At 47.5% G+C, this 57,671-nt stretch carries 50 protein-coding genes (2 of these 50 cut by a window edge); 23 read left to right on the top strand and 27 right to left on the bottom strand.

What is annotated here, in order from left to right; translation table 11 throughout:
- On the top strand, positions 1-48 hold the 3' end of the coding sequence (locus DXN05_RS11055; protein ID WP_116847313.1) for a (Fe-S)-binding protein. It extends 732 nt beyond the left edge of the window; the window shows 48 of its 780 coding nt (coding positions 733-780); its start codon lies beyond the left edge, outside the window; the stop codon is at positions 46-48.
- Positions 49-62: 14 nt separating this feature from the next.
- Positions 63-587 carry a hypothetical protein gene (locus tag DXN05_RS11050; protein WP_116847575.1) on the top strand — a complete coding sequence of 175 codons (525 nt, stop codon included), beginning with the start codon at positions 63-65 and terminating at the stop codon, positions 585-587.
- Between the two features lie 263 nt (positions 588-850).
- On the opposite strand, the gene DXN05_RS11045 is transcribed toward DXN05_RS11050, so the two are convergent.
- Positions 851-1,840 carry a DUF3078 domain-containing protein gene (locus DXN05_RS11045; RefSeq protein ID WP_245975185.1) on the bottom strand — a complete coding sequence of 330 codons (990 nt, stop codon included), beginning with the start codon at positions 1,838-1,840 and terminating at the stop codon, positions 851-853.
- 217 nt (positions 1,841-2,057) lie between these two features.
- Between DXN05_RS11045 and miaB the strand changes: the two genes are divergently transcribed.
- The 7 genes from miaB to DXN05_RS11010 all read left to right on the top strand — a co-directional run bounded on the left by miaB (position 2,058) and on the right by DXN05_RS11010 (position 9,978).
- The gene (gene miaB / locus DXN05_RS11040; RefSeq protein ID WP_116847573.1) at positions 2,058-3,497 is read left to right on the top strand and encodes a tRNA (N6-isopentenyl adenosine(37)-C2)-methylthiotransferase MiaB; all 1,440 of its coding nucleotides are present in this window, start codon (positions 2,058-2,060) and stop codon (positions 3,495-3,497) included.
- Between the two features lie 99 nt (positions 3,498-3,596).
- Positions 3,597-4,910, top strand: a complete 1,314-nt coding sequence (locus DXN05_RS11035; protein ID WP_116847312.1) for a sigma-54 interaction domain-containing protein — start codon at positions 3,597-3,599, stop codon at positions 4,908-4,910.
- Positions 4,894-5,463 (top strand): LPS assembly lipoprotein LptE, encoded by a 570-nt coding sequence (gene lptE / locus DXN05_RS11030; RefSeq protein WP_245975184.1) that lies wholly within the window; start codon positions 4,894-4,896, stop codon positions 5,461-5,463. The genes DXN05_RS11035 and lptE overlap by 17 nt, the downstream gene beginning before the upstream one ends.
- 153 nt (positions 5,464-5,616) lie before the next feature.
- Positions 5,617-7,290, top strand: a complete 1,674-nt coding sequence (locus DXN05_RS11025) for a hypothetical protein (protein ID WP_116847310.1) — start codon at positions 5,617-5,619, stop codon at positions 7,288-7,290.
- Between the two features lies 1 nt (position 7,291).
- Positions 7,292-7,639, top strand: a complete 348-nt coding sequence (secG, locus tag DXN05_RS11020; protein ID WP_116847309.1) for a preprotein translocase subunit SecG — start codon at positions 7,292-7,294, stop codon at positions 7,637-7,639.
- A gap of 324 nt (positions 7,640-7,963) precedes the next feature.
- Complete coding sequence (gene mltG, locus DXN05_RS11015; RefSeq protein WP_116847308.1) at positions 7,964-8,998, top strand: endolytic transglycosylase MltG; 1,035 nt, start codon at positions 7,964-7,966, stop codon at positions 8,996-8,998.
- Between the two features lie 23 nt (positions 8,999-9,021).
- Positions 9,022-9,978: a YihY/virulence factor BrkB family protein gene (locus tag DXN05_RS11010; RefSeq protein ID WP_158559215.1), complete on the top strand. Its 957-nt coding sequence runs from the start codon at positions 9,022-9,024 to the stop codon at positions 9,976-9,978.
- Positions 9,979-10,024: 46 nt separating this feature from the next.
- Here the strand turns inward: DXN05_RS11010 and DXN05_RS11005 are convergent, their stop codons facing one another.
- The 6 genes from DXN05_RS11005 to hutI all read right to left on the bottom strand — a co-directional run bounded on the left by DXN05_RS11005 (position 10,025) and on the right by hutI (position 16,351).
- Positions 10,025-10,504: a TlpA disulfide reductase family protein gene (locus tag DXN05_RS11005; protein WP_158559214.1), complete on the bottom strand. Its 480-nt coding sequence runs from the start codon at positions 10,502-10,504 to the stop codon at positions 10,025-10,027.
- A gap of 5 nt (positions 10,505-10,509) precedes the next feature.
- Positions 10,510-11,094, bottom strand: a complete 585-nt coding sequence (locus DXN05_RS11000) for a TrmH family RNA methyltransferase (protein ID WP_116847305.1) — start codon at positions 11,092-11,094, stop codon at positions 10,510-10,512.
- A 72-nt stretch (positions 11,095-11,166) separates the two neighbouring features.
- Complete coding sequence (locus DXN05_RS10995; RefSeq protein ID WP_116847572.1) at positions 11,167-11,868, bottom strand: NUDIX hydrolase; 702 nt, start codon at positions 11,866-11,868, stop codon at positions 11,167-11,169.
- 146 nt (positions 11,869-12,014) lie between these two features.
- The gene (locus DXN05_RS10990; protein WP_116847304.1) at positions 12,015-13,076 is read right to left on the bottom strand and encodes a formimidoylglutamase; all 1,062 of its coding nucleotides are present in this window, start codon (positions 13,074-13,076) and stop codon (positions 12,015-12,017) included.
- A gap of 18 nt (positions 13,077-13,094) precedes the next feature.
- A complete protein-coding gene (locus DXN05_RS10985; RefSeq protein WP_116847303.1) occupies positions 13,095-15,116 on the bottom strand; it encodes a site-specific recombinase in 2,022 nt (673 codons plus the stop codon).
- A complete protein-coding gene (gene hutI, locus DXN05_RS10980; protein ID WP_116847302.1) occupies positions 15,116-16,351 on the bottom strand; it encodes an imidazolonepropionase in 1,236 nt (411 codons plus the stop codon). The genes DXN05_RS10985 and hutI overlap by 1 nt, the downstream gene beginning before the upstream one ends.
- Positions 16,352-16,424: 73 nt before the next feature.
- Between hutI and DXN05_RS10975 the strand changes: the two genes are divergently transcribed.
- The gene (locus DXN05_RS10975; protein ID WP_116847301.1) at positions 16,425-18,650 is read left to right on the top strand and encodes a patatin-like phospholipase family protein; all 2,226 of its coding nucleotides are present in this window, start codon (positions 16,425-16,427) and stop codon (positions 18,648-18,650) included.
- 54 nt (positions 18,651-18,704) lie between these two features.
- On the opposite strand, the gene DXN05_RS10970 is transcribed toward DXN05_RS10975, so the two are convergent.
- From DXN05_RS10970 to DXN05_RS24665, 8 genes are all read right to left on the bottom strand, one after another.
- On the bottom strand, positions 18,705-18,995 hold the full coding sequence (locus DXN05_RS10970; RefSeq protein WP_116847300.1) for a YciI family protein: 291 nt from the start codon (positions 18,993-18,995) through the stop codon (positions 18,705-18,707).
- A gap of 45 nt (positions 18,996-19,040) precedes the next feature.
- Positions 19,041-20,711 carry a urocanate hydratase gene (hutU, locus tag DXN05_RS10965; RefSeq protein ID WP_116847299.1) on the bottom strand — a complete coding sequence of 557 codons (1,671 nt, stop codon included), beginning with the start codon at positions 20,709-20,711 and terminating at the stop codon, positions 19,041-19,043.
- Between the two features lie 43 nt (positions 20,712-20,754).
- Complete coding sequence (gene hutH / locus DXN05_RS10960; RefSeq protein ID WP_116847298.1) at positions 20,755-22,245, bottom strand: histidine ammonia-lyase; 1,491 nt, start codon at positions 22,243-22,245, stop codon at positions 20,755-20,757.
- Positions 22,246-22,264: 19 nt separating this feature from the next.
- On the bottom strand, positions 22,265-22,759 hold the full coding sequence (locus DXN05_RS10955) for a MarR family winged helix-turn-helix transcriptional regulator (RefSeq protein ID WP_116847297.1): 495 nt from the start codon (positions 22,757-22,759) through the stop codon (positions 22,265-22,267).
- A gap of 148 nt (positions 22,760-22,907) precedes the next feature.
- Entirely contained in the window at positions 22,908-23,126 is a 219-nt protein-coding gene (locus DXN05_RS10950) for a hypothetical protein (protein WP_116847296.1), read from the bottom strand.
- 28 nt (positions 23,127-23,154) lie between these two features.
- Complete coding sequence (locus DXN05_RS10945) at positions 23,155-23,631, bottom strand: PA2169 family four-helix-bundle protein (RefSeq protein ID WP_158559213.1); 477 nt, start codon at positions 23,629-23,631, stop codon at positions 23,155-23,157.
- 121 nt (positions 23,632-23,752) lie between these two features.
- Positions 23,753-24,217 carry a nucleoside deaminase gene (locus tag DXN05_RS10940; RefSeq protein WP_116847294.1) on the bottom strand — a complete coding sequence of 155 codons (465 nt, stop codon included), beginning with the start codon at positions 24,215-24,217 and terminating at the stop codon, positions 23,753-23,755.
- A gap of 145 nt (positions 24,218-24,362) precedes the next feature.
- Positions 24,363-24,530, bottom strand: coding sequence for a hypothetical protein (locus DXN05_RS24665; RefSeq protein ID WP_158559212.1), 168 nt, complete (start codon positions 24,528-24,530; stop codon positions 24,363-24,365).
- A 232-nt stretch (positions 24,531-24,762) separates the two neighbouring features.
- Between DXN05_RS24665 and DXN05_RS10935 the strand changes: the two genes are divergently transcribed.
- Both DXN05_RS10935 and ku read left to right on the top strand, forming a co-directional pair.
- Positions 24,763-25,626 carry an SDR family oxidoreductase gene (locus DXN05_RS10935; RefSeq protein WP_116847571.1) on the top strand — a complete coding sequence of 288 codons (864 nt, stop codon included), beginning with the start codon at positions 24,763-24,765 and terminating at the stop codon, positions 25,624-25,626.
- Between the two features lie 30 nt (positions 25,627-25,656).
- The gene (gene ku, locus DXN05_RS10930; protein ID WP_116847293.1) at positions 25,657-26,430 is read left to right on the top strand and encodes a non-homologous end joining protein Ku; all 774 of its coding nucleotides are present in this window, start codon (positions 25,657-25,659) and stop codon (positions 26,428-26,430) included.
- Between the two features lie 345 nt (positions 26,431-26,775).
- Here ku and DXN05_RS10920 read toward each other — a convergent pair whose 3' ends face one another.
- Positions 26,776-27,252, bottom strand: coding sequence for a hypothetical protein (locus DXN05_RS10920; RefSeq protein ID WP_116847291.1), 477 nt, complete (start codon positions 27,250-27,252; stop codon positions 26,776-26,778).
- Positions 27,253-27,393: 141 nt separating this feature from the next.
- Between DXN05_RS10920 and DXN05_RS10915 the strand changes: the two genes are divergently transcribed.
- Together DXN05_RS10915 and DXN05_RS10910 are read left to right on the top strand one after the other, a co-directional pair.
- Positions 27,394-28,791, top strand: a complete 1,398-nt coding sequence (locus DXN05_RS10915) for an ATP-binding protein (protein WP_116847290.1) — start codon at positions 27,394-27,396, stop codon at positions 28,789-28,791.
- Positions 28,792-29,044: 253 nt separating this feature from the next.
- On the top strand, positions 29,045-30,472 hold the full coding sequence (locus DXN05_RS10910; RefSeq protein ID WP_116847289.1) for a sigma-54-dependent transcriptional regulator: 1,428 nt from the start codon (positions 29,045-29,047) through the stop codon (positions 30,470-30,472).
- 40 nt (positions 30,473-30,512) lie between these two features.
- On the opposite strand, the gene DXN05_RS10905 is transcribed toward DXN05_RS10910, so the two are convergent.
- From DXN05_RS10905 to DXN05_RS10890, 4 genes are all read right to left on the bottom strand, one after another.
- Entirely contained in the window at positions 30,513-30,803 is a 291-nt protein-coding gene (locus DXN05_RS10905) for a hypothetical protein (protein ID WP_116847288.1), read from the bottom strand.
- A gap of 20 nt (positions 30,804-30,823) precedes the next feature.
- Positions 30,824-31,150, bottom strand: a complete 327-nt coding sequence (locus DXN05_RS10900; protein ID WP_116847287.1) for a four-helix bundle copper-binding protein — start codon at positions 31,148-31,150, stop codon at positions 30,824-30,826.
- 156 nt (positions 31,151-31,306) lie between these two features.
- Positions 31,307-32,677, bottom strand: a complete 1,371-nt coding sequence (locus tag DXN05_RS10895) for a sensor histidine kinase (RefSeq protein WP_116847286.1) — start codon at positions 32,675-32,677, stop codon at positions 31,307-31,309.
- 2 nt (positions 32,678-32,679) lie between these two features.
- A complete protein-coding gene (locus DXN05_RS10890; protein WP_116847285.1) occupies positions 32,680-34,050 on the bottom strand; it encodes a sigma-54-dependent transcriptional regulator in 1,371 nt (456 codons plus the stop codon).
- 181 nt (positions 34,051-34,231) lie between these two features.
- On the opposite strand from DXN05_RS10890, the gene DXN05_RS10885 reads away from it, so the two are divergent.
- The 3 genes from DXN05_RS10885 to DXN05_RS10875 all read left to right on the top strand — a co-directional run bounded on the left by DXN05_RS10885 (position 34,232) and on the right by DXN05_RS10875 (position 37,976).
- Positions 34,232-34,675, top strand: a complete 444-nt coding sequence (locus tag DXN05_RS10885; protein WP_116847284.1) for a hypothetical protein — start codon at positions 34,232-34,234, stop codon at positions 34,673-34,675.
- Between the two features lie 150 nt (positions 34,676-34,825).
- Positions 34,826-35,524: an ABC transporter ATP-binding protein gene (locus tag DXN05_RS10880; RefSeq protein WP_116847283.1), complete on the top strand. Its 699-nt coding sequence runs from the start codon at positions 34,826-34,828 to the stop codon at positions 35,522-35,524.
- A 49-nt stretch (positions 35,525-35,573) separates the two neighbouring features.
- Positions 35,574-37,976 (top strand): ABC transporter permease, encoded by a 2,403-nt coding sequence (locus tag DXN05_RS10875; protein WP_116847282.1) that lies wholly within the window; start codon positions 35,574-35,576, stop codon positions 37,974-37,976.
- A gap of 131 nt (positions 37,977-38,107) precedes the next feature.
- Here DXN05_RS10875 and DXN05_RS10870 read toward each other — a convergent pair whose 3' ends face one another.
- A complete protein-coding gene (locus DXN05_RS10870; RefSeq protein WP_116847281.1) occupies positions 38,108-38,659 on the bottom strand; it encodes a hypothetical protein in 552 nt (183 codons plus the stop codon).
- A 358-nt stretch (positions 38,660-39,017) separates the two neighbouring features.
- On the opposite strand from DXN05_RS10870, the gene DXN05_RS10865 reads away from it, so the two are divergent.
- Positions 39,018-40,232: a TCR/Tet family MFS transporter gene (locus DXN05_RS10865; RefSeq protein WP_116847280.1), complete on the top strand. Its 1,215-nt coding sequence runs from the start codon at positions 39,018-39,020 to the stop codon at positions 40,230-40,232.
- Between the two features lie 300 nt (positions 40,233-40,532).
- Here DXN05_RS10865 and DXN05_RS10860 read toward each other — a convergent pair whose 3' ends face one another.
- A complete protein-coding gene (locus tag DXN05_RS10860; RefSeq protein WP_245975183.1) occupies positions 40,533-40,970 on the bottom strand; it encodes a c-type cytochrome in 438 nt (145 codons plus the stop codon).
- A 156-nt stretch (positions 40,971-41,126) separates the two neighbouring features.
- The gene (locus DXN05_RS24660; RefSeq protein ID WP_158559211.1) at positions 41,127-41,444 is read right to left on the bottom strand and encodes a YtxH domain-containing protein; all 318 of its coding nucleotides are present in this window, start codon (positions 41,442-41,444) and stop codon (positions 41,127-41,129) included.
- 129 nt (positions 41,445-41,573) lie between these two features.
- Here DXN05_RS24660 and DXN05_RS10850 point away from each other — a divergent pair, with 129 nt between their 5' ends.
- The gene (locus DXN05_RS10850; protein WP_116847278.1) at positions 41,574-42,380 is read left to right on the top strand and encodes a 5'-nucleotidase, lipoprotein e(P4) family; all 807 of its coding nucleotides are present in this window, start codon (positions 41,574-41,576) and stop codon (positions 42,378-42,380) included.
- A gap of 158 nt (positions 42,381-42,538) precedes the next feature.
- Here DXN05_RS10850 and dnaK read toward each other — a convergent pair whose 3' ends face one another.
- A complete protein-coding gene (gene dnaK, locus DXN05_RS10845; RefSeq protein WP_116847277.1) occupies positions 42,539-44,452 on the bottom strand; it encodes a molecular chaperone DnaK in 1,914 nt (637 codons plus the stop codon).
- Between the two features lie 242 nt (positions 44,453-44,694).
- Between dnaK and DXN05_RS10840 the strand changes: the two genes are divergently transcribed.
- Positions 44,695-47,181 (top strand): DUF5686 and carboxypeptidase-like regulatory domain-containing protein, encoded by a 2,487-nt coding sequence (locus DXN05_RS10840; RefSeq protein ID WP_116847276.1) that lies wholly within the window; start codon positions 44,695-44,697, stop codon positions 47,179-47,181.
- Between the two features lie 66 nt (positions 47,182-47,247).
- Here the strand turns inward: DXN05_RS10840 and DXN05_RS10835 are convergent, their stop codons facing one another.
- Positions 47,248-47,772, bottom strand: a complete 525-nt coding sequence (locus DXN05_RS10835) for a GtrA family protein (RefSeq protein WP_116847275.1) — start codon at positions 47,770-47,772, stop codon at positions 47,248-47,250.
- A 118-nt stretch (positions 47,773-47,890) separates the two neighbouring features.
- Between DXN05_RS10835 and argS the strand changes: the two genes are divergently transcribed.
- On the top strand, positions 47,891-49,828 hold the full coding sequence (gene argS, locus DXN05_RS10830; RefSeq protein ID WP_116847274.1) for an arginine--tRNA ligase: 1,938 nt from the start codon (positions 47,891-47,893) through the stop codon (positions 49,826-49,828).
- A gap of 252 nt (positions 49,829-50,080) precedes the next feature.
- On the opposite strand, the gene glgB is transcribed toward argS, so the two are convergent.
- Positions 50,081-52,063, bottom strand: coding sequence for a 1,4-alpha-glucan branching protein GlgB (gene glgB / locus DXN05_RS10825; protein ID WP_116847273.1), 1,983 nt, complete (start codon positions 52,061-52,063; stop codon positions 50,081-50,083).
- 149 nt (positions 52,064-52,212) lie between these two features.
- Here glgB and DXN05_RS10820 point away from each other — a divergent pair, with 149 nt between their 5' ends.
- Both DXN05_RS10820 and DXN05_RS10815 read left to right on the top strand, forming a co-directional pair.
- Positions 52,213-54,987 carry an outer membrane beta-barrel protein gene (locus DXN05_RS10820; RefSeq protein WP_158559210.1) on the top strand — a complete coding sequence of 925 codons (2,775 nt, stop codon included), beginning with the start codon at positions 52,213-52,215 and terminating at the stop codon, positions 54,985-54,987.
- 11 nt (positions 54,988-54,998) lie between these two features.
- Positions 54,999-55,760, top strand: a complete 762-nt coding sequence (locus DXN05_RS10815; protein ID WP_245975182.1) for a GLPGLI family protein — start codon at positions 54,999-55,001, stop codon at positions 55,758-55,760.
- A 47-nt stretch (positions 55,761-55,807) separates the two neighbouring features.
- Here the strand turns inward: DXN05_RS10815 and smc are convergent, their stop codons facing one another.
- A protein-coding gene (gene smc / locus DXN05_RS10810) for a chromosome segregation protein SMC (RefSeq protein ID WP_116847271.1) crosses the window boundary here: on the bottom strand, positions 55,808-57,671 show its 3' portion. The gene runs 1,661 nt beyond the window's last position; the window shows 1,864 of its 3,525 coding nt (coding positions 1,662-3,525); its start codon lies beyond the right edge, outside the window — the gene reads right to left on this strand; its stop codon occupies positions 55,808-55,810.

Below are 57,671 nucleotides of genomic sequence, written 5' to 3'. Positions count from 1 at the left end.
GTGGCCGTGCTCGACATAGCCGAGCTGGTGGCCGCCAGTATGGAATAATGTATCTTTGGGCCATGAATTTCGAATACAGTCATCATATACCAACCGATTTTGATCATAGCTCAAGGGTATGGATATACCAGAGCAGCCGTTTGTTCACCTTCCAGGAAGTATTACAGCTCGAGCCCATGCTCGAGGCCTTTGCCGCACAATGGAAAAGTCATGGTGCACAGGTAAAAGCCTATGCCAACCTGTTGTTCGGCCAGTTTATCGTGTTAATGGCCGATGAAACCCAGGCAGGCGTAAGCGGTTGCAGTACCGATAGCTCGGTACGTTTTATCAAACAGGTTGAGGACACTTTTAAAGTAGATATGTTTAACAGGCAGATGCTGGCCTTCGTGGTAAAAGACAAGCTGCAGCTGCTGCCCCTCTCCCAGCTCGAATATGCCCTGCAAAACGGCTTTGTTACCGGCGAAACTTTGTACTTCAATAACCTCGCTGCTACCAAGGAAGAACTGCTGAATAACTGGCTGGTACCGGCAGGCAAAAGCTGGCTGGCAACGCGGTACCCGGCGCTGAAGCAGGTGGAAAGCCGGTGAATAGTGAATAGTGAATGATCTAAGCGAAAATTAGTGAGTGGTGAGTAGTCAGTGGTGAGTGAAAGCCGGTGAATAGTCAATAGTGAATGATCGAAGCGGGACGGGATAGCCGGGCTTCGTTCAGGCATTGAGCAATATATAGTAATATCCACACAAATAGTGCATAAAAAAGAGCGTCCCGGCTCAGCAGGGACGCTCTTTTTATGTGGTGGTATATCTCCAACGTTAAACTTTAAACCTTTAAACAATCAAACCCTCCCGCCCTAGTACCACTGGTCGGGCAGGCGTTTTATGGTTGTTAAGGGGCGCGACAGGCCAATGCCGATCATGCTTTTGAGCTGCAGCGCAGCGCTTTGTTTGCCGGGGCCGAACAGGCGCACATCATCATCATAAATAGCGTCGAGCTCGTAGGTGGCCGACAGGAATTTATTGATTTTGAAGGTGAGCATATTGGTCATATACAGGTCGATGTTCAGGGGCTTGTGCACATAGTTCGAGAACAGGTCCATCCTGCCCTTGTATACTACGTTTTTCATGATTTCCTTGCCGTAATTGAGCGATGCAAACGCACCAAACTCGGTAGCTATATGCTTGCCGGTATCTACACCATACAAGCCTTTGCCGGCAATGCTGCTGGATGTAACAATTACAAAACGGCTGGTAATGGGTGATACGAAAATAGAGAACTCTTTCACCGGCTTGTAATCCAGACCAAGTGATAAAAGCACGTAGGCAGGCGATAGCAGGGAAGACGTGCGTACGCCGGTGCCGCCGTCGTAATTATAACCGTCGAAAAACTGTGTACGGAAGTTGAACAACCCGGATATAAACAGCTTGCGCGAGGTATCGATGCTGTAACCGTATTTGGAAAGGAAGTCTAACCGGTCGTCGTTTTTACGGCTGCCGAGGCTGCTGGTTTTAACAAAGCCGAAATTAAAATCAAGGTTATTGTCCCAGGTATGCCTGCCGCGCTGGTACAACATAAAATAGTTCACGTAAGTAGTAAGGGCCAGGGAGAAATTATCACCACCTGCCGCCCAGTTGCTCAGCGAGCCCTGGGCAAGGTTCAGGTTGAATAACCCGCCCCGTTTCCAGCTCCATTTAATCGTGTCTTTCGGGTCTTTTTTTACATCCCTGAATATTTCATTGGGCAAAGTGCGCACCGGGATATCATCCTGTGCAAAAACGGTGGCCCCAAACAGTAACGTTGCACCCAGTAACAATACAGTGCGTAAACGGAATAACATAGCCATGCTTATAACATATTATTTTATTCAATATCAGCAAGTTGCAAATATCAATTAACTTTTTGAAACAGGCTCATCTTCCGCACAAAAAATCCTGCTCAACCGTTTTCGCCCGGGCAAATATAAAAACCCATTAACAGAAAGAGTTGTTAATAAACTGCCAAACTGGCACTTTACATCTTTTTATTTACTTTTGCAGCTCATCAAATGTAAAGGAATGGAAATGCTGGAATTAGCTGCAAAAGTACACGATGAAAGCAGGCAGGGTGAAGCCTACGCTCCCTTTGCCGGTGATCCGACTGTGTACCGGAAAAAGTTCTACATAGAAAGTTATGGTTGCCAGATGAATTTCAGCGACAGTGAAATTGTTGCCTCTATTTTAAATGGCGAAGGTTTTGGCGCCACCCGTAACCTGGAAGAAGCAGACCTGGTGTTTTTAAATACGTGCAGTATCAGGGAAAAGGCTGAACAAACCGTTCGCAAACGCCTTACCGATTTCAGGAAGATGAAGGAAAACAAACCGGGCATGCTCATCGGTGTGCTGGGTTGTATGGCTGAGCGTTTGAAAGCCAAATTCCTGGAAGAAGAAAAACTGGTAGATATGGTGGTGGGCCCGGATGCCTACCGCAGCTTACCCGGGTTGATTGAAGAAGCAGAAACCGGCCAGAAAGCAGTGAACGTACTGCTGAGCCGTGACGAGACTTATGCCGATATCTCTCCTGTTCGCCTCGATAGCAACGGCGTTACTGCCTTTGTATCCATCATGCGTGGCTGTAACAATATGTGCAGCTTTTGCGTGGTGCCTTTTACCCGCGGCCGCGAACGCAGCCGTGATGCCCACTCTATTGTACACGAAGCGGCTGATTTGTTTAACCGCGGTTTTAAAGAGGTAACATTGCTGGGCCAGAATGTGGACAGCTACTACTGGGTAGACGAGGCAACACAGCAACAGGGCGAAACTGCCCGCGCGGTGACCTTTGCAGAACTGCTGGAGAAAGTAGCGCTGATCAGTCCTGATCTGCGTGTGCGTTTCAGTACTTCCCACCCGAAAGATATTACGGAAGAGGTGCTGCTGACTATGGCTAAATACGAGAACATCTGCAAGTACATACACCTGCCTATTCAAAGCGGCAATACGCGTGTGCTGCAGCTGATGAACCGTACCTATACCCGCGAATGGTACCTGGCCAAGGTTGACCAGATTAAACGCATTATGCCCGATTGCGGCATCAGTTCGGATATTATTGCCGGCTTTTGTACCGAAACGGAAGAAGAGCACCGGGAAACCATCTCGGCCATGGAGCACAGCAGATACGACATGAGTTATATGTTCTTCTACAGCGAACGTCCGGGCACACTGGCTGCACGCCGTTATAAAGATGATGTGCCGGAAGACGTGAAGAAACGCCGCCTCCAGGAAATTGTGGAAGTGCAGAACCGCCTGTCGCTCGAAAGCAACCAGCGCGATATCGGCCGGTCATTTAAAGTATTGATTGAAGGTGAAAGCAAACGCAGCAACGACGACTGGATGGGACGCAACAGCCAGAACAAGGTGATTGTATTTCCCAAAGGTGCTGCGGAACACAAAAAGGGTGACTATGTGTGGGTGAAAGTGAACAGCTGCACACAGGCCACTTTGCTGGGCGAAATGGTAACGGCTTAAGCTGTTGCCATACCTGTGAAAGAGAGCGGATATAGCAGCAGAGAAAGGATGCATACAGGAGAATAAAGTTTTTTGGAACAACAAATCCCGATTCACACAATGGAGATTCAAAGCATTAAGAACAGATTTGGCATTATAGGCAACTCCCCTGCGCTGAACCACGCATTAAACGTGGCAGTGCAGGTGGCTGCCACAGATTTGAGCGTATTGATTGTAGGCGAAAGCGGTGTGGGTAAAGAAGTGTTTTCGCAGGTAATACATGCCCTGTCATCACGCAAGCACAATTCATTTATTGCCGTGAACTGCGGCGCCATTCCCGAAGGCACCATTGATTCAGAATTGTTTGGCCATGAAAAAGGTGCTTTTACGGGTGCCGTAGACAGTCGCAAAGGCTATTTTGAAACCGTAAACGGCGGTACCATTTTCCTGGATGAAATTGGTGAAATGCCCCTGGGTACACAGGCCCGTTTGCTGCGTGTGCTGGAAACAGGCGAGTTTATCCGCGTAGGCTCATCCAAAGTACAGAAAACCGATGTGCGTGTTATTGCCGCCACCAACCGCGAGCTGCTGGAATACACACAGAACGGTAAGTTCAGGGAAGATCTGTATTACCGCCTCAGTACCGTACCCATTCGCGTACCGGCGCTGCGCGACCGCAAGGAAGACATTCCCCTGCTGTTCAGGAAATTTGTGGTTGATTTTGCGGAACGTTATAAAACCACGCCTGTGCAGCTTGATGACGATGCACGCAATATGCTGGTGAACTACCCCTTCCAGGGTAATGTGCGCGAGCTGAAAAATATTGCGGAGCAGATTTCCGTTTTAACAACACAGCCACAGGTGAACGCACTGGAGCTGCGCCGCTTCTTGCCCGAAAAAAGCAATGGCGGCAACCGTATGCCGGTACTGGCCTCCGGTGCAGGCAGCAGCGGTAACGAGTTTGCCAATGAGCGTGAAATATTGTACAAGCTGTTTTTTGATATGAAGAAAGATGTGACAGAACTCAAGAAAATGTTTCTTGAGCTGTTACAGAACCCTTCCCTGGCAGGTACCATGGCCAATTACACCAAGGAATCGCTGCTGAGCGATTATGGCAGCAGCAACGGTTACCAGGGCAACGGCAGCGAACTGCCTGCACCCATGATTACCACCGCCCCTGTTGTAGCGCAGCCGGCCATGGGCAGTCACCCGCAAGGTATAAACCAGCCGGTTATCCTGCAGCACGATCACGACGGCGAAATACACCATCACGAAGAAGTGGAAGAATCGCTCAATATAATGGACAAGGAAAAAGAGCTGATTGTAAAAGCCCTGAAAAAACACAAGGGCAAAAGAAAAGATGCAGCGCTCGACCTTGGCATTAGCGAAAGAACCCTGTACCGCAAGCTTAAAGAATATGATATTAACGATTAACAATATGACCCGTTTCGCCAGAACCTTTTTACCGCGTCCGCTTGTGCTTGTATTGCTTGCAGTTGTCTTTACAGGCCTCAGCGGTTGCGGCGTGTATTCGTTTAAAGATGTAAGCTATTCCCCTGCCGTTAAAACCATCAAGATAAACCTGTTTCAGAACAAGGCCGGTTATGTAAACCCGCAGCTGGCGCCCAGGCTAACAGAAGGTTTTTCACAGAAAGTATCCAATCAAACCCGTTTAACCCGCACTACGAACGACGATGCGCATTACCAGGTAAGCGCCACCATTGTTTCTTACCGCGTAACCACCTCTGCCATCAGTAACCAGCAGGCAGCCACCAACAGGCTTACGGTTGCCGTGCATGTTGAATTTAAAAACACACTCGATCCCTCACTGGATAATAATAAAACGAGAGACTTTGATGTGAGCAGGGATTTTGAGTTCTCCGCCAACCTCACGTTAAACCAGGTAGAGGCACAATCTTCCTTTTTTGATGATCTGGTGAAGAACATGAGCGACGAAATTTTTAACCGTATTTTTTCTAACTGGTAGCAGATTAGTATTTTCACTGCTTCAAAGCGTAAATTGGCATAACATTGTACGAATGGCATGGCTTGTGCACTATAGCGTGAAACTATGCAACAGCATTCGCAGATTAGGCTCAATTCGTGTTATTTCGTGTTAGGTTGAAAAACAGAAGCATTCATGAACCTGGTAGAAAACAAAATAGTGCAACTGCTTACCGGCAAACCCAATTTGCAGGAAGTATCTGTATCAGAACTGGAAGCCATTACGCAGGAACAGCCGTTTTTCTCGGTTGCACAGCTATTGCTGGCTAAAAAAATGAAGCAGGAAAATCATCCCGGGTTTCCCCAGCAGGTAGCTAAAACGGCTTTGTATTTTCCCAATACCTACTGGCTCGATCACCAGTTAAATGCCCTGGCCGTAGAAGAACCTGCGCGTAATTTTACCGTCTCTCAACCGGCATTTACCCAGGTGGATGAACCGCAATCTGAAGCACTCACTTCTGAAGAAACTGCCCCGCTGTTCCCGGAAGATGAAGCTACTGCCGACCCTATTTTCACCGGAATTACCCCTTTGGAAGCCGATGTAGATAAATTCATACCGGCCGAAGATGATATCCACATTGGCGATGCTTACCCGGTTACCGAACCGGAAGCAACACCGGTTGAAGCCATTGCAACCGAAGCGCCGGAACCAGTTACTGAAGAAACGACAGCTACACCGGAGCAACCTGTTGCAGCTACCACTGAAACGCAGGAAGACGGCCCTAACTGGAGCCTGCCTACCGGTGATTTATACGAGGAAGAAACTTATCCCTCATTTAACCAGGAAGCCCCTGCAGCGGCCGCTCCCGTTGCAGAAGAAGTACCTGCGCCAGCAGCAGGCGGCTGGCATTTTGACGGCATAAACGAAGCGCCTGCCCCGCAACAGGAAACCAGCACAACCGCTATTGCCACTACCCCTACAGGCAGCAACTGGCATTTTGATATTGAAGAAGAGGCCACAGCAGCAGCTGAATCAGCCGCCGATGAAGCTGAACCCGTTACCGCGGCCAGTGAACCGGTGGAAGAAGCAGCCCTGCTTACCACAGCTGACCTGCCTGCAGCAACCGATGCAGAACCTGTAACCGAGGCCGCCATTGAAGCACCGGTTGTACCAGTTGAGGAACAAGCGGCCGGAACCGAAGCCGAAACATTGATTGAGGCGGAAGAACAACAGGTTGTTACTGAGGAAATTATAACTGGCACTTCAACTGAAACATTGCCGGGTGAAGAAGAGACTGCAGCGCATTTTGAGCAATCTGTTAAAGATACTTTCAGGGCAGCAGCACGGGAAACACCTCCTGCGGCTGATGAAGACCAGCTGCCGGTAGATGAGATAGGCGAAAAAGGCGAAACCGGCGTGCCCAACCAGAAACTGGCTGAACTGCTGCAACAGCAGGCGGAGCTGTACAATAAACCGGTTAACGCACAAACCGAGTTACCCATTGAGACGGAGAAATTCCATACGGTAGACTATTTTGCTTCACTGGGTATAAAAATGGATGCCGAACCTGCTGAATCTGATGCATTTGGCAAAAAAGTACGTAAATTTACCGACTGGCTGAAGCAAATGAAACGGATTAACCCGCAGCCCAAAGATCTCGGCACTGCCAATGAGCAGGAGCAGGTGGTTCAGGGAATTGCAGCTAATTCAAACGAAATAAAGGATGTTGTTACGGAAGCCATGGCCGATGTGCTCGTTAAACAGGGCAAAATTGACAAGGCCATCCAGCTTTATTCTAAATTAAGTTTTTTGAATCCGGACAAATCCGCTTATTTTGCTGCCAAAATTTTAGCATTAAAAGCAACGTGACATGACTATCCTGTTTTTTATTTTGATTGCCCTCGCTTCTGTGATACTGGGTTTTATTGTACTCGTACAAAACCCCAAGGGTGGCGGATTGTCAGGCGCTATCGGCGGTATCAGCAACCAGTTTATGGGTGTTAAACAAACAACCGATGTACTGGAAAAAGGTACCTGGATATTTTCAGCGGTTATCGGTGTACTCTGCCTGTTTTCTGCCTTCTTTTTTAAAGGCGGTGAAGCAAGCGGTCCCGACACTTCTATCCTGCAAAAAGTAAACACTACTGCCCCTGCACCATCGCAACCTGCTACACAACAGGCTGCACCTGCTGCCGCTGCAGATTCTAACAAGAAATAAGCTCGTTTACATAATTCAGTACCCTGTCTGCCCCAAGCAGATGGGGTTTTTTATGGGGCTAATTGAAGACAATTTGAAGATTTGAAAATGTGGTAATTTGTCTGTGGGAGACAGAGAATAGTTTTGATGGCTCGATGGTTGCATAGTTGGGGTGTACCCCTTCGGGGATGCGGGGGCGGGTGAATAGTCAATAGTGAGTAGTGAGTGATGAGTGGTGAGTGGTGAGTGGTGAGTGATTGAAGCGAGGTTACGCATGACTGATGTTTCACGAATTGGTTAGGCTATCGATTTTTTGTAAAACGGTTTTACGATTTAAACGATTATATGAAACGTATTATTACCCTTTTCCTGGCTTTAGTATTACTCGGGGCAGCCGTGCTTGCCTGGTTGTTATTGGCACCGGCTACCGATTTTTCGCAGAAATCAGCTTACCTGTATGTGTATGAAGACAGCACGAGTGCACAAACCCAGGTAATGCACCAGTTAAACGACAAACAACTCATTAAACACCCCGGCCTGCTCAATACCCTGGCTGAGAAATGGGGCGTATGGGATAAGCTGAAAAGCGGCAGGTACGAAATAAGTAAAGGGCAAAGTGTATTGAGCGTTGTACGCATGCTGCGCAACAACAAACAGGCGCCGGTAAAACTGGTGATCAATAAACTGCGCACCCGTGAAGACTTTGCGCGTATGCTGGGCCGCAACTTCAATACCGATTCAGCCAAAGCCATCGGCTTTTTATCCAGCAACGATTCGCTGAGTTCACTGGGCGTGGATACCAATACGGTAATGACGCTTATTATTCCTGATACCTATATTTTTAACTGGAACACTTCAGTAAAGAAGGTGCTGCAGCATTTAAAAGGTGCGCAGGAAGAGTTCTGGAAAAAAGACGACCGCGAACAGAAAGCAGCGGCACTGAACCTTACGCCACAGCAGGTATATTCACTGGCTTCCATTGTAGAGGAAGAAACCAATTACAATCCTGAAAAAGGCAATATCGCCAGTGTTTACCTTAACAGGCTGAACAAGGGTATGTACCTGGGTGCCGACCCAACCATTAAATTCGCGTTGCGCGATTTTGGCCTGCGCCGTATTTATTTCGGACACCTGGCGGTGGTTTCACCTTATAATACGTATAAAAACAAGGGACTTCCCCCCGGCCCTATCTGCACCCCGGCTGTGGTAACCATTGATGCAGTATTGAACCAGCCCAAAACCGATTACCTGTTTTTTGTGGCCAGCGCAGAATTAAACGGCACGCACCATTTCAGTACTAATTTTGCAGAACACGATCAATATGCCAAGGCTTATCAGAAAGTACAGGACGAACGTGGCAATAAACAACCGGCCAAATAACACAAACCAAACCCGCTGTTGTTTTGACTAAACTGGAACGCGTTATATTAAACTCTGCTCCTGCCAGCTTTTTTATCAATAAAAGCCGCCGTATTATATTACCCGGCTTTGAAGGGCTGGCTTTGTACGATGTGGTGCAGTACTTTCTGAACCAGGTAAAACGTGTGGGATTGAATGTACGCGCCGCAGCAATTTCGTTCAATTTTATCATGGCCATACCAGCTGCCGCCATCTTCCTGTTTACCCTGGTGCCTTACCTGCCCATCTCCAAACAGTTTCATAACGAACTGTTCCGTATTGTGCGGGATATTACCCCCAACCAGGAGACACAGAAATTCATGGTGAGCTTTCTCGATGATATTTTCAACAAGCCTAAAGGTGGTATGCTATCGCTCGGTTTTATACTGGCAGTGTTTTATTCATCCAATGCCATGATGGGTATCATCCGCACGTTCGACAGGTCGCTGGTATACCGCAGGCGCAGCAATTTCGTTGCCAAGCGCTGGCGGGCCATACGCCTTACCACCATTGTGATACTGCTGATTATTGGTACCATCTTAATTTCCCTGGGGCAAGGTGTATTGTTCAAGTCTATACTGGGCTATTGGGGCATCCACAACTCCTCCATCCGTTTCTGGATAAAAACCCTGCGATGGCTGGTGATATTGGTGCTGTTCCTGGTTTCAATCGGGTTGATTTACAAGTACGCCCCCTCGGTAACCAAGCGCTGGCGCATACTTTCGCCGGGTGCTATCTTTGCTGCTTCGGTTACCATACTGGTCACCATGTTATTTTCGATATGGGTAACGAACTTCTCGAACTACAATAAATTCTATGGCTCCATTGGAACGGTGCTGATATTGATGTTCCTGATTTTTATCAATTCCCTGATACTGCTGGTGGGCTTTGAATTAAATGTAAGCATCAGCCACCTGAAGAAAGAACGTGACGAACAAAACAGTTTGAAAGAGATGGATTGATTGTTCAATGGTTATAAACCATCAATCCATGCAGCCATTCAGCCATCTATTTAGTCATTTGCTGCAGCAGCAGCTGTACCTGCGGGTCGGTAACCTGGCGGTTCAGGAACTGCCTGAAATGCGTTTGGTTGTTCACGAACAGTGATACGGGTATGGTGCCGTGCCAGGTGCTGTCTATTTTAGGGCAGTACTCGTCGGCCTTCATGTCTTCGAGCCATACCACCTGTGAGGCATAATGATGCTGGTTAATGAATTTGCGCAGGTTGCCGGGGTAATCGCCGGGCAGGTCAAGGCTTACCAGCAGCAGCTTTACATTGTGGTCTTTAAAAGCAGCCACGTTTTTTTCAAACCACGGTATCTCATGTATGCAGGGGGTACACCAGCTGGCCCAGAAATTTACAATCAGCGGCTGGGTGCTGGTATCAATCATGCGCTGAATATCGGCGATCTTCACGCGTTTTATTTCCTGCGCGCAAAGCAGGTTACAGGCCAGTGTTAAGCCAAGAAGGAACAGTAGTTTTTTCATGGATATTATTGCTTGATTGACCATTGCTGCAACAGCGTTTCCCTGCGTGCTGCATGCATACCCGGTGTGTTGTAATGACCGGCCAGCATTTTCTGGCGGTAGGCTTCATAAATACTCACAGCGCAGGCAACTGAAATATTGAGGCTCTGTATCATGCCTACCTGCGGCACATTAAAATTGCCCTGTGCACGGTTGCGGATCTGTTCACTTACACCGTTGCGTTCGTTGCCAAACACCAGGGCTACCTTGCGGGTAAAATCCACTTCATGCAGGGGCACTGAATCGGCACCGAGATGCGTGGTTAACAGTATAAATTGCTGTTGCAGCAGTTCGGCAATACAGGTTTCCGCTTCGTTGTAATGGTGCAGGGTAACCCATTTTTCAGCACTTCGTGCGCTGAGAAAACCCCAGTTGCGCGGGCGTGCCTGCGGCGGGTGAATAAGGTGAATATCCTGTATGCCTACAGCATCGCAGCTGCGCATAATGGCAGCGATATTGCGCGGGTCTTCCACATGCTCGAGTACCACGGTAATGTTCTCCTGGCGCTTCGCCATTACACGTGCTAATTTTTCACTCCTTTCCGGGGTCATTGCCTGTTAATTGAAAGTTACCTGGTACCGCAACGCCATTGCTGGCTGTGGTATCAGCAGGCAAAGATGCAGCTAAAATTTATTCGGATTGGGAATAAAATTGAGAAACGAATGGAATTTGGCGTTGTACTTGCGTTTGTCGAGTTTGTAATAGAAAGCCCCTTTTTTCGAGTTCAGCTTGTCTTTCGACTTCTGCTTTACCAGCAGCCCGGTAGAGAGCACCTTGCGGCTGAAATTGCGCTTATCGAACAGGCTGTCGTATACACCTTCGTACAGGTTCTGCAGTTGTGGAACGGTGAATTTATCGGGTAACAGTTCAAATAGAATCGGGTGCAGGGCGGCTTTGTAGCGCAGGCGTTTTTTTGCTTCCGCCACCATTTCCTTGTGGTCGAAAATCAAATCGGGCAGGCCGCGCAGCGATACCCATTCAGCGTGGTATTCTTCACTCAGCTGCTGGCGGTACTGGTCAAGATCGATCAGTGCAAAATAAGCCACGGAAATGGTGCGTTCCACCGAATCCCTGTCCGGCTTGCTGAAGGCATACAGCTGTTCCATATAAACACCCTGCAAGCCGGTGAGCTGCTGTAATACATGTGCAGCGCCGTCTTCCAGGCTTTCATTTTCTTTGAGAAAGCCTCCCACCAGGCTCCACCTGCCTTTCAGCGGTTCAAGTCCGCGCTGAATCAGCAGTAATTTCAATTCCTGTCCGTCAAACCCGAAGATGATACAATCTACTGCTACCAGTATCCTGGTTTGTTTCAAATATCTGCTCATAAACAATCTTTCTTTAAACCTGGGGGCTAATATAAGGAGTTCGCTGCGAGCTGCAAGCATCCGGCACAATGCTTTATCAGTTTTTAAGGCCGTATAACTCCGTTAAGCATGCAGTGCCACTTGTTTTGCTGCAAAATGCACCAGGGTTAAGGTTGTTCGTCTGCCAGTGCGGCTTTTACAAAATCAGCTACCAGGTAACTGACCAGCTTGCCGGTGGTTTCGTCGCGGCGGCCATCATTGAGTTGTGTGGCGCCTTCACAAATGTGCAGGTACGCAGCCTTGCAGGCAGATGCCGTATAATGCAGGTAACGCCTGGCGTGCAGGGCCGTAATACCCGATGGGGTGGCTGCACTGCTCAAAGTGTGTTCAATACAATCCACATCCAGCTCTATACCTACCCAGGTAGCATCGGTAAAACTGATGGCATCGGTAATGGCTTCCCTGAACGATCTTTTTTCGTGCAGGAAAATATCCTCGTACGTGGTAATATCGATGAAGGGATTGTTGACAATGTCAATCCAGGTATTCTGGGTAAGGTAGTTCTCGTGCAGGCCTATTACGCAGTACTTTTCAAGGTATCCATCTTCTTCTGCATAACGAAAGGCGTTACCGCTGTGGCGGCCTTCTGTGGGCCTGTAATCGGCATGTGCGTCGAGGTTAATGGCGTTGATCTGTGCAATAGGCAGCACACCTGCTTTATGCAATCCCTTGGCAGCCCCTTTAATGCAGCCATACGCGTTGTTATGACCTCCGCCAATTACCAGCGGTATTTTACCGAACCGCGTAATTTGTTTCACCACGTCTTCCACGGCAGTATCAATCACCGGCACAGCATGGCGGTAAGCATCTATGCGCTCTTCAGCGCTGAGGGCATTGTTTTCAACGGCAGCACTGAGCTCCGAAAAATCGAGATGACCCAGCAGCAGTACTTCTTCGCCCTGTAAAAAATCGTTGCTCTGTATATTGAGAAAAGCCTGCAGAAACGGCTGCCACAATGTGTCTGCCCCGCCTGTACCTGCATTTGCCTTTACGCCAATATCTTCGGGCACACCGAGCATAACAAACTTCGCGGTACTTTTTTCGAGTGCCGTTTCATCCCATTTACCACCGTGCAGCAGCTGCACACATTCACCCAGTTTGGTTTCAAAACGTCGGAGGCGCGTAAGCGCGAGCACATCGTGTTTGGTATAAATTTTCAGGTATTGCATGGCAAACAAATTTATTCGTTATTCCTTGTTCCCTGCCCGATATTCTACCCGCCTGGGCCTGATAAAATCCAGCGGGTATTTACGCCAGTAGCGGAACAGGATGCGGAGAAACTCCGGGTAATCGCGCAGCAAAATGCCCCTTGATTTCACTGCAACAATAAACGCCAATGAAAAGCTAACTAAAAAATTCAAGAATCCAATGCCTGCCACCCCTGCAAGTACTTCACACAGGTATTGCCAGCGCATGTTGTGGAAGCCAATGCCATATACGCCGATGGCTGTATTACCGGCAGAGATGGTGATATGACGGATATCGAAGGGAATCCCGAAGATTTTCACTACCACGGTGCTCATGCCCAGGAACAACCCCAGGGCTATGTTACCGGCTATGCCGCCGGCATGTGTTTCTACATAATGGGCCAGTTGCTGCAAACGCCGTGGTTGCATTTTTTCTTTAAGCACCGGGTGCTGGCGCAATCGTTCCGCTACGCGGCCGTATTGTATTTTGTTCTGCACAAACCCTGCTATCAACCCGCTCAGGAACAGGAACACGCCTGTATTGCAGGCATACAGCAAGGCAAAGCTTTGCCAGGGATGCTGATCGCGCAGCAGGTGCATGGCAGCTTCCCCTTCGGCCAGTTTGTGTTTAAAGGCAAGTTGATATAACCAGGCCAGGCAATAGGTAAACGGGAACACCACCAGCAGGTTGCCCACAAAGCTGGCGAACTGGCTGCGCGTAACCCTGGCAACGGTAATAGCCAGGTTGTACAGGTTGGGCTGCTCGTTTTTACGTGTATCGAGCGAGCCTGCCACTGCGCTGGCGGTGAATGCAGGCTGTTTGGTTGCCAGTGTGCTGTGGGTTTCTTCTATCAGTAAAAAGCCGGCGCTGTAATTCATGCTGTACACCAGGCCCTGCCAGAAAGGTGCAATGGGCAGCTTGCCCAGCAATGATTTGAAGACGGCGATAAAACTGATGATAAACCCGCCCCACATGGCGCTGGCGATCATTTTGAAATATTCGGCGCTGGTAGTGGTAATGTATTTGTCGCCCTTGCTGCCCTTGTGCTCTGCTACCTGGTAGGCAATGGCAGCAAAGCTTTGGGAAAACAGGCCGCGGATGCTGTTCTTTTGTTTCTCGTACTGCACCAGTGTTCTGAAAAAATCTACCAGGTTATCGGTGTTAAAGCGATGGTTGTTGTCCAGCGCATCGAGCAGTATACGCATACGCATCAGGGCACTTTCCATTACCAGCATGGTATACGAGAGCGACAGGCTGGTGCCCTGCTCCGATTGTGTTTCGCGGATGCCTGCAAGGCAGGCCAGGCAGTCTTCCAGCAGGTTGTATAAGAGGGCCACATCCTGCAGCCCGCCTGCTTCCTGCTGCCCGGCCAGTTGTTGCTGTATGCTGCTGAGATAGCGGTTTTGCTGTACAAACGGGTTGGCTTCCGGTGTTTCATTGCTGAGATAACGGCCAATTTCAGGTTCCAGTCCAAAATGCGCCACCTTGTGTGACAGTATCACCAGCGACTGCAGCAATTGTTTGCGCAGCTCCCTGTTTTGCGAGCTGACCGACAGGTCAAGCGCTTCAAAAAATGCTTTCCAGTGCGCCCGTTGAATGGCCTGTACCCATATATAATCTTTCGCCTGGTAAAAGATGCGGTTAATGGTGTACAAGAAGCCAGATTCGTTTTGCAGGGCCGGCAATATGGCATGGTTGAGGCGGGTAAGGCATTCCTGTACAAACCCGCGCGAAAGCAGCAAGCCGCTTTCTGTAAATGCAGGCACCAGGTTGGTATTAACGAGCTGTGCCGTTACCGCCACACGCAGGTTCTTCAGCAACTGCGGCTGTTCCAGCATCTGCGCGGTAAGTTGCTGCAGGTTACTGTCTGCCTGCGTTGCATGCGCAGTGCGGCGCGGGCGAATGCAGTTAAACACCTGCACCAGGTATTGCAAACAACCATCACGGTCTTTGATATTTAAATCGGCCTGCAGTATAGCGGCAGGTAATTGCAGGGGCAGTGTTTTTCTTTTTTTAACCATCAGATCCAGTTTCCGTTTACCATTACTTTTTTAACCAGGTTGGTACCAAAGGCATACGGCAGGTAAGCAATGGAAGGAACAGGTTGTGTAAGTATGAGATTGGCTTTATTGAACCGCGCGATGCTGCCTGTTTCATAACCCAGTCCCATGGCATGGGCACCGTTGATGGTGGCTGCATTAATGGCTTCTTCGGGCAGCATTTTCATGCCGATGCAGGCCATTGACACCACCAGGTTCATGTTGCCGCTGGGACTAGATCCCGGGTTGAAATCAGACGCCAGCGCAACAGCACAGCCTGCATCGATCAATTGCCGCGCAGGTTGAAAAGGCATGCGTAAAAAGAACGCTGCGGTGGGCAACAATGTACCGATGGTATTGGAAGCGGCGAGTGTTTGAATTGCCTGATGATCCATGCTTTCCAGGTGATCAACTGATACCGCACCCAATGCAACACCTGTTTCCACACCGCCTGATACATGCAGCTGGTTCGCGTGTATCTTGGCTTTAAGTCCATACTTTGCACCGGCATTGCACACTTCGGCTGTTTGCACAGTATTAAAGAAACCCTGTTCGCAAAACACGTCAATATAATCTGCCAGGTTTTCAGCAGCAATCGCCGGCAGCATTTCCTCAGTAATTAAACGGATATAACCCCCGGGATTGTTTTTATACGCTTCGGGAAATGCATGTGCTCCAAGAAAAGTAGCTTTAACGGGTATGGGCATGCTTTGCTTCAGCCGCTGTATTACACGCAGCATTTTCAGTTCCCCTTCAAGGGTAAGTCCATACCCGCTTTTTATTTCGATGGCTGTAGTGCCCAGCTGCATCAGGCTTTCCAGTCTGTGCTTCGCCAGTTCGTACAACGTGTTTTCATCTGTTGCGTTGAGCTTGCGTGCAGAGTTCAGGATGCCGCCGCCCTTGGCGGCTATGGCTTCATAACTTAGTCCTTTCAGTTTATCTATAAACTCCCCTTCCCTGCTCGCTGCAAATACCAGGTGCGTATGGCTGTCGCACCAGCCCGGCAATACAGCACCGCCTGCTGCATCTGCTACCGTATGGTATTCGGGAATGGTATAGTCTTTCATCAAACCCCAGTCAACAATGCGGTCGTCTTTTATCTCAAGATATGCCTGCTCTAATACCGGCAGTTGCGCCATTGCTGCACCACGCCGCACTTCCTGGTCATGACCGGCATTTACTAAAAAACCAATATTGATGAGAGAGATGGTACTCATGCAACAATATTACAAAGCATTTAAGCTTCATCCCATTTTTTCCCGTTAATTTAGCTGATCAGCAGGTATCAACATGAAAATACACACCAGTATTTTATTTCTTCTTTGTTTAAGCACAGCTGTTTTTGCGCAACGCCCTAAACTCGGATTAACCTTAAGTGGAGGCGGTGCAAAGGGCCTGGCGCATATTGGTATTTTAAAAGCCATCGATTCTGCGGGACTGCGTATAGATTATGTTACCGGCACCAGTATGGGCAGCATTATGGGTGCATTGTATGCAGCAGGTTATTCGGCAGACAGTATTGAGAAAATTGCACGCTCTGTAAACTGGGATATCCTCTTAAGCAATGCAGCATCCCTCCGTTCATTGGGCATGGATGAAAAGGCCGAATACGACCGTTATGCCATTGAACTGCCCTGGGTAAATCATGGCTTCCGTTTTCCCAGCGGCCTGCTGGAATCTGAAGAGTTATGGCTTAAATTCAGCGAACTGTTTTTCCCGGTATATAAAATCAAAAACTTCAATGATTTTCCCAGGCCGTTTAAATGCATTGCTACCGATGTAAGCAATGGTGAAGCAGTGGTGCTTGACCAGGGCGATATTTCTGCTGCAGTACGTTCAAGCATGTCGATCCCTTCGGTATTTACTGCTGTTGATTACAATGGCAAGAAGCTGGTAGATGGTGGTATTGTGCGGAATTTCCCGGTGCGTGATGCGCGCAAAATGGGTGCTGATTATGTTATCGGCAGCAGTGTATCGGGCGGTTTACTGGCCAAGGAAAAAATCAACAACGTTTTCCAGATATTATTGCAGATCGCGTTTTTCAGGGAAGATGAAGACGCAAGACAGGAGAAAAAACTCTGCGACCTGTACATACATACCGACCTGGAGAATTACAGCATGGGCAGTTTCGGCAATGCCAATGAAATTATTGAAGAAGGCCTGCACAAAGGCCGTGAGCTGTACCCAGTGTTTAAACATCTCGCAGATTCGCTGAATGCCATTTATGGTGAACCAAAATCAAAGCCAGCACAGCTGCCTGATATTGATTCGGTAAAGGTTACCCAGTATACCATCAATGGTTTAAAAAAGATTGAGCCTTCTTTTTTCCTGCACCGCCTGCAGTTTGAAAACAACCGCTGGTATACGCCCAAACAGCTTTCTACACAGATACGCCTGGCTTTTGGCACGCGCTATTTTAAAAAGATCACCTATACACTCGAACCCTTGCCCGATGGTACGGTGCGCATTGTGTTTGACGTAACGGAAAACCCGTTCACATTTGCCAAGCTCGGTATTTTTTATAACTCATTTGCAGGCTTCAGCCTTATCACCAATTTTACCACGCGTAACTTTTTTACCCCTTATTCACGCAGCCTGGTTACGCTTAACCTGGGCGATAACCTGCGCATAAGAGGCGAGCATATTCAATACTTTGGCAAGTACAAACACTTTTCATCTGCAATGGCTGTACAGGCCGAAGAATTTGGCTACAGCACGTACGATCATTTTAAGAAAGATGGTTTGTATAAGCGGCGTTATTTCTTTGCCGACTGGAATGTACGTATTGCGCCAAGCCTGAGCCTGATGACAGGCATCGGCACCCGCTTTGAATATTTTCACTACAAACCCGATATTCCTTCGCACCTGGAACTCAATGGTGATAATAGTTTCCTCAATTCTTACTATTTTCTTAAGTACAACACACTTTCAAACGGTATTTTCCCGAAACGTGGTTTACAGATCGATGTGGAGGCAGGCGTTATATACAACCAGGCCAATAACCTGAAGTTTTTTACCCAGGGTAGCCCGGTTTATAACACAGATTCGCTGGGCTTCCGTTTCGGGCCCTTTGGGCATGCACAGGTGAACGTGGTGAGTTATACGCCGCTGGCAAACAAGCTTACGCTGATAACGCAGGCACAGGGAGCAGCCAACAGCAAAGGCGGCCAGGGTATTTTAAACGATTACCTGGTAGGTGGTTTAAATGGTAATTTCCGTAACCAGGTTACGTTTGCAGGTTTTTATACAGGTGCCTTCCGCACATCGAGCCTGGTATCGGCATTGGTAGGGTTACGGTACGAGATGTACAGTAATTTTTATCTTACAGCAAGGTCTAATGCATTGTACCACGATTTCATCAATGATAACCAGAAGCTGCGTGCAGCAGGCTTTTTGACGGGGTATGCCCTATCTGCCGGCTATAATTTTATTCTTGGTCCGCTGGAAATAAGCATGATGTATTCTGACCAGAGCAAACGCGTGCTTCCATATGTAAACCTGGGGCTGAACTTTTAACCAAGCGAATAGCTTTTAGCGGTTGTTAGCTTGCTGGGAGCAGGCTCCGCCTTCTCACACCGCTGCCACTCTAAAGGGCGTAATGCTGATATGCTCCCATACCTGGCCGGTTACATAGGGATCATCCTGTATCCAATCCTGGGCAGCTTCTTCATCGGCCAGTTCAATAATGAGCATAGAGCCAAACATATTCCCTTCTTCATTCAGCTGGGCACCTCCAATGATAAATGTGCCTTTTTCTTTCTCCACCCGCATGCGGTCAAGGTGTTTGGGGCGTATATCGAGGCGGCGTTGCAACGCATTGGCGTCTTTAAAATCTTCTGCGAGTATTAAAAATTGCGGCATATAATAGTTTCAACTAAAGATACATAAACAGGGGTAGGATTTGCACTAACCCTTTAACCGTTCATCAATAGCAAGGTTTGCGGCAAGGGCTGTTTGCTTCGCTGTTGCATAACCCGCATCTGCATGGCGTATAACACCTGTGCCGGGATCGTTGCGCAGTACGCGCGACAGGCGTTGCGCAGCTGCATCCGTTCCGTCGGCAACAATCACCATACCTGCATGTATACTGTATCCCATGCCCACACCGCCACCATGGTGCAGACTTACCCAACTTGCACCGCCAGCCGTGTTTACCAGTGCATTCAACAGCGGCCAGTCTGCCACAGCATCACTGCCATCGGCCATGGCTTCGGTTTCCCTGTTGGGTGATGCAACAGAGCCCGTATCCAGGTGATCACGACCTATCACGATGGGTGCTTTTACTTTGCCGGTACGCACCAGCTCATTAAATGCCTGGCCTGCTTTTTCCCGCTCACCCTGTCCCAGCCAGCAAATACGCGCCGGCAATCCCTGGAATGCGATACGTTCTTTAGCAAGCTTCAGCCAGCGTTGCAGGCTTTCGTTTTCAGGAAACAGGGCAGCGATCACTTCATCTGTAACGGCAATATCAGCCGGGTCACCGCTCAATGCCGCCCAGCGGAAAGGGCCTTTGCCTTCGCAGAACAAGGGTCGTATGTAAGCCGGCACAAAACCTGGGAAATCAAATGCGTTCTGTAGCCCATGCTCTTTGGCGCGTGCCCGCAGGTTGTTACCATAATCGAAGGTAACAGCACCTTTTGCCTGCAATTGCAGCATCAGTTGAACATGCATGGTCATGCTGTCGTACGCCAGCTGCAGGTATTGATCAGGGTTTTCACTGCGCAATGCATTGGCGGCCGCATTGTCCAGCGTATGTGGTATATAACCGATCAGCGGGTCGTGTGCAGAGGTCTGGTCGGTCAGCACATCCGGAATAATATCCCGTTCAAGCAAACGCTGCAACAGGTGCACCGCGTTACATTCCACACCAATGCTCAGCGCTTCACCCTGCTGTTTGGCCTGCAGTGCATGGTCAATGGCTGCATCAATATTGTTATAACGAATATCGAGGTACCGTGTTTCAAGCCGTTTGTCAATACGCCATGATTCCACTTCCGCACACAGGGCTACACCCTGGTTCATAGTAATGGCCAGTGGCTGCGCGCCACCCATGCCACCAAGGCCTGCCGTTACACTCAGGGTACCTTTCAGCGAACCGTTAAAATGTTTGTTGGCAACTGCAGCAAAGGTTTCGTATGTGCCCTGCACAATACCCTGCGAGCCGATGTATATCCAGCTGCCTGCGGTCATCTGGCCGTACATCATCAAACCCTTTTTCTCCAGCTCATCAAAATGCTGCCAGTTGGCCCAATGCGGTACCAGCTGCGAGTTAGACAACAATACGCGTGGCGCATCTTCATGCGTGGTTAATATACCTACCGGTTTGCCGCTTTGAATAAGCAGGGTTTCGTTGTTTTCAAGCACTTTCAGCGCAGCAATAATTTTATCAAGTGCATCAAAATTACGTGCAGCCTTACCCCTGCCGCCATATACAATCAGTTCATCAGGCTTTTCAGCAACCGCAGGGTCAAGGTTATTAAGTAGCATGCGTAAGGCTGCTTCCTGTATCCAGCCTTTGCATTGCAGCTGGTTGCCGGTGGGTGTTTTGTATTTTACTGCATCGTAACGGGATGACATATACAGAAGGTTTTGTTGTTGTTAAACAAGGTACGGTGAATGGTTATTGGTATTGCTGTACAAAGCGGATGGCTTGTACCATATCATTGTGCAGTACGCGGTCTTCTTCATTAAAGCTTACTTCTTTCCTGAATTCGCCTACCAGTTTCTCTACTACGGGGGAACTCTTCAGCGGTCTCCTGAAATCCAGTGCCTGTGCGGCGCTCATGAGTTCAATGGCCAGCACTTTTTCTACGTTGTTTACAATGCGCAAACATTTGGTGGCTGCATTGGCGCCCATGCTTACATGGTCTTCCTGGTTGTTGGAAGAAGAAATACTGTCTACCGATGCAGGTGTGCTCAGCTGTTTGTTTTCGCTTACAATACCGGCCGCGGTATATTGGGGAATCATGAAGCCGCTGTGCAAACCGGGGTTCTTTACCAGGAATAACGGTAAATCACGCTGCCCGCTGATGAGCTGGTAAATGCGGCGCTCACTGATATTGGCTATTTCACTCATGGCAATGCCGAGGAAGTCGAGGTTCAGTGCCAGGGGCTGGCCATGAAAGTTGCCGCCACCGATAATCAGGTCTTCATCGGGGAATACATTCGGGTTATCGGTTACAGCGTTGATCTCGGTCATAAATACATCCAGCACATGTGCAAAGCTGTCTTTGGTAGCACCATGCACCTGCGGAATACAGCGGAAGGAATAAGGATCCTGCACCTGCTGTTTGCGGCGTGCCCCTATTTCACTGCCTTTGAGGTGTGCGAGCATGGCGGCGGCCGTATGCACCTGTCCTTTGTGCGCACGGATGGCATGCACCAGCGGATGCAGGGGATCGCTTACGCAATCAAATGCATCATAGGATACCGCAGCAATCAGGTCGGCCATTTTCAGCAGCTGTTCGCTTTTCTTTAAACAGTACATACCATAGGCACTCATAAACTGGGTGCCGTTAATCAGTGCCAGCCCTTCCTTGCTTTGTAAGGCAATGGGTTGCCAGCCCAATTCATCCATGGCTTGCCTGGCCGGCATTTTCACGCCTTTAAAGTATACTTCGCCCATGCCTATCAGAGGCAGGCTCAAATGGCTTAACGGCGATAAATCACCCGAAGCCCCCAGCGATCCCTGTGTGTAAATCACCGGCAACACATCGCTGTTGTACATATTCATCAGGCGTTTCACCGTTTCTATCTGCACACCGCTGTGTCCGTAACTGAGCGATTTTATTTTCAGCATCAGCATCAGCTTTACAATATCCCGCGGCACTTCTTCACCCAAACCACATGCATGCGACTGGATGAGGTTGTATTGCAGCTGTTCAATCTGGTCGTGCCCTATCTGTACATTCTGCAAAAAACCGAAGCCGGTATTGATACCGTAATACAATGCATCCGATACCTGCATCTTCTGATCAAGATAAGCACGGCACTGCAATATGCGTTCGTGCGCATCGAAGGTGATGGATACCTGCTGGTCAAAATCGAGCAGGTGTTTCACCTGTTCAAAATGCAGCCACTTGCGGTCGAGCGGCAAATAGTTATAGCTCATAAATGTGTTGAATGCGTTATTATGCTTGTTGACTGGCCAGTACTGTTTCTATCCTGCTGAACAATGACTGTTCCTGCAAATGTGTTTCCATTTCGGTTAATCCCTGCAATACCTGTTTGCTTTTATTGCCTTCGCAGGCCAGTTGCTCCATGGCTTGCTGCAATGCCTGCCATACAGGTTCAATTTTCTGCTGCAGCTTCTCCCCTTTGGCCGTAAAACTGATGGCTTTTGCACGGGCATCTTTGCGGGATACCGCCATTTTTACCAGTCCCTTTTCCTGCAAACCGGTTACTACCTGGCTGGCAGCAGAATGGGTAATACCCAGCTCATCGGCTATTTCGCGGATGGATACTTCCTTTTTGCGCGACAGGATATAAAAAACCGGGAACCACGAGGCATCAAAGGCAATCTTGTGCGCCTTGTATACCTTGTTTACGTCCTGTAAAAACGTGTCAGACAAGCGCTTTAGCCTGCTGCCGAAAACCAGGAAACCCAATGACTGGTAAAAGTTCATAAAAATATATAAGTGCTTATATAATTTTCAAATGTAAAACTTTTCCGGTGTGATTGCAAAATATATAAGCGCTTATATATTTCCCCCGGCAGTTGTACTGAGCAGCACAAAAAAAGTGGTGAGCTGACTGCCCACCACTTACCCGTTTTTATTGCGGTATTTTCTTCTTATTGTCACCGGTATCTGTATCGGGATCAACCTGTGGCACTTCAGGTGCGGTTGGCTCCGTGGTATCGGTTTCCGGTTCATCATCATCATCATCGTCGTCATCATCTCCTCCGTCGTTGTTTTGCCAGTCAGCAGGCTGGCGCGTATTTACAGGCCGCGGGTATTGCTGCGGCTGTTGTTGCTGTGTTGGCGTATTCATACACTTTTATATTAGGTGAGAAAATTATTCAGAGAACATAAGACTGGTCAAGGGTTTTGCGTTCGTTCCACAATGCATGCACCGCATCGTGCGAATAACACAATGCAGCCTTCTGCACATTGATAAATGAACTTACATCCAGCGGAAGGTCATTGTCCAGCGCATCGGCATAGGCGCTTTGCGCAGCCTGTTCCCCATGAGCGCAACACGAGAGCAGGGCCGTGCGGTTGTAGCCGTTTAATGCCATGTTCAACTCCATCCATGCGCGGTAAATTTTGCCGGGAACAGTGGTGCCTGCAGCCGGTTGGCCGCCCATTTGCACAACTGCGTTCTGCAACTGGCTGATATATTCCACACTTTCTGTTTTCATCTTATCAAACAGTACAACCAGGTCGGTTTCTGTATCCGGCGTATCATTCAGCGCCTGCTCATATCCTTTAATGCGGTCATTGTTTATCTGTATGAGCTCGTTCAGTATTTCAATTACGTGCTTCGGTGTATTCATAAGTAAATAGTTGAAATTGGTGTCATGGTTATACAATCTTATTATAATTTCAATTACCCTGCCACTCCTCATCAATAATGCTTCCACGCCGTAACTTTAAACGTCCCAACGTTAAACGATCTCAGTAACTCTTCAAGGCACGTTCAAAAATTTCGAGCGCCTTTGCATTAACGATGCGCTGACTTTTAATGGTGCGCCTGCTTTTGGGCTTGCGCAGCTCTTCCAGGATCTCCTTATCATAAAAGCCATATTTCAATGATTCTTCTTCGCTGTTGGCGTAATAAATGCGGTCTATCTTGCTCCAGTAAATGGCTGCAGTACACATGGGGCAAGGCTCGGCCGAGGAATAAATAACACAACCGGATAAATCAATAGTCTTCAGATTACTGCAGGCATTACGTATGGCCAGCATCTCCGCATGCGCCGTAGGATCGTTGTGCAGAAAAACGCCGTTGGATGAACAGCCTACTATTTTATCCTGCTTTACAATAATAGCCCCGAATGGCCCGCCTGTTTTACTGTCAATGGCAAACTGTGATAAGTCAATCGCCATCTGCATAAAACGCTTATGCATGTTTGCGTTCATAAATATGTTTTGTTTATTGTTTCAAAGTGCCTGCCAGATTACATTGCAGCGAACAATAAAAGAGCCCTGGAAAAGGCTCTTTTTCACTAGACAAATGCATAAACGGATACTTATGAACAAAGATTAAACTGGCCAGAGATGATATTTAGTCCCTGGCAGCCAATGGTGTCTTTTTCGGTTTCGTAACGCCCCGCTTGGATAAGGCCACCGTATCAAAACGACCGTGCGGGTAACGCAGCGCTTCTTCGTTTTGACTGGCAGCCTTTTCAGGATGAACAGTTGCCTGTTTTGCTGTTTTCTTTTTTACTGCCATAATACTTTGGATTTATTTGTTTGCAAAAGGGTGTACCGGTAACCTGTTCCTAATTCATGCCAAACCGGGATATTATGCTGTTAAATTGCAGCCCGTGCCCGATGGCTGTTTTATCGCCTCAATACGGGCATTGAACAGGCATGGCCATGTGCCGATTTTCTACACTGCAGCTGCTGCACGGCAAGGGTTTAAAACGGTATGTTTTTTTCCCTACCCTGCCAAAGCCCATGCTATGAAAAATGAAACCAAAAAGAACCTGAACATACCCCAAACACAGGAACGGCCAGGCACAGAAAAGAAAATGAAACCATTGCCCGTTACAGACAATAACGATCCCGGAAGCGGCAAACTCAGCAATAAAATTGCGTTGATCACAGGCGGGGACAGCGGTATAGGCAAGGCAGTAGCGTTATTGTTTGCCAAAGAAGGTGCAGACATTGCCATTGTGTACCTCAATGAAACGGCCGATGCATCTGATACCAAACACCTGATCGAAAAGAAATACAGCAAAACCTGTCTCGCCATAGCCGGGGATGTAAGCACAGAAAGCTTTTGCCACGATGCCGTGCAGCAGGTAATAGACAGGTATGGCCGCATTGATGTACTTGTGAACAATGCCGGCATTCACTATGAAACGCCTGAAGTAGCAGAACTGGATACAGGAAAAATGGAACTCACCTTCCGTACCAATGTATTTTCGATGTTCTGGATGGTAAAACACGCGGTAAAACATATGCCCGAAGGGGCGTCTATCATTAATACCTCTTCTGTTACCGCTTACCGGGGCAGTGCCAGCCTGCTGGATTATGCGGCCACCAAGGGCGCCATTGTATCGTTTACCCGCAGCCTGGCCAGTCACCTCGTTAAAAACAAAATACGTGTAAACGGCGTTGCGCCCGGCCCTATCTGGACGCCGCTGATCATTGCCAGCTTTAATGAGGAAAGAGTTGCGCAACACGGCAGCGAGGCCCCCATGGAGCGACCCGGCGAACCCATAGAAGTGGCGCCCAGCTACCTTTTTCTGGCCAGCAGGGATTCTTCTTACATGACAGGGCAGTTTTTACACCCGAATGGCGGGGAAATTGTTAATGGATAAGCATAACAGTACACCCAAAAATCAAATGCTATGCGATCAATCTGGACAGGGGCCATCGGTTTCGGACTGGTGACTATTCCCGTAAAACTCTACAGCGCTACCGAAAGCAGCACATTAGACTTTGATATGCTCGACAAAAAAGACCATGCGCGCATTCACTTTAAACGTGTAAACGAACATACCGGCAAGGAAGTAGCCTGGGGCAATATTGTAAAAGGATACGACCTGAATGGCAAATACGTGGTTTTAACAGACGATGATTTTGCAGCCGCCAGCCCGGAAAAGACCAAAAGAATTGAATTGTTCCAGTTTGTAAAAGAAAGTGAAATAGACAGCATTTATTACGATACAGCTTATTACCTGGAACCTGACAAAAGCGGCGGTAAACCCTATATGCTGCTGATGGAGGCCCTGAAAAAGACAGGCATGGCTGGTGTAGGCAGCTTTGTATTGCGCAACAAGGAAAACCTGGCCGTGGTAAAAGTGCATGAAAACATACTTATGGTAAATAAAATCCGTTTCCACAGCGAAATACGCAGTACCAAAGATATTACACTGCCTGCAAAAAACACCATCAAACCGGGGGAACTGAAAATGGCGCTGGCGTTAATTGAGCAGATGTCTGAAAAATTTGATATCAGCGCGTACAAAGATACTTACAGCGATGAGCTGATGAAGCTGATTAAGGCCAAGGCCAAAGGGGCAAAACCCAAAGCCACTGTATTGCGCGTGGTGCACAAGCAAACCACCGATTTAATGGAACAGCTGAAAGCCAGCCTGGGCAAGCGCAAGAAAGCATCCTGATCAGGCAAAATTCACAGTTGCTGTAGATGGGCCGCTACATGTGTAGAATATTTGCATATGATTATTCCATTAAAACCAGCGTTACAGCGCCTATCAAGGCAGCGATAAAATTGGCATGCAATTTAAGGTTATGGGCTATGAAGCTGCTTACAACCACAGCAGTAATTGTTTTTCTTCAGCATTATAAATTCCCCAATTTCTTATAGGTTGATAGCTCAGCAATAACCGGGTCGAATTCTTTCGACCTGTTTTTATTTTGTTTAAGGTGCACTGTTTAGCATGCTGTAACGTTAAACGTGAAACCTGAAACAAGTAAAACCCACGAAAAAGCCGCCTGTCGGCGGCTCAACTAAATACCACATCACCCAGCAGCTGTAAGCGGGCCAGCCCGTAACGGAACCCGTTTAACTGGTGCTCCAGCAATGATTTCACATGTGCACACCTGTTATTGTCCTTTAAAAGGCGCTGGTATGCATCAATTACCAGCTTTTCGAGTACTGCACAGTGTTTTACCACCGCACTGCCGTTTACCGTACGGGCGCTCAAAGCATGTATTCCATTCCATTTAGGCCCGCAAAACGAAGCCTGGTCTTTGGTATACGGTTTGCGCTCAATCATCTGAATTTCAGAAACTAATTCCCTGTACGATTGTTTGGTGAAGGTAGCCAGATCCAATATAGCCAGTGCAAGCTGCTGGCTCGCCATTGTTTGGGCATCTTCCAGGAATAATTTGTGGATGCAGGCCAGGTTAAACGATAAGCCGCGCAGGGCTTTACCCAACTGCGTATTTTGCGGGTGGTGACCCAGGTAGAGGGACTTCATATGCCAGGACACTTTAAAGGGTTAATGAACTCCTGGAAACCGCGCAAAATGTATACCCCATCCTTAAATTACACTTAGCGGGTTGAGTATGAATTGCATGGCAATAATGACGCTTTGATAACTGTATAAAGAATTCTACAGATGAAGTTTAAACTTGAAAGCAGGGTGCGCTCGGGCTTTGTAGCCTGTTTCCTGTTACTGGCCCTTGCCTTTTTGATATCCATTGTTACGACCAATAAACTGTTGCGCCAGATAAAACTGGTGAACTATAACAATACCATCATCCGGCAGTTATCCGGGTTTTCTGCTGCGGTAAAAGACCTGCGCAGTTCTTACAGGGGGTATATCCTGAAAACAGGCGGCACCAGGCAGCAGCCATACAACTATTCCAGGCAGCAGGCAGACAGCAGTTTGCATGCCCTGCTGGGTACGCTTTCGTACAACGCCAGTTACACCGAACACCTGCGCACCATACAACAATTGCTGCAACAGGAATTTACATTGGCAAGGAAAGGGATGAGCGCCTATAACAATACAGGCCAGGTGTCTGAAAAGCTGGAAGACATCAGTGAACAGGAAAACAAAACTGTAGATGAAATCACCGGTCACCTCAACCTGATCCAGGACATTGAAGAAACCGAGCTGGACAAGAAAATGAACCGGCTGATGTATTACAACGACCTGGTAAAGAAAATAAACATTACCTCACTGGTGCTGGTAATTACGCTGGTAAGCTACTCACTGTTCATTTACAACAAGGAAAACAGTGCGAAACACCGGGCAGACATGAAGACTTTCAATTACCAGGAACAGCTAAAAAAACGCATCATTGATCTTAAACATGCGAATGAAGAATTACGCACCCTGCGCGGCAATGAAAAGTTTTCTGCTACAGGGCGCGTAGCGCGTACCATTGCACATGAAATACGTAACCCGTTAACCAATATCAACCTCGCTGCCGCACATCTTGCAAAGGATGTTGAACTAAGGCAGCACAAAGACATGCTGCAGATTATACAAAGCAGCTCTGAACGCATTAACCAGATGATCACCGACCTGCTTGATTCTACCCGTTTCCAGGAACTGGATTTCAGTAAAGTAAACATTGATACACTGATTGATGAAGCACTTGACAATGCACAAAACAGCCTGCAATTGAAGCAGATCAATGTTATCAGGGATTACGGGGAGCATGTATGCGCAATATGGGCCGACAAAGAGAAACTGAAAATCGCCCTCCTGAATATTATCATCAATGCCATAGATGCCATGGAAGCGGGCCGCGGCGAGCTGATACTGAAAACAGGCACGGTAAACCATCGTTGCGCCATCAGTGTTACCGATAATGGTGCAGGTATGGAAGAAGAAGCACTGAACAAGTTGTTTGACCCGTATTTTACCACCAAAACACAAGGCATCGGATTGGGATTAACCAATACCCGCAATATTATTTTAAACCATAAGGGAGATATAAGTGTTGTGAGTAAACCCGGTGTTGGCACAACGTTTCACCTGGTGCTTGATTTTGCAAAGGATTAATTTAAATAGTCATATCCATTCAATATCAGCTTATAAAAGCCAAGCTTCAGTCTGGGGAAAAACTACCACAGCCAAAGCCGCGCCGGCATTGAATTGTTTGTTAAAATGCGGCCTTGCAACTGTTGGAATGCTAGGGAAATAATAATATCTTTATATTCATCCTCCCGATTGCAATACGTCAACCTTTGCCTTTAAGCTATTCAACTCTCCTCCCGCTATCTAACCATATAACCACCAAACAAGAGGAGTTTTAATGAAAAAAATTCTGATCATAGATGATGATATCCAGATTTGCAAACTGCTTGCAGGCTTCCTGGAAAAGAACGGCTTTGCCACAGACGTAGCCTATTCCGCAGCAGCAGGCATTAAGAAATTCAGGGAGCAGAACGATTTTAATATTGTGATCTGTGATTTTAAACTGGGGGATAAAAATGGCTGTGATGTTTTGCAGGAAATCAAAAGCATTAACGAGCAGGTGCACTTTATTATCATCACCGGTTATTCTGATACGAAAATCGCTGTGCAGGCCATTAAAAACGGCGCCCTGGATTATATTACTAAACCACTGATACCCGATGAAATTATCGCGGTTTTAAACCAGCCCAATACACACGCCTATTCCAACGGTACCAGGGAAAAGAAAGAGGCAAACGCCGGTACGGCAGCGGCCCCGCCGCCGGAAGAAATATTCAAAGGCAATTCACCACTTGCACTGGAATTAAAACGCCAGATAGAACTGATAGCTCCTACCAACTACAGCGTTATCCTGTATGGCGAAAGCGGCACAGGTAAAGAAGTGATGGCCCGTAATATTCATGCATTGAGCAAAAGAAAAGATGCGCCCTTTGTAGCGCTCGATTGCGGCACACTGTCGAAAGAACTGGCCGCAAGTGAATTGTTTGGGCATATCAAAGGCTCATTTACCGGTGCTGTAACAGATAAAGTGGGGCATTTTGAAATGGCAAATGGCGGTACCATCTTTCTTGATGAAATAGGCAACCTCTCCTACGATGTACAGGCCAGCCTGCTGCGAGTAATTCAGGAACGCAAATTCAAACGCATCGGCGATACCAAAGAAATATCCGTAGATGTGCGCATTTTAGTAGCTTCAAATGAAAACCTGAAAGATGCCTACCAGCGCGGCACATTCAGGGAAGATTTATACCATCGCTTTAATGAGTTCACACTCGATATACCGCCGCTGCGCAAACGCCAGGACGACCTGATGCATTTCGCCCGTTTCTTCCTGGCACATGCCAATGCAGAACTGGGTAAAAATATCAAAGGATTTGACGATGAACTGGTGCAGATTTTTATGCAGTACAACTGGCCGGGCAACCTGCGTGAAATGAAAAATGTAATACGCCGCATGGCCCTGCTTTGCGATGGCGATATACTCACCGGCAGCATGATGCCTGCTGAAATTACTGCCCATATGCCCGGCATACAACACCTGGTGCAGGGCGCAGGTATTGCCAACGCAAAAATGATCAATATCGAAGAACTGTCTGACCGGTCGCTGGAAGAAAACTTTGAGCTGAAAAGCACGGCAGCACGTATCGAATACAATATCATCAAATCCATCCTGCAAAGGGTAAACAACAACAAGGCAAAAGCAGCAAGGCTGCTGAAGATAGACAGGAAAACCCTGTACAATAAATTAAAAGAATTCGGGATCTGAATAAAACGGCAACGCCACCTTCCGGGTGGCGTTTCTTTTATCAGGCAGCCTTGGGTGTTTCTACCTGGTTGCCCAGCCATTCCAGCAATTCGTCTTCCACTATTTCAGGCGCATTGTCATCAATCAGCCAGCGCTGTGCTTCGTTATGATAATTCAGGTAAAAAGATTCAAGTCCCAACGTAGGATGCAGCAATACCACCAAATAACGGCCTGTGGTTTCATATTCATCCCGGTCAATAATAACCTCCGGATGAAAGCTGGCGTATAATTTCTTGCCCTCATGGGTAAATGTGCGTACAAAAACTTTGTCGGCGTAATTCACGGTTGACATGGTTATATATTTTATAGTGTTTACAATACTGATGCGGCAAAACTATTATTCACTGTGGCGCAATCCATACAGGCATTCATGCATTGGCGGCATCCGGGTTCATCGTGCCTGCTGCATTCCTTTGCACAGGCCATGCATACTTCAGCACAAAGGGCAGATAATTGTTTAACAAAGCTGCTGCCAGTGGCAATAAACTGTATCAGCGACTGGCAAATACTGATGCATTGCATACTCAGCCGCATGCAACCGTCGAGCATTTTCCCCTCATTCACACAAATACCGGCGCAATCTGTACAGGCCGTAATGCAGCCAACCAATGCCTCTACATGTGTTTTGCTGTTTATCATAGGCTGTTTTAACCAATGCAAAACAAAAACCAATCCAAGAGGAAATGGCAGAATGGTTTAAAACACATTTAACGATGGGGTGGGAAGAAGTTTAATTGTTCAACAGTTCAATATGCCCACACTGAACAATTAAACAGGGAAACTTTTAAACAGCTGTTACTCCTGCCCTGCAAACACCAGCCTGAATGTGGTACCCACACCTTCTTTGGATTCCACTTCAATCCAGCCATTGTGCAGTTTCATAATATTGCGGGAAAGCGTTAAACCGATGCCGCTTCCTGTAGGGCGGGTAGTGAAAAAAGGCACGAATATTTTATCCATATTTTCTGCCGGAATACCCTTGCCATTGTCTTTTACCTCAATGGTATACATGCCCTGGCTTTGGGTAAACAACAGTTGTACCAGGCCATTGGGGCGCCCGTCGAGGGCATGGATACTGTTGGTAACCAGGTTTATCAGCACCTGTTCAAGCAGCTTTTCATCGGCCTGCATGGCATAACGCGGATGTATGGTATCGGCAACCAGTTGTATCTGTTTTTTATCTGCCAGCGGCTGCATCAGGTATTTCACCTGCTGCAGCAGTGTGTTAACCGCTACAGTTTCCAATACCGGCACCGGCACTGCTGCTACATGACGGTAATCGCGTACAAACTGCATCAACCCGTCGCTGCGTTTTTGTATGGTGGCAGCACCCAGCTTCAAATCATCTACATCCTCTTCGTCCAGTGCTGCGCCCTTTTCATTCAGCAGCTGCGATATAGCAAACGACAGGGAATGAATGGGGGTAATGGAATTGAGTATTTCGTGTGTAAGCACATGTATCAGCTTGCTCCAGGCCTCCATCTCCTTCTGTTCCATCTCGGCTTTTATATCCTGGAAAGAGATAATGAGCAAAGGCTTCTGCTCTACGTAAATCAGCTGTGTTTCCAGTGATACTACTGCATCTGTTCCGCCGAAATTCTCGATAATCTGTTTACCGCCCGATGCCAGCAGTTTTACCTGTGCTGCAAATTGCGGATGCTGTTTGGCAATACTGTTCCAGCTATTGTACAGGGGCATGCGCAGTATGGATTCTACTGCACTGTTGATAAACAAAACAGGATGGCGGTTGTCTGCATCATACAATGCCTGCTGTTCAATCACGATCATACCAAACGGCGCTTTCTCCAGCGTGCTGTTCATCAGCTGAAATACAGCCTCCTTTTCAATGGTAATGGTTTTGTGGGTTTGAATGATATCATTAAACGCGCTGAACAGCAAAGAGAACGGCGGGCCGTATTTGGCGGTATCAAAGTACACACCGTTATCACGGTTTTTTACAGCGGTGATAAACAAGGCCACTTCGCTGTTGATGTCTTCAATATAACGGATCAGTGCCCACAGCTGCACCACAGCCAGGATAAACACACCTGCCGCAGAAAAATACAACCGGTGCGTTAACCACAGGTATATGGCGCCCAGCACACAAACAACTATGCCGGTAATGCGCAGCACTATCTGTATATGAAACAACTTTAAGAATCGCATGCTTATAAGTTAAACTTTTCCATTCTCCTGTACAGGGCTGCACGTGTTAATCCCAGTTCTGTAGCGGCTTTGCTGATATTGCCTTTGTGCTTGTCGAGGGCCTTGCGTATCATCAGCTGTTCCATTTCTTCCAGGTCAAGATTGTCAACAGGCACTTTAATGGTCTGCTGCACCTGTTTAATGCTGATATCTTTTTCCGTGATCTCTTCTCCTTCTGCCATAATCACGGCACGTTCTATCACGTGTTGCAATTCCCGCACATTACCCGGCCAGTGGTAATGCAGTATGGCAGCCATGGCATCTTTGCTTACGCTTAATTGTTTGCGGTATTTGGTGTTATAGCTGGCAAGGAAATGCTGCACCAGCACCGGTATATCTGCTTTACGGTTACGCAGCGGCGGCAGGCGCAGTTCAACGGTATTAATGCGGTACAGTAAATCTTCACGAAACTCCCCCCTGCCCACCATTTCCTCCAGCGGCATATTGGTGGCGCAAAGCAAACGTACATCTATACTCCGCTCTTTTGATTCACCCAGCCTGGTAACGGTTCTGTTCTGCAATACATGCAGCAGTTTGGCCTGCAGGTGTAATGGCAGGTTGCCGATTTCATCCAAAAAAATGGTGCCGCCGCTGCACAATTCAAAACGGCCTGCACGGTCTTCCCGCGCATCGGTAAACGCACCTTTGGCATAACCGAACAGCTCGCTTTCAAACAGCTGGTTGCTGAGCGATCCGAGATCTACGTGCATAAACACTTCGCCTGCGCGTTCACTTAACTGGTGTATTTCCCTGGCCACTACCTGTTTGCCGGTTCCGTTTTCACCCAGTATCAGTATATTGGCGTCTGTCGGCGCTACTTTGCGGATGGTAGCCAGCAGCTCGCGCATTTCTCCTGCCTCGCTCATTACAAAGTCAAACCCGCGGTGCATATCTTTCTGAATTTTCTCCTGCACCTGCTCTGCTTTTTCCAGTTTGGTATTGCTGGTTTTAAGCTTGTAGGCGGTGGTCATGGTGGCAATCAGCTTTTCCACGTTCCATGGTTTCAGCACAAAATCGGTGGCGCCTGCTTTTAAACATTCCACAGCAAGCTCCACTTCACCATATGCGGTCATCAGTACAACAATGTATTTGGGATTAATGCTGAGTATATGTTTCAGCCAGTATAAACCTTCCTTGCCGGTATTTACGCCCTTCTGGTAGTTCATATCGAGCATAATGATATCGAAGTCGTTCCTGCTGAGCAGCTCATTCAATTCCTTGGGACTATCGCAAACCGTAACGCTGGCGAAATATTGTTTTAACAGCAACCTGGCAGATACCAGTATGTCCACATCATCATCAATCACCAGAATATTGGCAGGTAATTTCTTCATAAGACAGTTATAGTTCAATATAAATAGGGCAATGTTTCAAAAGCGAACAACCCGGTGTACGCTTGTGAAACAACCGTAATGGCTGAAATTAAACCATTTCTGCTGACTACCAAAACATTACAACCGGGAAAATTTATGGCATCCCTTTCGGATCATTCATACAAACACAAAATTAACTTGTATGAAAAAGCTTATCCTTTCTGCACTCTTTATCGCAGCCATGACTACCGCTGTATTTGCCGCAGCAGACGGCAATGCCAAAGCCGGTGTACGTTTTAAAGCCGAATATCCTGCTGCTACCAATGTTAACTGGCGCACCACTGATGATTATATCAGCGCAGAGTTTTACGTAAACAATGAAAAATTCAACGCTTATTACGATAGCAACGGCGACAAAATTGGCAGCTCACACAAAGTTACCCTTGACCAGTTGCCTGCACCCGGACTGGAGCAGTTAAGCAGCCGCTACAAAGGTTATACACCCACCGAAATCATCGAATATACACACAGCAACAACAAAGTATCTTACTTCCTGGCACTGGATAAAAAGGGCGTAAAAATAGTGGTGCAGATGCTACCCGATGGCACTGTCAATTTCTTTAAAAACGTTGCCCGTGAACAATAAGCATTGTTCAGAAATGGACAGAACCATTGTTCAATAGCGGACAATTGCGGCGGGATATTCTTAAAATTAACATTGATAATCAATTAAATAAACATTATAAAACGAACAGGCATTTTATTGGTGGTATAAAGCGCAAAATGCACAGCGCACATGATTGACCTCAGGCAGTTAAGTAAAATTTACCGTACAGACAGGGTGGAAACCGCCGCCCTCACCAACATTAACCTGAAAGTGGCGGCAGGCGAATTTGTAACCATCATGGGATCATCGGGCTGCGGCAAAAGCACTTTGCTCAATATTATCGGTCTGCTCGATGCACCGGCAGCAGGTGAATATCATTTTAACGGCAAGGCATTGCATGGCCTTAGTGAAAAAGAAAAAACAGCTTTCAGAACAGCGAACATCGGGTTTATATTCCAGAGCTTTAACCTGATAGACCGCCTTACCGTTACTGAAAATATTGCCTTGCCGCTGTATTATGCAGGTGTTGATGCAGCAGAACGTAAAGAACGTGTGGCGAAAATACTGGCGCAGTTAAACCTGTCGCACCGTGCGGCGCATCATCCCAAACAATTATCAGGCGGCCAGCAGCAACGTGTAGCCATTGCACGCGCACTCATTGGCAAACCCAGGCTGATACTGGCTGATGAACCAACCGGCAACCTCGATAGTGCAAACGGTAACGGTGTAATGGAAATGCTGTGCGATTTAAATGATGCAGGTACTACGGTGATCATGGTTACCCACTCGCAGCACGATGCAGGCTTTAGCAAGCGGATAATTTACATGAAAGACGGGCAGATAGTAACGGAAAAATTCAACAGGAACGTAAGCGCCGCACTGGTTTAATTGCTTAACACAACTACAGTTATCCCGCACGCACCAAACCACTAACAGCATGTTCAGAACCAACCTTAAAATAGCCTGGCGTAATCTTGTCAACAACAAAATATACAGTACTACCAATATCGGCGGGCTCGCAGTAGGCATCTCGGCATTTATTATGATGCTGCTGTATCAAACCCATCTCGCCAGCTTTGATGCATGGGACAGCAGTTTCAAAAACGTATACGAAATACGTATACAGGAACACAGTAAAAACCGGGTGAATGAAGACTTGTCCCCTTTGTTAATTCCCCTGCTGCAGCAGAAATGCCCGGAGATAGAGGCCGCAACAAGGGTTAATTCCAATAGCAGCGGAGAATTGCTGCGCGTGGGCGACATACGCATTTACCAGGGCGATATTGTGAGCGTTGACAGCACCTTCTTTGAGGTATATCCATTGCAACTGAAAGAAGGCAACAGAAATACAGCACTCAACGATCCGCACAGCATGGTGATTACAGAAGAAGTGGCAAAGAAATTCTTCGGCAACCAAAATCCCATGGGTAAAGCCATCCGCTTTGATGAAACACAGGATTACATTGTCACCGGCATACTGGCTCCCGCAAAAGGCCCCACCAATATTGACATCAGTGTTTTAAAGCGTATTAAAGTACCCGGCTGGGCAGGCTGGGGTAATTTTGCCTACAACTGCTTCGTAAAGCTGAAACCCGGTACCAATACCAAACTGTTTGCTGAAAAAATCACCAATATATACTTTGATGCAGCTTATGATATTCTGAAACGCTGGTACAAATGGCCTGATGACCGCAAGCAGTATATGCGCATCCCCAAGCACGATGCACTGGATGTAATTAATGTACCGGCGCTCTCACTGGAACATGCAAAAATGCAGCTCTTTGTGTTGTCGCTGTTGTCAGCTGTAATTGTTGTGGTAGCCTGCATGAACTTCACCAACCAGTCAATCGCCAATTCAGACAGCCGGGCAAAAGAAATAGGCATACGCAAAGCCCTGGGCGCTATGCGCGGCAGTCTTACCAGCCAGTTTTTAATAGAAACGCTCTTGCAATGCACATTTGCCGTGCTGGTAAGTTTTATACTGGTTGAATTGCTACTGCCTGCATTCAACCAACTTACCTGGAGTGATATCAAATTGCTGAAATACTGCACACAGCCGGGTTTTGTGAGTAAGATATTGCTTACCCTGGCTGCCGTTACATTGCTGGCAGGTATTTACCCAGCCTTTTATCTTTCCGGCTATAAACCTGTGCTGGTGCTCAAAGGCATATTCGATCGCGGCACCGGCGGCATGCTGCTACGCCGCTTTTTACTGAGCCTGCAGTTTGTATTCTCCGTAACATTTGTCATTGCACTGGTTATTATATCCAGGCAAACCAGTTTTATGCAGCACTACGATCTTGGTTTTAAGCCGGAAGAAGTAACTTACATACAAATCAAGGAAGACAGCACCGGCGCGCATTTCGATTATGTGCAGCAGCAACTGTTACAGATACCGCATGTAAAAAAAGTGGGCTTTACCGACTTTGCGCCTTTCGTAGATGAAGGGGGCAACTACACATTGTATTCTTACCAGGGCGCGCAGAAAGACCTTCGCTTTATCAACATCAGCAGAGACTTTTTTGCTGCCATGGGCGCAACCATTATAGACGGGCGCGACTTTTCTGCAGCCACGCCGAGTGATAGCACGCAATCAATTATCGTAAACGAAGCGTTTGTGCATGCGTATAATATGAAAGGGTCTGCTGTTGGACAGCTTGTTACCGAAGATTTTTATCGGGTATCCTCAACAAGCAAGCCCAACCCGCACCAGTACCGCATTGTAGGTGTGGTAAAAGACTTTATGATACTCGGTTTTGAAAAAGGCATTGAACCCATCATCTTTTACAACAACGCCAAAAGCGCCTATTATGCAGTGCTGAAAAGCGACCAGCGTTATATCAACGAAACCATGCGCAGTGTAACCGCTTTGTGGAAGAATGTTGAGCCCGCCCACCCTATCCTGATGTCTAACGTAAAAAACAGTTTCAGCAAGGTAATCGGCCTGTACGACCGGCTGCAGAAAGTAGTGTACGTGTTTGCCGTGGTTACCATCATTATTGCACTGGTGGGCCTGCTGGCACTGGTAGCCTATAATTTAAAACGGAGAATGAAAGAGATCGGCATACGCAAAGTAGTAGGTGCATCGCTGGGCGATATTCTGCAGATGCTCAATGCCGAGTTCCTGGGTCTGCTGCTGGTAGCTAACCTGTTTGCCTGGTTTATCGCCTATGTACTCATGCGCAGTTTTTTAAACGAGTTTGAATACCGCATACCCATGCCCTACTTTGTATTCCCTGTTGTAACCATTTGCTCCGCTGTGTTAACCATTGTAATTATTTCCATGCGCGTAATGAAAGCCATTCGCACCACGCCTGCAGAGGTGTTGAAGTATGAGTAATAAAGAGAAAGTTTAAAATAAAATTGCCGGCAGGCTTGTACGAATACAGCTTGCCGGCTTTTCTCATGTACATTATCAGGTGTTATCAAAAGCCCGCGCCGGCACGGCACGTTGTATTTATCGGGAATTGGCTATACCGCTACTGCATGTGCCACGCTCAATGATTCTTCACTGCTGAATAAAACGGCAGTAGTGTTTAGCCAGTGTTGCAGCGCATCATACAGGGCCTGCTTGGCATGGTCAATCGCATCTTGCTGCGACAGGCCGCCGGCATCATCCGGCTCAAACCATGGACTGCTGTAAGCGGCTATGGCAGTGTATTGTTCGTAGGCTCCTTCCAAACCGGTGTCAGGATAAAAATACTCCGTCAGGTTCATCATACTGTCTACCAAAGCAAATCCCTTGGCCACATCCATTTGCTGGTATACCATTTTGTGTATATAATACCGTAATAAACGCAATAAAGCTGCTTTAACGATGGGTTCTGTTATACCCAGTTCGCTGAGTGCTGCCGTGTACAGCTCACTCAGCTGCAAGGGGTGCATGTTGCGGCCTTCACTGGCCATTTGGTGAAGGATACCTGATTTATACCCCTCTTCAGTTCCGGTTGCTGCCGTTTGTATAAGGTCTCTGGTTAAAAGAACACCTAATTTGTGTGCGGCGATTCTTTGTTTGAAATTCATAGAATTATTGTGATTAAGGCTGAAGACACCTAGTGGTCAATTTGCTTGCCAAAGGCCGGATAAAATGCCCGGCAAGGCTAGTTCAGGCTGTTCATTTTCCAGGAACGGCGGATATGGGGAAAATATTCTCAGTATAACAAGCAGGTCGGCAGAGAAAGAAACATATAAATTAAAATTATAAAATAGCAGCGACCTGCTTCAATAATCTTTTTTTGAAAGTATAAAAAAGTAACAATCATCAACTTATTGACAGAATAAAGGTATCCTGAACAAACGGTCAACCTATTTTGACGTTTGACAGGTTTCAACAGATGGTTTGCAGGTTTTCGCATTACTTTGCAACCAATTTTACAGCGTTATGCGAACCAAGAAAGAGGCGGCCCTTGGCTTTATTTTCATCACCATACTGATTGATGTTACCGGGTTGGGAATCATTATACCAATTTTACCCGAACTGCTGGAACATATGATCAAGGGCGATTTGAGTAAAGCCGCTGTATACAATGGCTGGCTTACGTTTGCCTATGCTGTTATGCAATTCAGTTGTGCTCCCATTTTGGGAAACCTGAGCGATAGATTTGGGAGACGACCCGTTTTGCTACTTTCCCTTCTTGGGTTCGGCATCGATTACCTGTTCCAGGGTTTTGCGCCAACCATCGGCTGGTTATTCGTAGGCCGTATTCTTGCAGGCGTTACCGGCGCCAGTTTTACCACCGCCACCGCTTATATCGCCGATATCAGCACGCCTGAAAAACGCGCACAGAATTTCGGACTGGTAGGCGCAGCATTCGGACTGGGTTTTATTATTGGGCCCAGCATCGGCAGTTTCCTGGGGCACCTGGGTTTGCGGGTACCATTTTTTGTGGCAGCAGGTTTAAGTCTTTGCAACTGCCTGTATGGTTATTTTGTACTGCCCGAATCCTTATCCAGGGAAAACAGGCGGCCTTTCAGCTGGAAGCGGGCTAATCCCATCGGTTCGTTTTTCGTACTCGCCAGGTACCCCGCCATCCGCAGCATGGTTGTTTCGCTGGTGTTAATTTACATCGCCGGGCATGCATTGCAAAGCACCTGGACTTATTACGGCATGCTCAAATTTGGCTGGGATAAAATATGGGTAGGTATTTCCCTTTCTTTTGTGGGTTTAATGGTGGCGCTGGTGCAGGGCGGCTTAATCCGTGTGATTATCCCTGCAATTGGTCAGCACCGCGGTGTGTATGTAGGTCTTTTGTTGTATGCAACCGGCATGCTGCTGTTTGCCTTTGCTACAAAGGGCTGGATGATGTTTGCATTTATCGTGATTTATGCGCTCGGCGGTATTGCCGGCCCTTCCATACAAGGTTTAATTACCGGTAAAATTCCACCCAACGAACAGGGCGAACTGCAGGGCACGCTTACCAGCCTGGTAAGTTTAACCGCTATCGTTGGCCCGCTCATGATGACCAACCTGTTCTCTTTTTTCACCACGCCCAACGCTCCCATCCAGCTTCCCGGCGCTCCTTTCCTTGCCGGAGCAGCACTTGCCCTGATAAGTGCATTGCTGGCGTACAGGAGTTTTAAGAAACATGAAGTGTGAGGGAGAGCGAGAATCGTCAGTCGTCAGTCGTGAGTGGAAGAACCGACGAGAATCGAGAATCGACAGTCGAGACGATCTGAGCGAGTATGATTGATCGAAGCGAATTATCGGTTATCGGGTTTGGTATCACTTCTGCCGCAGGTGACAACCAGTAAGCTATCAGCTAACCGCCTGAAGCTTGCAGCTGTTTTCGAGTGTGTTGGCTCATACGCCGCAGGCGTTTAGCACAAACAAGCTAATTGCTAAAAGCATATCGCTATCAGCTAATAAAAAAGCGCCGTATTAAGGCGCTTTTTTATTTTATTTCGTATTTGCCGGCGCTTCTGTTTTGCCTGCTTCTTCGGGATGTGCATCGCCGTGGTGGCAGGTGTTACAGGTTACGGCGCGGAGCGTGTCCGGGCGGTCGGAATTTTTGAAATTGAAATATTGTTTGTTGATGTCGGCAGTCATGCGCATCATGTGACGGGCAATTTCTTTTTCGGGTTTGTCATCGCTGCCGAAATCCAGTTTGGAAGGATCAGTTGCGCGCGGTGCATGGCAGAAACTGCACTTAACACCCAGTGATACTTTAAATTCGTCCATGATGGCATCAAGGCTGTCACGGCTGATATTTTCAGGTAATACTTTCAAATTTCTTTTGCGCGGCTGCTCGTAAGGGCGGTAAGCTGCCACACCCAGTAAAACACATCCACTCAATGCGAGCGTGACCATTATCTTTTTGCGATGCAGTTGTAACATACGTTTGGTTTGAAATTGGAAATTAAGGGAAAAACGTTGCATGACAAAATTGTGACAAATCAAATAGAGCTGTAACTCAATAATTTGTCGGTGAACAAGCATAAAAAACCCGGCAGGTTGTTTTGCCGGGTCTCAATAAATTCTTCAGTTGTTGCATTAAATACCCGCAGGCTGCTCTTTTACCCCGTTTTTTACGTGGTTGTAGCTGTTGCGGCTGGCTTCAAGTAAGGTAAGCACCCTTGAACGCACATCTTCGCGCATGCCATCTACTTCATGTTCAAAAATGTCTTTCAATTCATCCAGCTCATCGCCAGCTGTGCCGCGCAGACGGCGGAGTTTGCGTTTCAGGTTTCCTGCCGTATCTGCTAATTTCTGACGGGTTTCATCGCCTGATGCGGGCGCCACAAGTAAGCCTATGGCCACACCGGCAACCAGGCCAGACAATGTTCCTATTAAAACTTTTTGTACGCTCATTGCATTTGTTTTATAAGTTAACGATGCAAGAAAAAATCCAATAACCTTGCCAGAAACAGTTCCCCGATTGTTACCCATATTGCACAATCCACCGCCGGTACTTATTTTAGCGGCCTTAACATTTCCGATATGAAAAAATACACCGTTCTTTCCGCTGCCCTTATTGCGCTTGCTGCCTGTTCCACTGCACATAAAACAACATCCACTGCTACCCAATCCGGTGTAACCGTTGATGGCAAGCTATGGACCTCCCTGTTTCAGCAGCGCGCAGCCGAATACAAGGCGCTTTGTTTCCAGGCGTACAATATTGCCACCTTACGTTTGAATGAATCTTTACAACAGTCAACCGCCAAACCCAGGGCAATTGTTACCGACCTGGATGAAACAGCGTTGGACAATAGTCCGTTTGCAGTGCACCAGGGTTTGCAGGGCAAGGTATATGAATCAGCTGCCTGGGCACAATGGACAGCCATGGCCGCTGCCGATACGCTTGCCGGTGCTGTTACCTTTTTCAAATATGCAGCAGCCCATAATGTGGAAGTGTTTTACATTACCAACCGTGCTGAAAGTGAAAGAACAGCCACCCTGCAAAACCTGCAGCGCTATGGCTTTCCCTATGCCGACAATGCGCACCTGGTACTAAAGCCAGATAACGTAGGCTCAAGCAAGGAACCGCGCAGGCAGGCCTTGTCTCAAACACACGACATCATTCTGCTGCTTGGCGATAACCTGGGCGATTTCAGTGCCCTGTTCGACAAAAAAGAAGAAGCCGAACGCCTGCAGAATACCATTGCCAGCGCTGCTGATTTCGGGAAGAAATTTATTGTATTACCCAACGCCAACTACGGCGACTGGGAAGGCGCACTGGCACATTACCAGCGCCTCACCCTACCACAACAGGATTCCCTGGTAAAGGCATCGGTGAAGGGGTATTAACATCAATGTGCTAATTTGAAAGTTTGAAAATGAGGAAACAATGGCTAATGGATGCATTGTTGATTCGCTGAGATAGTCTCGATGTGTCGACTGTCGATTCTCGATAAAAAAAATCCCCGACCAGATGGCCGGGGACTTTTTTTATAAGTAAGCTGTTATTACTTCACTTCTTCAAATTCAGCATCGGTAACAGTATCGCCTGTGTTAGCTGCATTGCCGTTTGCTGCGCCTGCATTGCCATTATCACCGGGCTGTGCGCTACCGGCTGCCTGCTGGGCTTTGTAGATTTCTTCGCTGGCGGCTGTCCATGCATTGTTCATTTCTGTCAATGAACTGTCGATAGCAGCAGCATCCTGGTTTTTGTGTGCTTCTTTCAGTTTGGTTAAAGCAGCTTCAATCGGTGCCTTTTTATCGGCAGGGATTTTATCGCCAAACTCTTTCAGCTGCTTTTCTGTCTGGAAAATCAGGCTGTCGGCCTGGTTCAGCTTTTCTACTTTTTCACGTGCTTCCTTATCGGTTGCTTCGTTGGCTTTTGCTTCGGCTTTCATTTTTTCAATTTCTTCCTTGCTTAAGCCGCTGCCTGCTTCGATACGTATTTTCTGTTCTTTACCGGTGCCCTGGTCTTTTGCACTTACATGCAGGATACCATTGGCATCGATATCGAAGGTTACTTCAATTTTAGGAACACCGCGTGGTGCCGGTGGTATACCGTCGAGGTTAAACATACCGAGGCTTTTGTTCTGCGCAGCCATCGGGCGTTCGCCTTGTAAAACGTGGATCTGCACACCAGGCTGGTTATCGCTGGCTGTTGAGTAGATCTCGGTTTTCTTGGTAGGAATGGTGGTATTGCTGGCGATCATGGTAGTCATAACACCACCCATGGTTTCGATACCCAGGTTCAGCGGGGTAACGTCGAGCAGCAATACGTCTTTTACTTCACCGGTTAATACCGCACCCTGGATAGCAGCACCAATGGCTACCACTTCATCGGGGTTAACGCCCCTGTTGGGTTTTTTACCAAAGAATTTTTCTACAATTTCCTGTACTTTAGGAATACGTGTAGAACCACCCACCAGGATCACTTCATCGATGTCAGCAGCATTGTAGCCGGCATCTTTCAATGCAGCTTCACAAGGTTTCAGGCAACGTGCAAACAGGTTATCGGCCAGCTGCTCAAATTTGGCGCGGCTCAGTTTTTTAACCAGGTGTTTGGGCACACCGTCGATAGCGGTAATATAAGGCAGGTTGATTTCTGTTTCTGAAGAAGAAGAAAGTTCGATTTTTGCTTTCTCAGCCGCTTCTTTCAAACGCTGCAGCGCCATCGGGTCTTTACGCAGGTCAACGTTTTCATCTTTTTTGAATTCGTCAGCCAGCCAGTCCATGATCACTTTATCAAAGTCATCACCACCCAGGTGCGTATCACCATTGGTTGATTTTACTTCAAATACACCATCACCCAGGTCAAGTACAGAAATATCGAAAGTACCGCCACCGAGGTCGAATACAGCGATTTTCTGTTCTTTGTGTGCTTTGTCCAGGCCATAAGCCAGGGCAGCAGCAGTAGGTTCGTTCACAATACGGCGAACATTGAGACCGGCAATTTCACCGGCTTCTTTGGTTGCCTGGCGTTGTGCATCGTTAAAGTAAGCAGGCACGGTAATTACCGCTTCTGTTACTTCCTGGCCCAGGTAATCTTCTGCTGTTTTTTTCATTTTCTGCAGAATCATCGCAGAGATTTCCTGTGGGGTATATAAACGTCCGTCAATATCTACACGAACAGTATTATTGTCACCTTTGGCTACTTTATAAGACCAGTGGCTGATTTCTTCAGTCACTTCGTCGTAACGGCGGCCCATAAAACGCTTCACACTCATGATGGTGTTGTGCGGGTTAGTGATCGCCTGACGTTTAGCCGGATCACCTACTTTACGCTCACCATTTTTAAGGAATGCAACCACAGACGGCGTAGTGCGGCGGCCTTCATCATTGGCGATTACCACCGGCTCATTACCCTCCATAACAGCTACGCAGCTGTTGGTTGTTCCCAGATCAATTCCGATAATTTTTCCCATATAAATAGTCTACTTTAAGGTTAGTACATTCAGGTTTCCGTTTTGTTGGTCAATCATTATGCCATCGCACCAATGAATGCAAAAATGGCAGTTCCGGCGCTAATCCGGGCTTTGCGGCTTACGCCATGGCAGGTTATTATTAAAACAGGTATAAAAGACTGTCATTGTGTTACATTATTAATAAATTCCATTAATTTCATTTCATACAAACCCGCTGCTTGAATACCCCAACCCACTCCCGCTTGCGCCCATACCTGCTTATTACATGGCTATTACTGCTTTGCGGAACGATGCATGCCCAGCACAAAGCCATTTCCGGAAAAATTGTAAACCGCTTTAACCGCGAACCTGTAGCTTTTGCCAGCGTGTACTGGAAACAGGCAGGATTTGGCTGTGTGAGCGACAGCAACGGTGTGTTTACCCTGCGTACGCCTGTGGGCACCGATACGCTGGTGATCAGTTTTGTAGGATATGCCACGCAAAACCTGCCGTCAGCCTATGTTTTAAATGCCCCCGAATTGCTGGTACAGCTCGAAACCGAAGCGCCCAGGGAAACGGCCGTGGTAAAAAGCAAGTTCAACAAGGGACTGCGCTGGTGGCGTGCCCTGGTGCAGCATAAGGTAGCCAATACGCCCCGCAATTTCAGCCTGTATTACTGCGAGCTGTATAATAAGATGGAACTGGACATCTGTAATCTGGACAAGGAGCAATTTGAGAAAAGAAAACTGTTGCAGCCGCTCGCGTTTGTGTGGAATAATGTGGACAGCACCAGCGACACGCATCCGTTTATACCGGTGTTTCTGACAGAAGCGGTATCTGATTACTATACCAGCGCCAATCCTGCCAAAACACGCGAAGACATACGGGCGCTGCAAACCAACGGTATTAAAAATGAAACGGTGCTGGAATACATGGGCGGACTAAACCAGAAAATAAACGCCTATGACGACTACTTCATCATTTTCGGGCGGGAGTTTATCAGTCCCACCAGCAAAGCAGGCGATCAATACTATAATTATAAGGGCGCCGACACCCAGACCATTGGCGGCGAAAAATACTTTCACCTGTTGTTTACCCCGAAACATGCGGGCGAAAACGTGTTCAGCGGTGATTGCTGGCTGCACAGCGGCACCTGGGCACTGCAGAAAATAACCCTCGAAACAAAAGACGGCATCAACATCAACTTTGTACAGCGCATGAGCCTGGTGCAGGAATACAGGCGCCTGCCCGGCGGAGAATGGGTGGTGGCGAAAGACAAAGCAGTAGTATCCCTTTCTCCTTTCAGCAAAAACAAATTATCCTTTACCGGCCGCAAAACCTGGATCTACAGCAATATCCGGCTAAACCAGCCATTTATTGCCGACAAGCTGGAACGGCAAACCAAAACCGAACAGGTAACCGTGGCTGACAGTGCCATACTGGCCGGAAAAGCCTACTGGGCGCAGCAACGGCCGGAAGCCCTTACTGTAAACGAACAACACGCCGCGCACCTGATAGACACCTTGCGCGAACTGCCTGCCTTTAAACGCCTCAGCAATACGGTAACATTTGTAGTTGACGGACATAAGCAATACGGTAAAATAGAAATAGGCCCCTGGTACCAGTGGTTTAGCCGAAACCAGCTGGAAAATACACGCCTGCGGTTTGACCTGGGCACCACCGCAGCCTTCAGCGAAAACCTGCGCCTGTATGGCTACCTGGCCTATGGTTTCAGGGATGCGAAATTCAAGGGAAAGATCGCCGCCTCCTTCAGCTTTCCCGGTAACCACCGCTGGACGATTGCACCTTCCTATGTGCACGACCTTGACAATGGCCGCACCCGTTTTCATGATGAAGAAATTGCCACAGACAACCTGTTCAGTCAACTGTTGCGCAGGCAACACATACCCCAGAAATTCCTGGGTATTGATCAGCTGAAACTGGCCATCACCCGGCGATTCAGCAGTGATTTTTCTGTGCAGACGCATCTTTCGCGCAGCAATTATGAAACCTTTCACCCATTGCCGCCCAAACAACAGTTTTCCTTACTTACCAACGGGGAAGTCACCAATACCGAGGCGGGCGTACTGTTTCGCTATGCGCCGGGCGAGAAAACCATTTTTACGCACCGCAACCAGCATAAGCTGAAAAGCAACCTGCCGGTAACCGAGCTATCGTACAGCTTTGCCATACCAGACATGATGCGCAGCGAGTACCATTACCAGAAAATAGGCATCAATATCAGCCAGCAGTTCAGGCTGCCACGCTGGGGACAGGTGACTTATATGGCTTATGGGGGCAAAATTTACGGCAAACAGGTGCCGTTTATGCTATTGGAGATACATCCCGGCAACGAAATATATTATTACAGCAAGGATGCATTCAACCTGATGAACCGGTTTGAATACATCAGCGACCGGTATGCAGGCATTAACCTGGAGCACAACTTCGACAAAAAGCTGCTGAACCTGCTGCCGTTTATGCGCAAGTCAAAAATGCGCCAGTTCTGGAACATCAAAACCGTTTGGGGCGATCTTGGTTACAGCAACCGGCTGTTCAACCGTATTGAGTTTGGCAGTTACCACCTGCGCTCCCTGAAAGGCCATACCTACACCGAACTGGGCACCGGCTTCGACAATATTTTCCGCTTTTTCCGCATTGACGCTGTATGGCGCATGGTGCCCCCCGCCGTATCCCAACCCGAAGTCCCGGCGTTTGGGGTGTTCGGGAGTTTTAAGCTGCAGTTCTGAGGAAGATGGTTAAAGGGTAGATGGTTCAATGGTTTCCAACAATAAAACTATCGAACAATCAAACCATCAATCAATCTTCTTCCTGATAAACGACCTTTCACTAAAAGAGAAATGCCGCTGGGAAAGATAACTGAACGTGGTTACTACAACGGTAATGATGACTTTGGAAATGGTGGGATACCAGCCGAAATGGTCAACGAAGAGTTTCAGGAGGGCATAGTTCATGAGCAGGCAAATAACTACTACCAGGAAATAACGCGCCAGCTGTACCCTTTTGCTGGTGGCGGTTTGCTGCCATACCACGTAACGGCTTAGGTAAAAACCTACCGGGAAGCTTACGCCGAATGCCACGAACAGGGCGGCAATATGCGGCGTCATAGGAAAAGGGCCGATTTGCACCACATCCTGCTTCAGCACGTGTACAATATAGTTGTTGACAAGGGTAAAAATGGAGATATCCAGCGCTACGTTAAAACCACCGCAGGCTGCATACCGGAAGGTTTGCAGCGGCATCAGCTTTTTGAAAAGCGGGTAAAAGGCATCGATAAAGCCTAGTATAAGCGTGCGTATGCGGGCATGTAGCTGTTTCATGGATGCCGGCGAAAATAAATAAAAATTGCAGATTGCGCACATCACCCACCCCTAACCGACGACCGGTTACTTGGTTCTTGCTGCGCTTTCAGTATTTTTGCCGGCCAAATAAAAAATCATGAGTGTTGTTGCTGCTATAAAACAGGTTTCTGCGCAGGCTATCAGGGAATTGTACCAGTATGATATCCAGGAAAACGAAGTGTTGGTGAATGCTACCAAACCTGAGTTTACCGGCGATTATACGGTGGTGCTGTTTGCATTTGTTAAACAGCTCAAAAAAAAGCCCGATGTGCTGGGCGCAGAACTGGGTGAATACCTGGCAAAACAAAACCCTGGTCTGTTCAGCGGTTTCAACGTCATCAGCGGCTTCCTGAACCTGGAAATAACCGCAGCCTGGTGGTTGCAGTTTCTGCAGCAGCAATACAATAATTCCGCCTTTGGCACCGCTACACCACGCGGCGAAAAGGTAATGGTAGAATACTCCTCTCCCAATACCAACAAGCCTTTGCACCTGGGTCACCTGCGCAATAACTTCCTGGGCTGGAGCATTGCCGAGATTTTAAAAGCCAATGGCAACGAAATAGCCAAGACCTGTATTGTTAACGACCGCGGCGTACACATCTGCAAGAGCATGATTGCCTGGCAGCGTTTTGCCAACGGCGCTACACCCGAAACCACCCATGAAAAAGGCGACCATTTTGTAGGTGATTATTATGTGCAATTCAACGATGAGCTGAAGAAACAGGCTAAACCGATAGCTGATGCTATTTACGCAGGTAACGCAGCAAGCCTGCTGAGCGAAGCAGAACAAACGCTGGCTACCAAACACCTCGAAAAAATAAACCAGCTGGAAGGTTTGCTTGCAGACCCCGCTAAAAACGAGAAACAGAAAACATCCCTCAACGAAAAAATAGCTGAAGAAAAAGAAGGCATCAAAGACATTGCTGAAAACGCAACCGAAATCATGAAGGCCACCAAGCAGATGCTGGTTGACTGGGAAAATGGCGTGCCCGAAGTAATTGATCTGTGGAAACGCATGAACAGCTGGGTGTACGCAGGTTTTGATGAAACCTACAAACGCATTGGCAGCGACTTCGATAAAATATATTACGAAAGCAATACCTACCTGCTGGGTAAAGACCTGGTAGAGGAAGGCTTGCAGAAAGGGGTGTTTTTTCAGAAAGAAGATGGCAGTGTGTGGATTGATTTAACAGCTGATGGTCTTGATGAAAAGCTGGTAAGAAGAAAAGACGGCACTTCGGTATACATTACCCAGGATATTGGTCTGGCAGAATTGAAACAGAAAGAATTTAACGCCAGCCAGAGCATTTACGTGGTAGGCGACGAACAGAACTACCATTTCAGGGTACTGAAGCTGATTTGCCAGAAACTGGGGCTGCCTTCTGCAGATGGTATTTATCATTTAAGTTATGGCATGGTTGAATTACCTACCGGTAAAATGAAAAGCCGTGAAGGCACAGTGGTAGATGCAGATGACCTGGTAGCTGAAATGGTAAATATCGCCAAACAGCGCACCGAAGAACTGGGCAAGGTAAAAGACTTTACAGAAGCTGAACTTACCGAACTCTACGAAACCATTGGCCTGGGGGCGCTTAAGTTCTTCCTGCTGCGTGTAGATCCTAAAAAGAAAATGATCTTCAACCCTGAAGAAAGCATCGATTTTCACGGGTTTACGGGGCCGTTTATACAATACACACACGCGCGTATCAAAAGCATACTGCGTAAGGAAAATGCATGGCCGGGTGTTGATGTAAGCAATGAATCACTGCTGCCGCTGGAAAAGGAAGTAACAGTGCAGCTGGAGCAATTCCCTGTTGTAATTAATGAAGCAGGTACAGAACATGACCCTTCCAAAATTGCCATTTACGTATTTAACCTGGCGCAGGTATTCAACTCATTTTATACTGCGCACAGCATTGGTAATGCCGAATCGCCTGCTAAAAAGCAACTTCGCCTGCAACTGGCGCAGTTAACCGCGCAGACCCTGAAAAATGGCATGCAATTGCTGGGCATACAGGTACCGGAAAGGATGTAATCGTAGCCATCATTCGCGAGTGATTTGTCCGAAGGGCTCCTTTGGAGAGCGGGTACCAATTTCGAGAATCGAGAATCGACAGTCGAGATTATCTTAGCGAGTGCGATTCATCTTAGCGAGGATATTAAAGCCCGCAGATAACATACAACATGTTACCTGCGGGCTTTTGTTTTATCCGCTTCGATGAATTGAACAATGAAACTATTGAACGTTGTAAACTTTAAACTTCAAACTCGAAACCTTTAAACTGCGTTACTTCAGCACAATCCCCGCCAATGGCGGCAGGTGCAGGCGCAGGCGGTATTCGCCGGTGTTTTTATCGATGGGTTCACACTGAATGTCGGGGTTATATACATTACCTGTACCCCAGAAATCAGTGCTGTCGCTGTTAAACACTTCTATCCATCCAGGTTTGCCAAACACGGTTACCTCCCAGTTCTGGCGCACTACCGGTGTCATGTTCAGCACCACGAGCACGTCGTCTTCAGGATTGTGCCCTTTGCGTTTAAACACCATCACGGCTTCGTTGCGGTGGTTCAGGTCAATCCATTCAAATCCTTCGGGTGAAAACTGTTTTTCGTGCAGGGCAGGCAAGTCGCGGTACAGCTCGTTGAGGCGCTGCAGGCAATACTTCATACCACCATGACTGGGAAACTGCAGCAGGTTCCATTGCAGTTCGCTTTTGTAATTCCATTCACTGGTGGCCGCAAATTCATTGCCCATAAACAAGAGCTTGGCACCAGGGTGCATGTACATATAGGTATACAGCAAACGCAGGTTTGCAAACTTCTGCCAATCATCCCCAGGCATTTTATAAATCATGGGGCTTTTGCCATGTACTACTTCATCATGACTTAATGGCAACATAAAGTTTTCGTTGCGGTAGAAATACATCATGCTGAAGGTAAACTCATCCTGCTGTGAAGGACGGAACAATGGGTCTTTCTTGAAGTAGTTGAGTGTGTCGTGCATCCAGCCCATCATCCACTTCATGCCAAAGCCCATGCCTCCCTGGAAGGTAGGCCGGCTGATGGAAGGCCAGTCTGTAGCTTCCTCGGCAATGGTTTGTATATCGGGAAAATCGCGGTACAATGTTTCGTTCAGGTCTTTGATAAAAGCAATGGCTTCCAGGTTGCCGTTGCCGCCATAACTGTTGGGTTCCCACTGGCCGGCATTACGGCTGTAATCGAGGCGCAGCATTGATGATACAGCATCTACCCGCAGCCCGTCGGCATGAAATTTCTCGCACCAGAAACGGGCGTTGCTGATGAGAAAGCTTTTCACTTCTCCCCGCGCGTAATTGAATATATACGAGTTCCAGTCGGGGTGATAGCCTTTGCGCATATCGGCATACTCATAGGTATGTGTGCCATCGAACATAAACAGTCCGTGCGCATCATACGGAAAATGTGAGGGCACCCAATCGAGTATTACGCCAATGCCTGCCTGGTGCAGTGCATCAATTAAGCCCATGCAATCCTGCGGGTTGCCAAAGCGGCTGGTAGGTGCATAGTACCCGATGCCCTGGTAACCCCAGCTGCCATCGAACGGGTGCTCCATAATAGGCATCAGCTCAACATGGGTAAAACCCATTTGTTTGATGTAGGGCACCAAACGTTCGGCTATCTGTGCATAGGTGTTATAACTTTCTTCGTTGTTTTTATCCGGCCGCATCCAGCTGGCAAGGTGCAGTTCATACACAGACCATGGTGCATCAAGCGCATTGTGCTTGCTGCGTTGCTGCATCCAATCGGTATCCTGCCAGTTGTAATCCAGGCCCCAGGTAATGGAAGCGGTTAAAGGGCGCAGTTCCCAGAAATGCGCATAGGGATCTCCCTTGTCTATCTGCAGTCCCTGGTAACCGTGCACATGGTATTTATATACTTCGCCCGCGTGTACATTGGGGATAAAACCCTCCCATATGCCCGAGCGGTCGAGCCGTACAAACAGCTGGTGCGATTCTTTGTTCCAGTCATTGAAATTGCCGGTAACACTTACCTGTGTGGCATTGGGTGCCCATACGGCAAAATAAGTACCCCATTGCCCCAATACCTGCAATTGTTTATTACCTAAAAGCAGGTATAGACTGTAATGGGTGCCGTTTTGAAAGTTGCGGATATCCTCATCGGTAAACAGGGAGTAATTCCACACAGGCCGCGATGCATCTACAAAGTGGATGTCTTCATATTTAGGTTGCGGTGCAGGTGTTGCGGGTTCGTTATTTTGTGTAGACATAATTGAAAGGATGAGGCTTATCCTGTTTAACGTAAAATTAGGATGAGTGGTTTTATTTTTCTCAACTATTTATGGAAATTGGCGCCGAATGCATCTTTCAACCGAATCATCAATCCTTTTCTAACCGGAAACCAACACTGACTAAACTTATGAGGCAACTGACCCTGCTACTCCTATGTGTGTGCAGCATGCTATACAGCCATGCACAGCAACGCGCTAACGTTAAAGGTTCCATAGCTGACACAACCGACAAATCCAACCTCAGCAACAGCACTATTTCATTGCTGCGTGCAAAAGATTCCATTCTTTACAAATTTACCAGGGCCGATAAACAGGGCCATTTTCATTTTGCCAATGTAGATACGGGCAAATACGTATTGCTTACTACCTACCCGGGTTATGCGGATTATGTTGACCAGCTGACGATAACCGGCAGCGACATTAATCTTGGCAACATCAGCATGGTGCAAAAAGCCAGGCTATTGCAGGAAGTAGTAGTAAGGCAAACAGTCAGCGCCATTAAGGTAAAAGGTGATACCACGGAATTTACCGCAGACAGTTTTCATGTAAAGGAAAACGCCAATGTGGAAGACCTGCTGAAAAAGCTGCCGGGTATACAGGTAGACAGCAAGGGGAATATCACCGCGCAGGGTGAGAAAGTAAAAAAAGTTTTGGTAGACGGTGAAGAGTTCTTTGGCGACGACCCTACCCTTGTTACACAAAACCTGCGCGCAGACATGATTGACAAAGTGCAGGTGTATGATAAAAAGAGCGACCAGGCGGCTTTTACCGGTGTGGATGATGGCCAGAAGGACAAGACCATTAACCTGAAACTGAAAGAAGACAAGAAACGTGGCTATTTTGGCAAACTGGCTGCCGGGGCAGGCTTAAACGGCTTTCACGATAACCAGGCAATGTTTAACAAGTTCAGGAAGAAGGAAAAGATAGCGGCGTATGGCATTGTGAGCAATACCGGTACTTCCGGGCTTGGCTGGCGCGACAGGGATAATTACGGCAGCGGCAGGGATAATATGGAATACGATGATGTATCAGGGTTTTACTATTCCAGCGGCAGCGGTGACCCGTTAGATTCATGGAACGGCAGCTACAATGACGCAGGTTTGCCACTAGTGCAAAATGGCGGTTTGCATTACAACAATAAGTGGAATGATGATAAGCAGTCTGTTAACCTCAACTACAAGCTGTCTAAGCTGATGGTTGATAACCTGGAAACCAATAATTCAAAAAACATACTGCCAGGCAATGTAAACTACAGCAACAGCCGCACCAGCTCTGCCCATTCCATGACACGCAACAAAGGCAACGGCGCTTACGAAGTGCAACTGGATTCAAGCTCTTCTGTTAAAATAACAGCTGAAGGCAGCACTGCACATAAAATAGCCGGCAACAGTTCGTTTACTGAAACACTGCGGGAAGACAGCTCGATGCTTAACAACAGTACCAAACGCACCACGTCAACAGGCGATAACAAAGCATTTAACAGCTCCATATTGTGGAAGAAAAAATTTAACAAGAAAGGGCGCACCATTTCCTTTAACCTGAAGCAGAACTACACCAATGATGATTACAAAGGGTACCTGTATGCTGTCAATAACTTTTATACAGATACGGCCAATCCCACGCAAACCATCACCGACCAGTATAAGAAAAACGACAGTAAAAACATGCAGGTGAGCGGTAAGATTACTTATACCGAACCCATTACGCAATACGGTACACTGGTAGCCAATTACGCGCTGGCCGTAAGCAACAGCTCTTCTACCCAGTTGTCATTTAACAAAAATGAAGGCAAGTACAACCAGCTGGATTCTACCTACAGCAACGATTATGACTTTAATGTATTAACCAATCGCGGCGGGCTGGCATACAACTATACCCGTAAAAAGCTGCGTACGTTTATCGGTACGGATGTAGGATTTACCAATTTCCACCAGAAAGACGAAATGCACGGTGTTTCAACCGAGCGCAGCTTTGTAAACTGGTACCCGCAGGCCCGTATTGGTTACAGCTTTACCAACCAGCGCAGGCTTAACCTCGGTTATAACGGCAGCACACAACAGCCCACCATACAGCAGATACAGCCGGTGAAAAGCAACGATAACCCGCTGAACATTGTAGCCGGTAATCCTGACCTGAAACCGGCATTCAGGCATAATGTGAACATGAATTTCTTTGATTATAAAGTCCTCAGTGACCGCAGCATATGGATGGGTGCCAACTATTCAGTTACCGAAAATGCCATTACCAACAGCACCTATACCGATTCTGCCGGCCGTACCACTACGCAGGCCATCAACATCAATGGCAATAAGAATTACAATGCCTACCTTGACTATGGCTTTAAATGGAAAAAGCCTGATTTGTACCTCGGTTTCAGAGCCAATGTTGATGGCTCGCGGTATGTGGGTATTGTAAACAACCTTCAGAATATCACCAACAGCAACAACTACAGCGGTACATTCTCTACCTCCAAATCGAAGGATAAGAAGTATGAAGTGAGCCTTGAAGCGACAGCTACCTACACCAACAGCACATCATCCATACAAAAAGACAATACCACCAAATACTGGATCTATTCCATTGAACAGAATTCAGAAGTGGAACTGCCCTTTAAATTCACTGCTCACAGCAGCATCAGTTATACCATACGCCAGCGTACGCCTGAGTTCAGCGGCAGCAACAATGTATTTTTGTGGAATGCATGGCTGGGCAAAAAACTGCTGAAGAAAGACAACCTGCTGATTAAAATATCCGGCAACGACCTGCTGAATAAAAACATCGGCTTAACCAGAACCGTAAACAGCAACTATATTTCCGAATCGCGTTACCAAACCATCCGCCGTTTCTTCCTGTTATCCATTGTGTGGAATTTCAGCAATAACGGCGCCGGCCTGGCCAAATAAAACAACGTACAATGAAAAAGACAATACCCGCCATTAAACTGGCCTGCTTTCTGATAACATTGGTGCTATTGTTTATCAACATCATCAGCCACGCGCAGAATGCTGCATTTATAACGGAAGGCCGCATTGAATTTGAGAAGAAATTCAACCTGCATTCCCTGTACACCGGGAACGACAGCTGGATGGAAGAAATTAAGAAAACAATCCCGCAGTTTAAAACCACGTATTTCGATCTCACCTTCAGCGGTAATAAAACCCTGTACCAGCCAGGTCGCGATGTTCCGGAGAACGCCAGACTGTGGTCGCTGCCTGCGGAGGAAAACATTCATTTCTGCGATTTCGACAGCAGTATGGATATTGCCCGCAAAGTGGTGTATGAACAAACCTTTCTTATCAAAGACAGCACCCGCGCCATAAAATGGAAGATCACCGATGAAACCCGCAACATTGCCGGCTTTGAATGCCGAAGGGCCAATGCAGTGATCATGGATTCGATTTATGTAGTGGCTTTTTATACCGATGCCATCATTACGCCGGGTGGCCCTGAATCGTTTAACGGCTTGCCGGGTATGATACTGGGTCTTGCGCTGCCGCATAACCACGTAACCTGGTTTGCCACAAAAGTATATGCGGAGAAAATAAATGCGGCCACTATTAAACCGCCTGTAAAAGGCAAGAAAACAGCCACTGCGGCTTACCAGTCAGCCATTATGGAGGCGATGAAAAACTGGGGAGATTATGGAAAAAAATCAGTGTTTGCGGCAATGCTTTGAATATGCTGCGTAGTTATAAAAAAGGGGCCGTTGCGGCCCCTTTTTCTTTAGTTACTCAAACTCCGGAAGTCAACCGGAACCAGCTTGCTTACACCTGGCTCCTGCATGGTTACACCGTAAATTACATCCACGGTGCTCATGGTGGTTTTGTTATGGGTTACTATAATGAATTGTGAGTTCTCGCTGAACTTCTTGATCATTTGGGTGAACTTGCCTACGTTGGCATCATCCAGCGGCGCGTCAACCTCATCGAGGATACAGAATGGTGCCGGTTTAATGAGATAGATGGCGAACAGCAGCGCCGTTGCAGTGAGTGTTTTTTCACCACCGCTCAGCTGTGTAATGCTGGAAGGGCGTTTGCCTTTGGGCTTGGCCACAATATCAATCCCTGTTTCTGCAAGGTTCTCTGGGTTAACCAGGATCATGTCTGCGGTATCTTCTTCCGTAAACAGTGCTTTAAACACCCGCTGAAAATTCTCACGTACCTGGTTAAAGGTATCGAGGAACTGCTGGTTGGCCGTGGCCTCTACTTCCTGGATGGTTTGCAGCAGGCTGTCTTTCGCGGTAACTAGGTCGTTCTTTTGTTCGAGGATGAACTCGTAACGCTTTTTCATTTCCTGGTAGGCTTCAATGGCTGTGGGGTTTACCTCGCCAATGTTCTCCATGCGTTTCTTCATACGGTCGCTGGTGGCCTGTAAATCTTCCAGTGCAGTGTTGGTTAAGCGGGGCTGGTCAATAATATCATCCAGTTCAATTTTAAATTCAACACTCAGGCGTTCTTTCATACCTGCCAGCTGCAGTTTCAGTTCGTTGAGTTTGTCTTTAATTTCATTGAGCAGGTGATCGATCATTTCACGGCTCTTGTTTTTGAGACGCAGCGCGCTTTCCTTTTCCTGCAGGGCATTGCGCATATTGTAGTAAGCCTGGTCGGCCTCGTTCAGCTTTTTCTCTGCTTCTTCTTTGGCACGCATCAGCTCCAGCAGCAGTTCTTCAGAACCTTCCAGTGCCTGCTGGCTTTCTATAATGTTTTCAGCAGAATCTGCCAGCTGTTGGGTATTGCTTTGAATTTGCTGGTGCAAATCGTTCAGCTGGTTTTCCTTGAACACCAATTCCTGTTTCAGCGCGGCTATTTTGCTTTGCTGGCGGGTTAACTGCAGGTTGCTTTCATTGTACTGGGCAGAGGCGAAATTGTATTCCTGCTCTGCCTGGTAGTAATCCTGCTCTACCATTTTCATTTCCTCGCTGGTTTGCTGCAGCTGGCTGTTGAGCTCGTGCAGTGTTTCGCGGGTTGTGGCAATGGCATCCTGTTCGTCCTGCATGCGGCCTTCCATGTCTTCGAGGCGCTGCTGCGCTGCGTGTTGTGCAGCCTGCAGGTTTTCCATTTTATTTTTGGTAGCAAACACCTGGTTGGTGAGCTGGTTAATCTCGTTCTCTGTTTGCTTGATGACGTTTTCTTTCAGCTGCTCATTGTAACCTATCACTTCATTGTGTTTGGTTTGAATGGCTGCTTTCAGTCCGGCAACAATAGCTTCCTGCGCTACAATTTCTTCGTGCAGTTTCTCAAGGTTTTTGGCACGGCCGATTTTTTTACCCTCAAACAAACCAACGCTGCCGCCGGTTAAAGTGTATTTGCCTTTAACGTATTTACCTGTTTTTTCGAGTATCACCGTGCCGTTGCCGGCTGCTGCGAGTACTTCATCATTGTCTGCGATGTATACGTTCTGTAACAGGTAGTGCGCCAGTTTGCGGAAGCTGGCATCCACTTCAATTACATCCAGTGCGGCAATAGTGCCTTGCGGCTGGTTGGTGTTGGCAGTGGCTTCTTCCAGTTTGTCGAGTATAAAGAAGTTGGCCTTTCCTTTTTTATTGGTATCGAGCAGCTGCACAGCCTGTAAGCCTTCCTGCAGGTTG

The organism is Deminuibacter soli (assembly GCF_003412455.1).
In the GTDB taxonomy this organism is placed as follows: Bacteria; Bacteroidota; Bacteroidia; order Chitinophagales; family Chitinophagaceae; genus Deminuibacter; species Deminuibacter soli.
Note: the sequence above shows the minus strand (reverse complement) of the source record. Positions and strands in the feature narration are given on the sequence as shown.

Excerpts from the sequence above, each read along its gene's own strand:
- hutI (WP_116847302.1), bottom strand. The coding sequence starts at position 16,351 with ATGAGTACCATCTCTCTCATCAATATTGGTTTTTTAGTAAATGCCGGT.
- miaB (WP_116847573.1), top strand. The coding sequence starts at position 2,058 with ATGCTGGAATTAGCTGCAAAAGTACACGATGAAAGCAGGCAGGGTGAA.
- DXN05_RS10935 (WP_116847571.1), top strand. The coding sequence starts at position 24,763 with ATGAAAAATGAAACCAAAAAGAACCTGAACATACCCCAAACACAGGAA.
- hutH (WP_116847298.1), bottom strand. The coding sequence starts at position 22,245 with ATGAGCTATAACTATTTGCCGCTCGACCGCAAGTGGCTGCATTTTGAA.
- ku (WP_116847293.1), top strand. The coding sequence starts at position 25,657 with ATGCGATCAATCTGGACAGGGGCCATCGGTTTCGGACTGGTGACTATT.
- DXN05_RS10920 (WP_116847291.1), bottom strand. The coding sequence starts at position 27,252 with ATGAAGTCCCTCTACCTGGGTCACCACCCGCAAAATACGCAGTTGGGT.
- hutU (WP_116847299.1), bottom strand. The coding sequence starts at position 20,711 with ATGTCATCCCGTTACGATGCAGTAAAATACAAAACACCCACCGGCAAC.
- DXN05_RS10910 (WP_116847289.1), top strand. The coding sequence starts at position 29,045 with ATGAAAAAAATTCTGATCATAGATGATGATATCCAGATTTGCAAACTG.
- argS (WP_116847274.1), top strand. The coding sequence starts at position 47,891 with ATGAGTGTTGTTGCTGCTATAAAACAGGTTTCTGCGCAGGCTATCAGG.
- DXN05_RS10870 (WP_116847281.1), bottom strand. The coding sequence starts at position 38,659 with ATGAATTTCAAACAAAGAATCGCCGCACACAAATTAGGTGTTCTTTTA.
- DXN05_RS10945 (WP_158559213.1), bottom strand. The coding sequence starts at position 23,631 with ATGAATACACCGAAGCACGTAATTGAAATACTGAACGAGCTCATACAG.
- DXN05_RS10815 (WP_245975182.1), top strand. The coding sequence starts at position 54,999 with ATGAAAAAGACAATACCCGCCATTAAACTGGCCTGCTTTCTGATAACA.
- DXN05_RS10985 (WP_116847303.1), bottom strand. The coding sequence starts at position 15,116 with ATGGTTAAAAAAAGAAAAACACTGCCCCTGCAATTACCTGCCGCTATA.
- DXN05_RS10895 (WP_116847286.1), bottom strand. The coding sequence starts at position 32,677 with ATGCGATTCTTAAAGTTGTTTCATATACAGATAGTGCTGCGCATTACC.
- glgB (WP_116847273.1), bottom strand. The coding sequence starts at position 52,063 with ATGTCTACACAAAATAACGAACCCGCAACACCTGCACCGCAACCTAAA.
- DXN05_RS10950 (WP_116847296.1), bottom strand. The coding sequence starts at position 23,126 with ATGAATACGCCAACACAGCAACAACAGCCGCAGCAATACCCGCGGCCT.
- DXN05_RS10975 (WP_116847301.1), top strand. The coding sequence starts at position 16,425 with ATGAAAATACACACCAGTATTTTATTTCTTCTTTGTTTAAGCACAGCT.
- DXN05_RS11035 (WP_116847312.1), top strand. The coding sequence starts at position 3,597 with ATGGAGATTCAAAGCATTAAGAACAGATTTGGCATTATAGGCAACTCC.
- lptE (WP_245975184.1), top strand. The coding sequence starts at position 4,894 with ATGATATTAACGATTAACAATATGACCCGTTTCGCCAGAACCTTTTTA.
- dnaK (WP_116847277.1), bottom strand. The coding sequence starts at position 44,452 with ATGGGAAAAATTATCGGAATTGATCTGGGAACAACCAACAGCTGCGTA.
- DXN05_RS10860 (WP_245975183.1), bottom strand. The coding sequence starts at position 40,970 with ATGTTACAACTGCATCGCAAAAAGATAATGGTCACGCTCGCATTGAGT.
- DXN05_RS10940 (WP_116847294.1), bottom strand. The coding sequence starts at position 24,217 with ATGAACGCAAACATGCATAAGCGTTTTATGCAGATGGCGATTGACTTA.
- DXN05_RS11025 (WP_116847310.1), top strand. The coding sequence starts at position 5,617 with ATGAACCTGGTAGAAAACAAAATAGTGCAACTGCTTACCGGCAAACCC.
- DXN05_RS10850 (WP_116847278.1), top strand. The coding sequence starts at position 41,574 with ATGAAAAAATACACCGTTCTTTCCGCTGCCCTTATTGCGCTTGCTGCC.
- DXN05_RS11050 (WP_116847575.1), top strand. The coding sequence starts at position 63 with ATGAATTTCGAATACAGTCATCATATACCAACCGATTTTGATCATAGC.
- DXN05_RS10880 (WP_116847283.1), top strand. The coding sequence starts at position 34,826 with ATGATTGACCTCAGGCAGTTAAGTAAAATTTACCGTACAGACAGGGTG.
- DXN05_RS24665 (WP_158559212.1), bottom strand. The coding sequence starts at position 24,530 with ATGGCAGTAAAAAAGAAAACAGCAAAACAGGCAACTGTTCATCCTGAA.
- DXN05_RS10900 (WP_116847287.1), bottom strand. The coding sequence starts at position 31,150 with ATGATAAACAGCAAAACACATGTAGAGGCATTGGTTGGCTGCATTACG.
- DXN05_RS10955 (WP_116847297.1), bottom strand. The coding sequence starts at position 22,759 with ATGAACTTTTACCAGTCATTGGGTTTCCTGGTTTTCGGCAGCAGGCTA.
- DXN05_RS11045 (WP_245975185.1), bottom strand. The coding sequence starts at position 1,840 with ATGGCTATGTTATTCCGTTTACGCACTGTATTGTTACTGGGTGCAACG.
- DXN05_RS10890 (WP_116847285.1), bottom strand. The coding sequence starts at position 34,050 with ATGAAGAAATTACCTGCCAATATTCTGGTGATTGATGATGATGTGGAC.
- DXN05_RS10875 (WP_116847282.1), top strand. The coding sequence starts at position 35,574 with ATGTTCAGAACCAACCTTAAAATAGCCTGGCGTAATCTTGTCAACAAC.
- DXN05_RS10970 (WP_116847300.1), bottom strand. The coding sequence starts at position 18,995 with ATGCCGCAATTTTTAATACTCGCAGAAGATTTTAAAGACGCCAATGCG.
- secG (WP_116847309.1), top strand. The coding sequence starts at position 7,292 with ATGACTATCCTGTTTTTTATTTTGATTGCCCTCGCTTCTGTGATACTG.
- DXN05_RS10885 (WP_116847284.1), top strand. The coding sequence starts at position 34,232 with ATGAAAAAGCTTATCCTTTCTGCACTCTTTATCGCAGCCATGACTACC.
- DXN05_RS10835 (WP_116847275.1), bottom strand. The coding sequence starts at position 47,772 with ATGAAACAGCTACATGCCCGCATACGCACGCTTATACTAGGCTTTATC.
- DXN05_RS10990 (WP_116847304.1), bottom strand. The coding sequence starts at position 13,076 with ATGCAATACCTGAAAATTTATACCAAACACGATGTGCTCGCGCTTACG.
- DXN05_RS24660 (WP_158559211.1), bottom strand. The coding sequence starts at position 41,444 with ATGAGCGTACAAAAAGTTTTAATAGGAACATTGTCTGGCCTGGTTGCC.
- DXN05_RS10820 (WP_158559210.1), top strand. The coding sequence starts at position 52,213 with ATGAGGCAACTGACCCTGCTACTCCTATGTGTGTGCAGCATGCTATAC.
- DXN05_RS10915 (WP_116847290.1), top strand. The coding sequence starts at position 27,394 with ATGAAGTTTAAACTTGAAAGCAGGGTGCGCTCGGGCTTTGTAGCCTGT.
- DXN05_RS11000 (WP_116847305.1), bottom strand. The coding sequence starts at position 11,094 with ATGACCCCGGAAAGGAGTGAAAAATTAGCACGTGTAATGGCGAAGCGC.
- DXN05_RS10995 (WP_116847572.1), bottom strand. The coding sequence starts at position 11,868 with ATGAGCAGATATTTGAAACAAACCAGGATACTGGTAGCAGTAGATTGT.
- DXN05_RS10865 (WP_116847280.1), top strand. The coding sequence starts at position 39,018 with ATGCGAACCAAGAAAGAGGCGGCCCTTGGCTTTATTTTCATCACCATA.
- DXN05_RS11005 (WP_158559214.1), bottom strand. The coding sequence starts at position 10,504 with ATGAAAAAACTACTGTTCCTTCTTGGCTTAACACTGGCCTGTAACCTG.
- DXN05_RS10905 (WP_116847288.1), bottom strand. The coding sequence starts at position 30,803 with ATGTCAACCGTGAATTACGCCGACAAAGTTTTTGTACGCACATTTACC.
- mltG (WP_116847308.1), top strand. The coding sequence starts at position 7,964 with ATGAAACGTATTATTACCCTTTTCCTGGCTTTAGTATTACTCGGGGCA.